The 43,293-nt window shown below is 65.8% G+C and carries 43 protein-coding genes (1 of these 43 running past the window's edge); 18 read left to right on the top strand and 25 right to left on the bottom strand.

Annotated features, from left to right (window positions below; genetic code table 11):
* Positions 1-108: 108 nt before the first annotated feature.
* Positions 109-1,965 carry a DNA helicase RecQ gene (gene recQ, locus LPW26_RS08980; protein WP_238734376.1) on the top strand — a complete coding sequence of 619 codons (1,857 nt, stop codon included), beginning with the start codon at positions 109-111 and terminating at the stop codon, positions 1,963-1,965.
* A 60-nt stretch (positions 1,966-2,025) separates the two neighbouring features.
* Positions 2,026-2,256, top strand: a complete 231-nt coding sequence (locus tag LPW26_RS08975; RefSeq protein ID WP_238734375.1) for an FmdB family zinc ribbon protein — start codon at positions 2,026-2,028, stop codon at positions 2,254-2,256.
* Between the two features lie 21 nt (positions 2,257-2,277).
* Here LPW26_RS08975 and LPW26_RS08970 read toward each other — a convergent pair whose 3' ends face one another.
* A complete protein-coding gene (locus tag LPW26_RS08970) occupies positions 2,278-2,568 on the bottom strand; it encodes a DUF3551 domain-containing protein (protein ID WP_238734374.1) in 291 nt (96 codons plus the stop codon).
* Between the two features lie 429 nt (positions 2,569-2,997).
* Between LPW26_RS08970 and LPW26_RS08965 the strand changes: the two genes are divergently transcribed.
* Positions 2,998-4,584 (top strand): AMP-binding protein, encoded by a 1,587-nt coding sequence (locus LPW26_RS08965; RefSeq protein WP_238734373.1) that lies wholly within the window; start codon positions 2,998-3,000, stop codon positions 4,582-4,584.
* Positions 4,585-4,728: 144 nt separating this feature from the next.
* On the opposite strand, the gene LPW26_RS08960 is transcribed toward LPW26_RS08965, so the two are convergent.
* Positions 4,729-5,835 carry an HD-GYP domain-containing protein gene (locus LPW26_RS08960; protein ID WP_238734372.1) on the bottom strand — a complete coding sequence of 369 codons (1,107 nt, stop codon included), beginning with the start codon at positions 5,833-5,835 and terminating at the stop codon, positions 4,729-4,731.
* A gap of 299 nt (positions 5,836-6,134) precedes the next feature.
* On the opposite strand from LPW26_RS08960, the gene LPW26_RS08955 reads away from it, so the two are divergent.
* The gene (locus tag LPW26_RS08955) at positions 6,135-6,425 is read left to right on the top strand and encodes a hypothetical protein (protein ID WP_238734371.1); all 291 of its coding nucleotides are present in this window, start codon (positions 6,135-6,137) and stop codon (positions 6,423-6,425) included.
* Positions 6,426-6,477: 52 nt separating this feature from the next.
* Positions 6,478-7,149, top strand: a complete 672-nt coding sequence (locus LPW26_RS08950) for a dienelactone hydrolase family protein (RefSeq protein WP_238734370.1) — start codon at positions 6,478-6,480, stop codon at positions 7,147-7,149.
* 162 nt (positions 7,150-7,311) lie between these two features.
* Here LPW26_RS08950 and LPW26_RS08945 read toward each other — a convergent pair whose 3' ends face one another.
* From LPW26_RS08945 to LPW26_RS08935, 3 genes are all read right to left on the bottom strand, one after another.
* Entirely contained in the window at positions 7,312-7,965 is a 654-nt protein-coding gene (locus LPW26_RS08945; RefSeq protein ID WP_249785104.1) for a polysaccharide biosynthesis/export family protein, read from the bottom strand.
* Positions 7,966-8,131: 166 nt separating this feature from the next.
* Positions 8,132-8,788, bottom strand: a complete 657-nt coding sequence (msrA, locus tag LPW26_RS08940) for a peptide-methionine (S)-S-oxide reductase MsrA (RefSeq protein WP_238734367.1) — start codon at positions 8,786-8,788, stop codon at positions 8,132-8,134.
* Positions 8,789-8,928: 140 nt separating this feature from the next.
* Positions 8,929-9,243: a hypothetical protein gene (locus LPW26_RS08935; RefSeq protein ID WP_238734364.1), complete on the bottom strand. Its 315-nt coding sequence runs from the start codon at positions 9,241-9,243 to the stop codon at positions 8,929-8,931.
* 373 nt (positions 9,244-9,616) lie between these two features.
* Between LPW26_RS08935 and rpsT the strand changes: the two genes are divergently transcribed.
* The 7 genes from rpsT (at position 9,617) to LPW26_RS08900 (ending at position 18,888) form a co-directional block, all read left to right on the top strand.
* Entirely contained in the window at positions 9,617-9,883 is a 267-nt protein-coding gene (rpsT, locus tag LPW26_RS08930; protein ID WP_238734362.1) for a 30S ribosomal protein S20, read from the top strand.
* Positions 9,884-11,277: 1,394 nt separating this feature from the next.
* A complete protein-coding gene (dnaA, locus tag LPW26_RS08925) occupies positions 11,278-12,705 on the top strand; it encodes a chromosomal replication initiator protein DnaA (RefSeq protein WP_238734361.1) in 1,428 nt (475 codons plus the stop codon).
* Between the two features lie 254 nt (positions 12,706-12,959).
* Complete coding sequence (gene dnaN / locus LPW26_RS08920; RefSeq protein WP_238734360.1) at positions 12,960-14,078, top strand: DNA polymerase III subunit beta; 1,119 nt, start codon at positions 12,960-12,962, stop codon at positions 14,076-14,078.
* 174 nt (positions 14,079-14,252) lie between these two features.
* Entirely contained in the window at positions 14,253-15,392 is a 1,140-nt protein-coding gene (gene recF / locus LPW26_RS08915; protein WP_238734359.1) for a DNA replication/repair protein RecF, read from the top strand.
* A gap of 225 nt (positions 15,393-15,617) precedes the next feature.
* Positions 15,618-18,059 carry a DNA topoisomerase (ATP-hydrolyzing) subunit B gene (gyrB, locus tag LPW26_RS08910; protein WP_238734358.1) on the top strand — a complete coding sequence of 814 codons (2,442 nt, stop codon included), beginning with the start codon at positions 15,618-15,620 and terminating at the stop codon, positions 18,057-18,059.
* A gap of 108 nt (positions 18,060-18,167) precedes the next feature.
* Positions 18,168-18,410, top strand: a complete 243-nt coding sequence (locus tag LPW26_RS08905; RefSeq protein WP_238734357.1) for a hypothetical protein — start codon at positions 18,168-18,170, stop codon at positions 18,408-18,410.
* Positions 18,411-18,657: 247 nt separating this feature from the next.
* Entirely contained in the window at positions 18,658-18,888 is a 231-nt protein-coding gene (locus LPW26_RS08900; protein WP_238734356.1) for a hypothetical protein, read from the top strand.
* 5 nt (positions 18,889-18,893) lie between these two features.
* On the opposite strand, the gene hppD is transcribed toward LPW26_RS08900, so the two are convergent.
* Positions 18,894-20,012 (bottom strand): 4-hydroxyphenylpyruvate dioxygenase, encoded by a 1,119-nt coding sequence (hppD, locus tag LPW26_RS08895; RefSeq protein WP_238734355.1) that lies wholly within the window; start codon positions 20,010-20,012, stop codon positions 18,894-18,896.
* Between the two features lie 125 nt (positions 20,013-20,137).
* Here hppD and LPW26_RS08890 point away from each other — a divergent pair, with 125 nt between their 5' ends.
* The 4 genes from LPW26_RS08890 to paoC all read left to right on the top strand — a co-directional run bounded on the left by LPW26_RS08890 (position 20,138) and on the right by paoC (position 24,614).
* Positions 20,138-20,614, top strand: coding sequence for an Lrp/AsnC family transcriptional regulator (locus LPW26_RS08890; protein WP_238734354.1), 477 nt, complete (start codon positions 20,138-20,140; stop codon positions 20,612-20,614).
* 163 nt (positions 20,615-20,777) lie between these two features.
* On the top strand, positions 20,778-21,437 hold the full coding sequence (paoA, locus tag LPW26_RS08885) for an aldehyde dehydrogenase iron-sulfur subunit PaoA (protein ID WP_238734352.1): 660 nt from the start codon (positions 20,778-20,780) through the stop codon (positions 21,435-21,437).
* Complete coding sequence (locus LPW26_RS08880; RefSeq protein ID WP_238734349.1) at positions 21,434-22,384, top strand: FAD binding domain-containing protein; 951 nt, start codon at positions 21,434-21,436, stop codon at positions 22,382-22,384. Before paoA ends, LPW26_RS08880 begins: the two co-directional genes overlap by 4 nt.
* A gap of 4 nt (positions 22,385-22,388) precedes the next feature.
* On the top strand, positions 22,389-24,614 hold the full coding sequence (gene paoC / locus LPW26_RS08875; protein WP_238734348.1) for an aldehyde oxidoreductase molybdenum-binding subunit PaoC: 2,226 nt from the start codon (positions 22,389-22,391) through the stop codon (positions 24,612-24,614).
* A gap of 193 nt (positions 24,615-24,807) precedes the next feature.
* Here the strand turns inward: paoC and LPW26_RS08870 are convergent, their stop codons facing one another.
* The 17 genes from LPW26_RS08870 to LPW26_RS08790 all read right to left on the bottom strand — a co-directional run bounded on the left by LPW26_RS08870 (position 24,808) and on the right by LPW26_RS08790 (position 40,878).
* Complete coding sequence (locus LPW26_RS08870) at positions 24,808-26,262, bottom strand: PAS domain-containing sensor histidine kinase (protein ID WP_238734347.1); 1,455 nt, start codon at positions 26,260-26,262, stop codon at positions 24,808-24,810.
* Between the two features lies 1 nt (position 26,263).
* Positions 26,264-26,542 (bottom strand): circadian clock KaiB family protein, encoded by a 279-nt coding sequence (locus LPW26_RS08865; RefSeq protein WP_238734346.1) that lies wholly within the window; start codon positions 26,540-26,542, stop codon positions 26,264-26,266.
* Between the two features lie 9 nt (positions 26,543-26,551).
* Complete coding sequence (gene kaiC, locus LPW26_RS08860; protein ID WP_238734345.1) at positions 26,552-28,243, bottom strand: circadian clock protein KaiC; 1,692 nt, start codon at positions 28,241-28,243, stop codon at positions 26,552-26,554.
* Between the two features lie 325 nt (positions 28,244-28,568).
* Entirely contained in the window at positions 28,569-29,078 is a 510-nt protein-coding gene (locus LPW26_RS08855; RefSeq protein ID WP_238734344.1) for an Lrp/AsnC family transcriptional regulator, read from the bottom strand.
* Positions 29,079-29,198: 120 nt separating this feature from the next.
* Positions 29,199-29,423 (bottom strand): hypothetical protein, encoded by a 225-nt coding sequence (locus LPW26_RS08850; protein ID WP_238734342.1) that lies wholly within the window; start codon positions 29,421-29,423, stop codon positions 29,199-29,201.
* A 356-nt stretch (positions 29,424-29,779) separates the two neighbouring features.
* The gene (locus LPW26_RS08845; protein WP_238734340.1) at positions 29,780-29,986 is read right to left on the bottom strand and encodes a hypothetical protein; all 207 of its coding nucleotides are present in this window, start codon (positions 29,984-29,986) and stop codon (positions 29,780-29,782) included.
* Positions 29,987-30,000: 14 nt separating this feature from the next.
* Positions 30,001-30,165: a cbb3-type cytochrome oxidase assembly protein CcoS gene (gene ccoS, locus LPW26_RS08840; protein WP_406677274.1), complete on the bottom strand. Its 165-nt coding sequence runs from the start codon at positions 30,163-30,165 to the stop codon at positions 30,001-30,003.
* 9 nt (positions 30,166-30,174) lie between these two features.
* Positions 30,175-32,361 carry a heavy metal translocating P-type ATPase gene (locus LPW26_RS08835; protein ID WP_238734336.1) on the bottom strand — a complete coding sequence of 729 codons (2,187 nt, stop codon included), beginning with the start codon at positions 32,359-32,361 and terminating at the stop codon, positions 30,175-30,177.
* Between the two features lie 37 nt (positions 32,362-32,398).
* Positions 32,399-32,899, bottom strand: coding sequence for a FixH family protein (locus LPW26_RS08830; protein ID WP_238734334.1), 501 nt, complete (start codon positions 32,897-32,899; stop codon positions 32,399-32,401).
* Positions 32,900-32,920: 21 nt separating this feature from the next.
* Positions 32,921-34,381, bottom strand: a complete 1,461-nt coding sequence (ccoG, locus tag LPW26_RS08825; RefSeq protein WP_238734332.1) for a cytochrome c oxidase accessory protein CcoG — start codon at positions 34,379-34,381, stop codon at positions 32,921-32,923.
* Between the two features lie 116 nt (positions 34,382-34,497).
* On the bottom strand, positions 34,498-35,379 hold the full coding sequence (gene ccoP, locus LPW26_RS08820; protein ID WP_238734331.1) for a cytochrome-c oxidase, cbb3-type subunit III: 882 nt from the start codon (positions 35,377-35,379) through the stop codon (positions 34,498-34,500).
* Between the two features lie 7 nt (positions 35,380-35,386).
* Entirely contained in the window at positions 35,387-35,551 is a 165-nt protein-coding gene (locus LPW26_RS08815; RefSeq protein WP_238734330.1) for a cbb3-type cytochrome oxidase subunit 3, read from the bottom strand.
* A gap of 9 nt (positions 35,552-35,560) precedes the next feature.
* On the bottom strand, positions 35,561-36,295 hold the full coding sequence (gene ccoO / locus LPW26_RS08810) for a cytochrome-c oxidase, cbb3-type subunit II (protein WP_238734329.1): 735 nt from the start codon (positions 36,293-36,295) through the stop codon (positions 35,561-35,563).
* Between the two features lie 11 nt (positions 36,296-36,306).
* A complete protein-coding gene (gene ccoN, locus LPW26_RS08805) occupies positions 36,307-37,953 on the bottom strand; it encodes a cytochrome-c oxidase, cbb3-type subunit I (RefSeq protein WP_238734327.1) in 1,647 nt (548 codons plus the stop codon).
* Between the two features lie 567 nt (positions 37,954-38,520).
* On the bottom strand, positions 38,521-39,441 hold the full coding sequence (gene panE / locus LPW26_RS08800; RefSeq protein ID WP_238734325.1) for a 2-dehydropantoate 2-reductase: 921 nt from the start codon (positions 39,439-39,441) through the stop codon (positions 38,521-38,523).
* Positions 39,442-39,601: 160 nt separating this feature from the next.
* Positions 39,602-40,204: a 2-hydroxychromene-2-carboxylate isomerase gene (locus LPW26_RS08795; RefSeq protein ID WP_238734323.1), complete on the bottom strand. Its 603-nt coding sequence runs from the start codon at positions 40,202-40,204 to the stop codon at positions 39,602-39,604.
* 80 nt (positions 40,205-40,284) lie between these two features.
* Positions 40,285-40,878 (bottom strand): DUF2239 family protein, encoded by a 594-nt coding sequence (locus LPW26_RS08790; RefSeq protein WP_238734321.1) that lies wholly within the window; start codon positions 40,876-40,878, stop codon positions 40,285-40,287.
* A 113-nt stretch (positions 40,879-40,991) separates the two neighbouring features.
* On the opposite strand from LPW26_RS08790, the gene LPW26_RS08785 reads away from it, so the two are divergent.
* Both LPW26_RS08785 and LPW26_RS08780 read left to right on the top strand, forming a co-directional pair.
* Positions 40,992-41,327 (top strand): GIY-YIG nuclease family protein, encoded by a 336-nt coding sequence (locus LPW26_RS08785; RefSeq protein ID WP_238734319.1) that lies wholly within the window; start codon positions 40,992-40,994, stop codon positions 41,325-41,327.
* 83 nt (positions 41,328-41,410) lie between these two features.
* Positions 41,411-42,079 carry a glutathione S-transferase gene (locus LPW26_RS08780; protein WP_238734317.1) on the top strand — a complete coding sequence of 223 codons (669 nt, stop codon included), beginning with the start codon at positions 41,411-41,413 and terminating at the stop codon, positions 42,077-42,079.
* Positions 42,080-42,179: 100 nt separating this feature from the next.
* Here the strand turns inward: LPW26_RS08780 and LPW26_RS08775 are convergent, their stop codons facing one another.
* Entirely contained in the window at positions 42,180-43,055 is an 876-nt protein-coding gene (locus LPW26_RS08775; RefSeq protein ID WP_238734315.1) for an SDR family oxidoreductase, read from the bottom strand.
* A gap of 201 nt (positions 43,056-43,256) precedes the next feature.
* On the bottom strand, positions 43,257-43,293 hold the 3' portion of the coding sequence (gene ggt, locus LPW26_RS08770) for a gamma-glutamyltransferase (protein ID WP_238734313.1). It continues 1,697 nt past the right edge of the window; 37 of the gene's 1,734 nt are visible here — the last part of the coding sequence; its start codon lies beyond the right edge, outside the window; its stop codon occupies positions 43,257-43,259.

Raw genomic sequence — 43,293 nt, 5'->3', positions numbered from 1 at the left:
AAGCGGGAGAGGGAGCGCGCTGCGTGTGGGGAAGCGCACTGCCTCATGGGCAGAATCGGCCGGAATGGGCTATAGCAACCGCATGGCCCCAATCCCCTGCCCGTTCGCATGACCCGTTCCGCACCCCGCGAAACCGACGACGACCTCGACGCACGCATGCTGTCGACGCTGAATCATGTGTTCGGCCTGCCGGGGTTTCGCGGCCAGCAGGAGGCGATCGTGCGGCATGTGGCCGATGGCGGCGATGCGCTGGTGCTGATGCCGACCGGGGGCGGCAAGTCGCTTTGCTATCAGTTGCCGGCGCTGCTGCGCGAGGGCTGCGGGGTCGTGGTGTCGCCGCTGATCGCGCTGATGCGCGACCAGGTCGCCGGGCTGCTGGAATCGGGCGTGCGCGCCGCCGCGCTGAATTCGACGCTGTCCTATGACGAGGCCAATGCGCTCGAGCAGCAATTGCTCAGAGGCGAACTCGATCTGCTGTACGTCGCGCCAGAGCGGCTGCTGACGCCGCGCTGCCTGTCGCTGCTGGCGCGTGCCAAGATCGCGCTGTTTGCGATCGACGAGGCGCATTGCGTGTCGCAATGGGGGCACGACTTCCGGCCCGAATATGTCGGCCTGTCGGCGATCGCCGAGAAATTCCCGACCGTGCCGCGGATCGCGCTGACCGCCACGGCCGACGCGCTGACCCGCCGCGAAATCGCCGAGCGGCTGTCGCTGACGGATGCGCCTTGCTTCGTGTCGAGTTTCGACCGGCCCAACATCCGCTACAGCATCGTCGACAAGCAGAACGCGCCGGCGCAGCTCAAGGCGTTCATCGCCGACAAGCATGTCGGCCATTCCGGCGTGGTGTATTGCCTGTCGCGCGCCAAGGTCGAGGACGTGGCCGATACGCTGTGCAAGGCCGGCATCCATGCGCTGCCGTATCACGCCGGCCTGCCTGCCGAGATTCGCGCCCGCAACCAGGACCGCTTCCTGAGCGAAGACGGCGTGGTGATCGTCGCCACCATCGCGTTCGGCATGGGCATCGACAAGCCGGACGTGCGCTTCGTCGCGCATCTCGATCTGCCCAAGAGCATCGAGGCCTACTACCAGGAGACTGGCCGCGCCGGCCGCGACGGCAAGCCGTCGGAAGCGTGGATGGCTTACGGCCTCAGCGACATCGTGCAGCAGCGCCGGATGATCGACGAGAGTACCGGCTCGGACGCGTTCAAGCGCGTCTCGATGGGCAAGCTCGACGCGCTGGTGGGGCTGTGCGAATCCACCAGCTGCCGCCGCACGCGGCTGCTCGGCTATTTCGGCGAAGCCTCGGCGCATGAGAATTGCGGCAATTGCGACAACTGCCTGACGCCGCCCAAGGTCATCGACGGCACCGTGGCAGCGCAGAAGCTGTTGTCCTGCGCCTATCGCACCGGGCAACGGTTCGGCGCGCAGCATCTGATCGACGTGCTGCTCGGCCGGCTGACCGAGCGCGTCGGCCAATTCGGCCACGACAAGCTGTCGGTGTTCGGCATCGGCAGCGAATTCAACGAAAAGCAATGGCGCGCGGTGATCCGGCAGCTGGTGTCGCTCGGCCATCTGGCGCCGGACAGCGAGGCGTTCGGCGCGCTGAAGTTCACCGAGAGTTCGCGCGCGGTGCTGAAGGGCGACGCCCAGGTGATGCTGCGCGAACAGACCGGCGGCCGGCCGCCCCGCGCCAAATCGCGCCGCGGCGATCTGGTCGGCGCACCGCCGCGCGAGACCTCCGGCGATCCGGAGCTGTTCGCGGCCCTGAAGGCGTGGCGCTCAGAGGTGGCGAAGAGCCGCGGCGTGCCGGCCTATGTGGTGCTGCACGACGCCACCATGGACGGCATCGCGGCGGTGCGGCCGCGCACGCTCGACGAACTGCGCGGCATCCCCGGCATCGGCGACAAGAAGCTGGAGATTTACGGCGCGGCGCTGCTGGCGGTGATCGGCGGCACGCAGCGCTAGTGCAATCCACTGGTCCGGATCCTGCAAAGCCCGCCCTGAACGGCTTCAGGAGACGCGGCGATGCCGCTTTACGGTTTTCATTGTGGGAAATGCGACACGGATAGCGAACTGCTGGTCGGCTTTGCCGACAAGCCGCGCTGCCCGCATTGTCATAGCCGCAACAAGATGGAGCGGCTGGTGTCGCGCCCGGCGCCGCCCGGCAAGAGCAAGGGCACGATCCAGGCCGCCCGCGCGCGGGCTGCGCGCGAGGGCCATCTTTCCAACTACAGCCGCAAAGAGCGCGGTGGCTGAGCGACGGATAGACCGTTCGGATCAGTAATCGCCATAACCGCTGGCGGGGGCGTAACCGTAGGCGTCGTACGGGCTGTCATAGCCGCCGCCGCGTGCAAAGTAGCGCGGGTTGGCGACGCAATTGCCGCCGGTGCCACGCGCCGAATAGGTGCAGGACGCAAAGGTGGGGTAGCTGCAGTCGCCCGGATAGCCCTGCAGCGCACCCTGCTGGCAATACGGATATTCGACCGCCGCGGCGGCGGGCTTTGCGGTAACGAGTTGGGTTGCGCCGAATGCACCGAGCGCCACAGCAGCCAGAGCCAAAGATTTCATCGTGCAATCTCCTTCGTCGTTGATCCGTCGACCGTGTCGACATTGGCGAGCCAACGGTGCGATGCAGCGAACGTTCCGGGTTTTGGGTCACGAAGCGTTGTCGCAGGGCGCGCCAGCCGCTCGCGCCGCCGCGATCTGCGGTCGCGGCGCGAAACTAATCGTTCGTGCCCCGGACGCTGCGCAGCGCGCCGCTCTGGCGGCGTGGTGCGCTTCAGAGCGGGGGTCACGGTTTGCCTTAGTGCCGCAAAGAAACCGGGGTCACGGATCTGCGAGGCGGCACTGCGTGCCGCCTCGCGTCCGGGACACGGAGCTGAATTGCGCGACGTGGCGGCGGGTGGCACAAGGGGGCCGCTACCAAACAACAGACGCGCGATCGCGCCGCGGCCAATTGCCGCCGTGCGGAAAGCGCCGCAGCAAGGGAGAGAAGCAATGCCGCATCCGATCGAAGCGCCCGGCGTGGTCGGTCCGTTCGCCGGACTGGACGTACCGTGGCTGCTGCGGCTGCACGCGCAGACGCGGCGCGACCATCCCTTCATCATCTGGGCGCCGTTCGACGCCCCGGCGCGGGTGTGGAGCTACGGCGAATTCCACGAGCGGGTCGGCGCGCTCGCCGCCGGCCTCGTGGCACGCGGCGTCAAGCCGGGCGACGCGGTGCTGATCCATCTGGATAATTGCGCGGAGTTTCTGCTGAGCTGGTTCGCCTGCGTCGAGCTCGGCGCGCTGGCGGTGACCACCAACACCCGCTCGGCCGCCGCCGAGATCGAATACTTCGCGGGTCACTGCGGCGCCGTCGCCGCCATCACCCAGCCGGCCTATGCCGATCTCGTGTCGGCGAACTGCAAGGGGCTGCGCTGGATCGCTGTGATCTCGCACGATCCGGGCTCGCCGCTGCCGGCCCAGCCGGTCGCCAAGGCGGACTCATTCGAGAACCTGTTCGGCGACAGCGCGAACCGGCCGCGCCGCGCCACCGATCCGTTCGCGCCGTGCAGCGTGCAGTACACCTCCGGTACGACGTCGCGGCCGAAGGCGGTGCTGTGGACCCACGCCAACGCGCTGTGGGGCGCCAAGATCAACGCCGCGCACCAGACGCTGCGCGCCGACGACGTGCATCTGGCCTACCTGCCGCTGTTCCACACCAATGCGCTGGCCTATTCGATGCTGGCGAGCCTGTGGGTCGGGGGGACCTGCGTGGTGCAGCCGCGGTTCTCGTCGAGCCGGTTCTGGAAGGTCTCACTGGAGCATCGCTGCACCTGGAATTCCAACATCGCGTTCTGCCTGAAGGCGCTGATGGACCAGGAGACGCCGAAGGATCACAGCTTCCGGCTGTGGGGCACGGCGGTGGCCGATCCGCCCGTGTTCAGGAACTTCGGCATCAAGATCATCGGCTGGTGGGGCATGACCGAGACCATCACCCACGGCATCATCGCCGAGGCCGATCAGCCGAACACCCCGATGACGATCGGACGCGCCGCGCCGGAATACAGCCTGCGCATCGTCGGTGACGACGGCGCGCCGACCCAGGTCGGCGATACCGGCAACCTGCTGATCAAGGGCGTGCCCGGCCTGTCGCTGTTCAAGGAGTATCTGCACAACGAGCAGGCGACCCGCGACAGCTTCGATGAGCACGGTTACTTCATCACCGGCGACCGCGTCACGCTGCTGGAGCACGGCGCCATCAAGTTCGGCGACCGCGCCAAGGACATGCTCAAGGTCGGCGGCGAGAACGTCGCGGCGTCCGAGATCGAACAGGTGGTGATCACCGTGCCGGGCGTGCGCGAAGCCGCGGTGGTGGCCAAGAAGCACCCGATGCTCGACGAAGTGCCGGTGGTGTTCGTGATCCCGCAAGCCGGCGTCGCCGGGGCGCCGCCGGATTTTGCCGACCGCATCGCCGCCGCCTGCGCGGCCGCGCTGGCCGACTTCAAGCGCCCGCGCGAAATCCGCCTGGTCGACGACATGCCGCGCTCGACGCTGGAGAAAGTGGCGAAGGCGGAGCTGCGCAAGCTGCTGGCGGAGTAAGCGCGACGCCGCGCCCGTAGGGTGGGAAAAGCGCAGCGTGCCCACCGGCCTCGCATCAAGTTGACGGTTTGAATCACGCGTGGGCACGGCGCTACGCGCCTTTGCCCACCCTACAAGTGATCCCCCGTCATTCCGGGGCGTGAACTACCCGCCCAGTGCGACCGGACGGAAGGCTTGCAGCAGGCGCTGGTCGATCTTGTCGCCCAGCGCTTCCATCGCCGAGAAGGCGGGCAGCGGCAGCAGCGACAGGTGGTTCTTGCGCTGCGCAACCAGCGACGTGAAGATGTCGACGATGGTGGTGATGCGGACGATGTCGCTGATCTGGTCGCCGTGCAGCGCGTCCGGATAGCCGGAGCCGTCGAGCAGCTCGTGATGGTGAAGCACGACCTCGAGCGTCTCGCGCGGAAACGTCCCCTCGGCGGCGAGCGCGTCGTAGCCGAGCCGCGGGTGCTCGCGATATTTGCGAAGCCGCTCGCCCGCCAGACCATCGACATGGTCGAGCAGTGCGACATCGACGAATGCCTTGCCGACGTCGAACAGCAGCGCCGCGCGCGTCAACCGACGCTGATCTTCCTCGCGCATGCCGAGATGCTGCGCGAACGCCACCGCATAGCCGGTGGCGAACAGCGCCAGCCGGTAGCTCTCATTGTGATGGCGGCCGACGGCAATGAGCCATTCGCGTAGCGAGCCGCGTTTGATCGCCCTGAGGATCGGCGTTTCGGCTTGCTGGACGTCGTCATAGGTCAGCGGCCGGCCGGCCGGCAGCCGCTCGAACATCTTGACCAACACGCCGTGCGCAGCGGCGACGCCTTTCGTCACCGCCGCGGCGCGCGCGTCGGCAGAGGTTTCGGACGCGTCGGGGAATGCCGCGCGGATCCGCGCCAGCAGGTCGCGGGCGTCGAACGGGCGCGCGATTGTATCAGTCGCGCCGAGTGCCCAGGCCTGCATCGAGCCGTGGTGCAGTTCGTCGGCGAGCACGAACAGCCGCGGAAACGATTGATAGCCGCCGCGGAGTAGCTTGCGTCGCACCGCCTGCACGCTTTCGGCCGACCGTAGATTGATATCGACGACGATACCGGACAGATCGTGCGCTGGCGCATCCGGAAGCTGCACGGTGGCAATGATCTGCACCTCGGCGACGCCGCTCAGGATCCGCGCCAGATCTGCACTGAGGTCGCGGCGATCGGACGCCAGCAAGAGCCTGCGTCGCGGCTCGGTTTCGGGCTCAGCTTGTCGGGCGGCAGCATTCATGAATCACCAATCCGAAGGGTACGCACGTCTGTCTCACCCCTAACGGGAAATTGATTCCCACTGCTTAATGGGCATTCTTAACACCGCATGTATTTTTGCTCCGGATTTGCCAAGCATTGTCAGAAAACTCCGAGCCTGCTCTCGGCATTGCACTGCGAAAGGTTTATGCTGAGGCGAACCGGGGGATATCGATGTCACATAGCGTACAGAACGGTCGCGATGTCGAAATATCCCGACCTCGGACACTCGTCGCCTTTGCAAGGCTTGCGAGCGTCCTCACGGTATGCGGGCTGGCGCTGATGGCAGCACCCGGCGCAGAGGCGCAGCGGATCGAACCGCCGTCATTCACCGCAACGCTGTCCAACACCACGCCATTGGCTTTCGGCATGGATGCGGTCACCGCGGCGCACGCCCTCGGCACGCCGCTCAACTACATCAGCGGCCGTCCGGGCGACGAGATGTTCCTGGCGATCCGGAACGCCGGCGGCAGTGGGTTTTTCGATCGCCGCGACCGGCTGTTTCTGCAATTTCGCCACGGCCGCCTGACCGGCTGGAAAGGCGACTGGGGTCGCAATTGGATGTGGCAGTAGCCGCATTCGCTCCACACCATCACTTCTATCACCACCAACACAGGGGTTGCTCGTGGGACACGACATCACGCTGACGGCTGACGACGGATTTCAACTCGGTGGCTATCGCGCCGATCCCGCCGGGGCTGCTGCCGCTTCGGTGGTGGTGATCCAGGAAATCTTCGGCGTCAATCACCACATCCGCGCGGTCTGCGACCGCTTCGCCGCGCAAGGCTATCGGGCGATCGCGCCGGCGATCTTCGATCGCATCGAGCGCAATTTCCAGAGCGGCTATTCGCCGGAGGACGTCGCCGTGGCCCGCAAGTTCGTGGAGAACCCGGACTGGGACGCGATGCTGCGCGACGTCAAGGCGGCGATCGATGCCGTCAAGGCCGAGGGCCCGGTCGGCATCATCGGCTATTGTCTCGGCGGCAGCGTCGCCTACCTGGCGGCGGCGCGACTCGAGGGAGTGAGTGCCGCGATCGGCTATTACGGCGGCGCCATCGTGCGCTTCGCCGACGAAGCCCCGAAGGCGCCGACCCAGCTGCATTTCGGCGAAAAGGATTCGGGCATTCCGCTCGCCGACGTCGAGGCCATCCGCAGCAAGCGGCCGGAGGTCGACATCCACGTCTACCTCGAAGCCCAGCACGGCTTCAGCTGCGACGAACGCGCCAGCTTCGACAAGCAAAGCTCCGACCGCGCCTGGCAGCGCAGCCTGGATTTCTTCGGCACGTATTTGAAGTAAGCGACTTGGCGCGACAAGCGCCGTCATTGCGAGCGCAGCGAAGCAATCCAGCGCCGAGCCACGCTGGATGCTTCGTCGCTGCGCTCCTCGCGATGACGGAGCGATAGGCTGAGCCGGGCGAGACGACAGGTGATGGGGCGGCGCTGTTACTAACCGCCCGCGCTAGAACCAGCGTTCGCCGACGAGGACGGTGTCGCCCGGACTGAGCGGCGTGGCGAGCGGCACCTGGGCGCGGACCAGCGCGCCGTTTTCCGGATGAGTCAGGATTGCGCCGTCGCGCTTTGCGCGGGGCGTGAAGCCGCCGGCGATCGCGATCGCACTCTCCACCGTCATGTTCGGCACGTAAGGATATTGGCCCGGCGCCAGCACCTCACCGAGGATGAAGAAGGGCCGATAGGATTCGATCTCGACCGCCACCGACGGCTCGCGGATGAAGCCGTTGCGCAGCCGCGCCGTGATCGCGGCGGCGAGGCCGGCGGGGGTGCGGCCGCGCGCCGGCACGCTGCCGATCAGCGGCATGGTGATCGCCCCGGACGCATCGATCGCATACGTGTTGGTGAGCCCTTCCTGGCCGTAGACGACGACGCGCAGCCGGTCGCCGGCGTCGAGCCGATATTCCGGCCGGGGTCCAGGACCGCCGGGCGCATACGCGACCGGTCCGGGGCCGATCTGGCCGCTGTAAGCCAGACTGTCGAGCGTATTGCCGGGCTGAACCGCGACCGGCCCCTGCCGCCGCATACACCCGCCCAGCACCAGCGCGGCCGTCACGGCAATGATCGACAATCGAAACGCACGGTCCACACGCACTGGAGCCATTCCCTCTCCATGAGATGACTCCGTTTATGCCCCGTTAGGGTTAACAAACTCTTGGCAGTTGCTATCGGTTTGCCGATGCCAAGCTCTCAATGCGCTTACGCCGCTCTCCCGCACCCCCGCCGCAGCAGGCCCCCTCTCCCGCTTGCGGGAGAGGGGGCGCCGGTGATCAGGCGGGCACGCCGATGCCGACCGGGCAGGACACGCCGGTGCCGCCGAGGCCGCAATAGCCGCCGGGGTTCTTGGCGAGGTACTGCTGATGATAATCCTCGGCGAAGTAGAACTCGCCGGCCGGCGCGAGTTCGGTGGTGATGGGACCGAACCGCTTGGCGCCGAGCGCCTGCTGATACGCCTCGCGCGATGCCTTCGCGGCTTGCGCCTGATCGTCGCCGAACGTGTAGATCGCCGAGCGATATTGCGAGCCGACGTCGTTGCCCTGGCGCATGCCCTGGGTCGGGTCGTGACTCTCCCAGAACGTCTTCAGCAGCGTCTCGTAGGAAATCTTGGTCGGATCGAACACCACCAGCACCGCTTCGGTGTGGCCGGTCCGACCGGAGCAAACCTCCTCATAGGTCGGGTTCGGCGTGTAGCCGCCGGCATAGCCGACCGCCGTGGTGTAGACGCCCTCACCGAGCTCCCAGAATTTCCGCTCGGCGCCCCAAAAGCAGCCGAGCCCGAACACGGCCTGCTGCAGCCCTTCGGGATACGGCGGCTGGATCTGATGGCCGTTGACGAAATGGCTGCGCGCCGTGGGGATCGGCGTGGCGCGGCCCGGCAGCGCTTCGCTGGCGCTGGGCATCGTGGTCGACTTGCGCATGAAGAACATGGACACCTCCCGGCGCTGCGCGCTGATCGCGCCGAACGCCTATTGCACGATGAGCACCGGCCCGGCTCTCCCGGCCACGACAGGTTCTCAACTAGACTGCAATATAGGTATCGAGGCGCCGAACGTCAGGTTTCGCCACGTCAGTCGCGCGCGTAACCGATCAACGGCTTGCGCGGCCGGAACAGCAGCATCAGCAGCAGGCCGAGGATGCCCAGCACCGCGAAGGTCGGCTGCGCCAGCAGCAGCCGAACGCCGTCCCAGGCCGCCGGCGCCGACTGCTCGACCCACAACCGGAACGCGTTCTGGCTGGACTGGTGGACGTCGTTCCAGAACTCGCCGAGGCGGGTCAGCTGCAACGTGCTGTCGGCCACCGAGCGCGCGCCGTCATAGACCAGGAAGATGAACCCTCCGGTCAGCAGCAAAAGTCCGATCAATCGAAAGAACCCGCGGATCATCGTCCACCCCGATGGAATTCACCGCCCCCGCTCCGCATCTACCGGGCGATCGCACAAAACACAACCTCGCCAGCATCTTATACAAGGTGGGGCGGCGATTCGGGGCGCCCTTCCGCAGGCCACTCGGCGTAAACCCGGCAAAACCGGCAGCCGTGACCGTTGACGCTGGAAAGCGGTGGCTTTATAAGGCCCGCAATGGCGGTGGGGGTCTTCCCGGCCGCCGATCGTCTTTGAAGCAGCGCGACGTTTTTGTCGACGGGCTTTGGGGGCAATCTTCAGGACATCCGGAACACACGGCGAGGCTCCGATCAGCGGCGGCTTCACCATCAGCCCGGCCCTCCGCATCGGAGGCCGCTGCAGGATTTGAGAGAACATGGCCAATACGTCTTCCGCGAAGAAAGCGACCCGCAAGATTGCCCGGCGCACCGCGGTCAACAAGTCGCGCCGCACCCAGATGCGCGGTACGGTCCGGACCGTCGAAGAAGCGATCGCCAGCGGCGACCGCGATGCCGCGCTGAAGGCGATGGCCAATGCAGAGCCGGCGCTGATGCGCGCCGCGCAGCGCAACATCATCCATCGCAACACCGCGAGCCGGAAGGTGTCGCGTCTGGCCAGCCGCATCGCGCAGCTCGGCAAGTAATTCTCACGTTCCAATCGTGACTCGAATGCCCGGCTTGGCCGGGCATTTTTTGTGGCCGGTGTGGCCGGCTGTTGTATGACCGGCGAAGCCGGATGTAGTGCGCCCGGCTCTGCCGGGTTTTTTTGTGCGCGGCATCGCCAGCGCCAGCATCGCGCACACTGCGGCCGCGCCCTGCGAGAGAACATCCGACTTGTCGCTCAGGCCTCCGCTGCAGCAGACGACCTGACGCGCGTCGTGACGAACGCGCACTAATCATTTCGATGCGCGCCTCTCAGTGAGCGCGTGTACGTCATCGCCCCAATCGCAACGTCATGGTCGCCGCACGCGTTGAACCCACCGCGCTGTCTGGCCGCACGCTAAGAGCGCGTGTCACACAACCCGAGGGCTGTCACAGCGATGACAGAAAGCGTTGCAGCACAGCGGCAACTCGAACTGAACAAAATCGCACAGCAAGACGTCGTCGCGCGCCTCGGAACTTTACGCAGTGCAATATCGGTGTGGGCTACCCTGCTCCGGCGCACACAAAAATGCACGATCAGCGAGAGACTTAAAGGCAAAGCGAAGAGGAGCACTTTGAAAACGCCATAGCCCGAGCGTCAAAGGTAAAGGATTCATGAAAAACTTTTTGCCGTGCGATCGAATTGTCACGCGTCTTCCGGGCGTCGAATCTGTGCACAGATTCAAAATCTTGCCGCGCAGGCTGTTAGTCGCGTTGGATCGGCATCGCGCCGCTGCCGCCTTCCGCGCCACTACTGACGAATCAATTCCGTTGCGGCCTCCGGGAGGTCGTGTATTTCTTAGATCGCTCGCGACGCCCGCGGCTCTTCAGATCAGCGCGATTTGAGAACCAAGGGCGGGCATGCAGATCGGCGGCGGTATGCGTGTTTGCGGCGTTTTTCAAATGACAGCCGGGTTGTCACTCATAGCGATATGAGACCGGCGAAGCTGTGCCTGACAGCGTGCGAGACGTTCGCTTGCGAACGTGTCGCGTGAACGATGGTGGGCGACATCGACAACCCGGCCGAAGGGAAAACACGCAGCGGCTTGGATGCAGATTTGACTCGACGACATCCTGCCGCGCGTAAGCGCGTCAGGAAGGGGGAGGTTTCATGAGCAACGGATTCACCGGTTCATTTCTGTACGCCGTGCTATCGGCATGTCATTGTCAAACGACTACACCGACTCTCACCAGTCGCTATCGCGCTCGAACTCCGGGGTCTCCGTCGAGTCTGCGCTGACCTGAAGCAATCACGTTCATCGGACCCGGCCTGACGTCGGCACGTTGCCGAACGGCGAACCCGTGTCCCCATTTGCTTCGCGACGCCGTGGCGCGGCGTGAGCTGTCATGCTCCCGCTCGCCGCGTTGACATCACTCAATCTGAAAAGCTGCTGAAATGTCGAATATGGAACATGATCGCTGGTCTCGCGTCAAAGGCCGCCTGCGCACGAGCGTTGGCGAAGACGTGTATTCGAGCTGGTTCGCCCGCATGGACCTCGAAGCCATTCAGCAAGAGAGCGTGCACCTGTCGGTGCCGACGCGTTTTCTGAAGAGCTGGATCCAGACGCACTACTCCGACAAGGTGCTGACCTGCTGGCAGGCCGAGATTCCCGAAGTGAACCGCATCGAAGTGACGGTGCGCTCGCCGATGCGCGCCGCTACGCCCGCAGCCAAGGACGCCGCAGCGCCGGCCGACCATCGCCGCGAGGAGCATCGTCCCGCAGCCGAATTGCGCAGCACCGGCGCGACCGTGCCGGCCGCCTCCAATCACGACGCGCTGGGCGGCTCGCCGCTCGATCCGCGCCTGACCTTTGCGAGCTTCGTGGTCGGCCGCTCCAACACGCTGGCGCATGCCGCCGCCAAGCAGGTGGCCGAAGGCCGCCGCGGCGATCCGGTGATGTTCAATCCGCTGTACATCCATTCCGGCGTCGGCCTCGGCAAGACGCATCTGCTGCAGGCCGTGACCTGGTCCGGCAATGCCGGCACCGAGCGCAAGGTGCTGTATCTGACCGCCGAGAAATTCATGTACGGCTTCGTCGCCGCGCTGAAGACGCAGACCTCACTCGCCTTCAAGGAAGCGCTGCGCGGCATCGACGTGCTGGTGATCGACGACCTGCAGTTCCTGCAGGGCAAGACCACCCAGGCCGAGTTCTGCCACACGCTGAATGCGCTGATCGACGCCGGCCGCCAGGTGGTGGTCGCAGCCGATCGGCCGCCGTCGGATCTCGAAAGCCTCGACGAACGCGTGCGCTCCCGACTCGCCGGCGGCCTCGTGGTCGAGATGGCGACGCTCGGCGAAGATCTCCGCCTCGGCATTCTGAAATCGCGCGTCGTCGCGGCGCGCGCACATCATGCCAGCTTCGACGTCCCGCAGCCGGTGCTCGAGTATCTGGCGCGCAGCATCACGCATAACGGCCGCGACCTCGAAGGCGCGATCAACCGGCTGCTTGCCCATTCGAAGCTCAACGCCCAGCCGGTGACGCTGGAGATGGCCGAGCACGAGGTGCGCGACCTGATCCGCCCCTGCGAGCCGAAGCGGATCAAGATCGAGGACATCCAGCGCATCGTCGCGCGGCAGTACAATGTCAGCCGCTCCGATCTGCTGTCGTCGCGCCGCACCGCCAATGTGGTTCGCCCGCGCCAGGTCGCGATGTATCTGGCCAAGACGCTGACGCTGCGCTCGCTGCCGGAAATCGGCCGCCGCTTCGGCGGGCGCGACCACACCACCGTGTTGCATGCCGTGCGCAAGATCGAAGGACTGGTGTCCAAGGACACCACGCTGTCCGACGAGGTGGAATCGCTGAAGCGCCAGCTCCAGGAATAAGCTGCTCCCGTGCAGCGGCGCGGCCCGCCCCTAAAGGCGGGCCGTTCGGCGGGAAAATCGGGGAAATTCCGGCGCGTGCCGCCGGCGCACCCTTGCGTCCGCCAGCTTAACACGCCACCTTGCGCTCCCCCTGCGGGGTCGGGCGACATCCCGCAGGGTTCTCGTGCCGTGGCGCCGTTTCCGGCCGCCCGGCTCCTCCATACCTCCGGGGACTCCATCGCGACGATGCGGGTACGGATCAGGCGGGTTGTGTCATGAAGGTCACGGTCGAACGCGCGCAATTGTTGAAGTCGCTGGGCCACGTTCACCGCGTGGTCGAGCGCCGCAACACCATTCCGATTCTCGGCAACGTGCTGGTGCGCGCCGAAAGCAACCAGCTCGCGCTCAAGGCGACCGATCTCGACTTGGAAGTCACCGAAACGCTGCCGGCGGAAACCGCGACCGCGGGGTCGACCACCGTGCCGGCCCACATGTTCTACGACATCGTCCGCAAGCTGCCGGACGGTTCGCAGATTGTGCTGGAGACCGACGGTGATCGCTCGGTGCTGGCAATCCGCGCCGGACGTTCGCGCTTCACGCTGCAGACGCTGCCGGAAAGCGACTTCCCCGATCTCGCCCCCGGCGAGATGAGCCACTCCTTCGCCGTACCGGCAGCCGACGTGAAGCGGCTGATCGATCGTACGCAATTTGCGATATCGACCGAAGAGACCCGCTACTACCTCAACGGCATCTATCTGCACACCACCGGCTCGACCAAGGACGCCAAGCTGCGCGCGGTCGCGACCGATGGCCATCGTCTGGCGCAGGTCGACCTCGCGCAGCCCGCCGGCGCGGCCGGCATGCCGGGCGTGATCGTTCCGCGCAAGACGGTCGGCGAAGTGCAGCGCCTGATCGAGGACACCGAAGCCGAGATCGGCCTCGAACTCTCGGCCGGCAAGATCCGCTTCACGATCGGCAACGTCGTGCTGACCTCCAAGCTGATCGACGGCACCTTCCCCGATTACGGCCGGGTGATTCCGCAGAACAACGACAAGGAACTGATCGTCGACAAGAAGGACTTCGAAGCTGCGGTCGACCGCGTCTCGACGATCTCGTCCGAACGCGGCCGCGCCGTGAAGCTGGCGCTGTCGGCCGGCAAGCTGGTGCTGTCGGTGACCAATCCGGATTCCGGCAGCGCCACCGAAGAGCTCGAGGTCGAGTACGCGTCCGACCCGCTCGATATCGGCTTCAACTCCCGCTATCTGCTCGACATCGCCGCCCAGATCGAAGGCGAAGTCGCCGTGCTGCGTCTCGCCGACCCCGGTTCCCCGACCCTGATCCAGGACCGCGACGCCAAGACGGCGCTCTACGTGCTGATGCCGATGCGGGTGTAGGGTAACTCGTCTCAACACCATCGTCGTCATCGCCCGGCTTGACCGGGCGACCCAGTATTCCAGAGCTTCGCGGCCACCAAGGAACGCTCTGGAATACTGGGCCCTCCGCTTTCGCGGAGGGTGACGGCCGTGCAAGCTGCAGCGGCTCGCAACTCCCTCAGCGCAGACCATGGTATGACCGCCTCCCGCATCACCCGCCTGTCGCTGACGCACTTCCGGAGTTATCGCGCGGCGGCGATGACGACGGATGCCGAGCGCGTGGTGCTGGTCGGGGCGAACGGGGCCGGCAAAACCAATTGCCTGGAGGCGATCTCGTTTCTGTCGCCGGGGCGGGGGCTGCGGCGGGCGACGCTGGACGATGTCGCCGACAATGAGGGCGACGGCTCCTGGGCGGTGTCGGCCGAGGTCGAGGGCGCGCTTGGTCTTGCCACGCTCGGCACCGGGATCGATCCGCCGCGCGCCGACGCGCCGATGTCGCGGCGCTGCCGGATCGACCGCGAGCCGGTCGGCTCGGCCACCGCATTCGGCGATCACCTGCGCATGGTGTGGCTGACGCCGGCGATGGACGGGCTGTTCATGGGCGCGGCTTCCGAACGGCGGCGGTTCTTCGACCGGCTGGTGCTGGCGATCGACAGCCAGCATTCCGGCCGCGTCTCGGCGCTCGACCGCAGCCTGCGGTCGCGCAACCGCCTGCTGGAAGATTATCGCAACGCCGACTCGCATTGGCTCGATGCGATCGAGCGCGAGACCGCGGAACTCGCCGTCGCGGTGGCGGCGATGCGCGGCCAGACCGCGACGCGGCTCGCGGCGATGCTCGATGCTCGCGGCGCGGCCTCGGCGTTTCCCTCGGCAAAGATCATGCTCGACGGCTGGATGGAGAGCGCGCTGCTCACCGAACCCGCCACCACGGTCGAGGATCGCTACCGCCAGGTGCTGCGCGACAGCCGGCCGCGCGACGCTGCCGCCGGCCGCACCCTCGATGGCCCGCATCTGACCGATCTCGACGTTTTGTACGCACCGAAGGCAATGCCGGCCCGCGACGCCTCGACCGGCGAGCAGAAGGCGCTGCTGATCGGCCTGGTGCTGGCGCATGCGCAGCTGGTCTCGGAAATGACCGGCATCACCCCGCTGCTGCTGCTCGACGAGGTGGTGGCGCATCTAGACCCGGGCCGCCGCGCGGCGCTGTTCGACGAACTCGCGCGGCTCGGCGCGCAGGTCTGGATGACCGGCGCGGACCCCGCGGCGTTCGCCGAGATCGGCGCGGGCGCACAGATTTTCACCGTCGAATCCGGCCGCATCACGCCGCAGAAATGAGCACGGCAAGGCCGTGGCCGCAGCCGGAACCAGCGGTTCCGCAACGCGTTCGCGCAGCCGTCGAAACGGCCGTTTGGCGGCTTGCGAATCGAAGAAAAAATCCTATCTCTTCAATAACTTGCAACGGGCTACTTTGGGCTAGGCGCGCCCGGCCTTTCGTGGCACAAAGGACGCCTCATCGCGCGCCCGCAAGCCGATTCGATTTCACCCTTCAAAGGTTGTTGCATGACTGAACCCGCCCGGCAGCCGATCGCCGAAACCCCGTCGCCCGTTCCGGCCGAATACGGCGCGGAATCGATCCGGGTGCTGAAGGGGCTCGACGCCGTGCGCAAGCGGCCCGGCATGTATATCGGCGACACCGACGACGGCAGCGGCCTGCACCACATGGTGTACGAAGTCGTCGATAACGCCATCGACGAGGCGCTCGCCGGCCACGCCAGCGCGGTCGAAGTCATCCTCAATGCCGACGGCTCGGTGACGGTGCGCGACGACGGCCGCGGCATCCCGGTCGACATCCACAAGGGCGAAGGCATCTCGGCGGCCGAGGTCATCATGACCCAGCTCCACGCCGGCGGAAAATTCGACCAGAACTCCTACAAGGTCTCCGGCGGTCTGCACGGCGTCGGCGTCTCGGTGGTCAACGCGCTGTCGAGCAAGCTGATCCTGCGCGTCTGGCGCAACGGCAAAGAGCACATCATCGAGTTCGCCCATGGCGACGCGGTGGCGCCGCTGAGCGTCGTCGGCGACGCCAACGGGCGGCGCGGCACCGAGGTGACGTTTTTCGCATCACCGGAAACGTTCACGCACATCGAATATGACTTCGCTACGCTCGAGCACCGGCTGCGCGAACTCGCCTTCCTGAATTCCGGCGTCAACATCCTGCTGTCCGACCTGCGCCACGCGGTCGAAAAGCGCGAGGAGATGCGCTACGAGGGCGGCGTCACCGAATTCGTCAAGTATCTCGACCGCAACAAGAAGCCGATCGTGCCGGAGCCGATCGTCGTTGGCGCCGATCTCAACGGCATCACGGTCGAAGCCGCGCTATGGTGGAACGATACGTACCACGAGAACGTGCTGTGCTTCACCAACAACATCCCGCAGCGCGACGGCGGCACGCATCTGGCCGGCTTCCGCGCCGCGCTGACGCGGCAGGTCAACGGCTACGCGGATAGCAACGCCAAGAAGGAAAAGATCGCGCTGACCGGCGACGATTGCCGCGAAGGCCTCACCGCGGTGCTGTCGGTGAAAGTGCCGGATCCGAAATTCTCGTCGCAGACCAAGGACAAGCTGGTGTCCTCGGAAGTGCGCCCGGTGGTCGAAAACGTGCTCAACGAGGCGCTCGCCGCCTGGTTCGAGGAGCACCCGTCCGAGGCCAAGACCATCGTCGGCAAGGTGATCGAAGCCGCCGCCGCCCGCGAAGCGGCGCGAAAGGCGCGCGAACTGACGCGGCGCAAGGGCGCGCTCGACATCGCCTCGCTGCCTGGCAAGCTCGCCGACTGCCAGGAGCGCGATCCGTCGAAATCCGAACTGTTCATCGTCGAGGGTGACTCGGCCGGCGGAAGCGCCAAGCAGGGCCGCAACCGCGAATTCCAGGCCGTCCTGCCCCTCCGGGGCAAGATCTTGAACGTCGAGCGCGCGCGCTTCGACAAGATGCTGAGTTCCGAGCAGATCGGCACGCTGATCACCGCGCTCGGCACCGGCATCGGCCGCGACGATTTCGACATCGCCAAACTGCGCTACCACAAGATTATCCTGATGACCGACGCCGACGTCGACGGCGCGCACATCCGGACTTTGCTGCTGACGTTCTTCTTCCGGCAGATGCCGGCGCTGATCGACGGCGGCTTCCTCTACATCGCCCAGCCGCCGCTCTACAAAGTCACGCGCGGCAAGTCGGAGCAGTATCTCAAGGACGAGCGCGCGCTCGAGGACTACCTGATCTCGACCGGCCTCGACGACTGCGTGTTCAAGCTTGCCAACGGCTCGGAACGCGGCGGCCGCGACCTGTTGGCGCTGGTCGAGGACGCGCGCGCGATCCGCTCGACGCTGCACAATCTGCACAGCCGCTACAACCGCAGCGTGGTCGAGCAGGCGGCGATCGCAGGCGTGCTCACCCCCGAGATCAGCAAGGATGTCGCGACCGCCACCGAGGCTGCCGCCTACATCGCGCGCCGACTCGACGTGCTGGCCGACGAAGTCGAACGCGGCTGGATCGGCCGCTTCACCGAGGGTGAAGGCTTCCACTTCGAACGCACCGTGCGCGGCGTCAAGGACGTCGCGATGATCGACGACGCCCTGCTCGGCTCCGCCGACGCCCGCAAGCTCGACGAATACGCCGCCGTGCTGCAGGAGGTCTATCCGCGTCCCGGCGTGCTGCGCCGCAAGGACGCCGAGACGGCGATCCACGGCCCGGTCAGCCTGTTCGAGGCGGTCACCGACGCCGGCCGCAAGGGCATCGCACTGCAGCGTTACAAAGGCCTCGGCGAAATGAACCCGAGCCAGCTCTGGGAAACCACGCTCGACACCAACGCCCGCTCGCTGCTGCAGGTGAAGGTCCGCGAAGTCGACGAAGCCGACGACATCTTCACCAAGCTGATGGGCGACGTCGTCGAACCCCGCCGCGAATTCATCCAGGAGAATTCTCTGCAGGCAACGGTGGACGTGTAGGGGCTGGCACGAAGGAAGGCAGACAACCGGACGTTCGGTTGTCTTCCGAGCGAGACCGGCACGGTCTATGATGGGCGGCCGTTCCCGCGGCTGTTCGGAGATACGAGCATGGTCGACATCACGGTGCATCTCGACGAAGAGCTGTATGACAAGGCATCGCGCGTCGCTCGCCTCGACAGCGTCAGCGTGCAGCAGCTAGTCGAAGACGCGGTCAAGCGACATCTCGACTATGTCGAGACGGTCGAGGATTTCTCCAAGATGGCGCCGCTTTCGCTCGCCGACTACGAGCTGGTGCGCGACGCCGACGAGAGCGATGTCGATTTCGACGCGAGACGTGCTCTGTTTCGATGAGCGGCGCGATGACTACGCCCTTTCGTCGCGGCGATATGGTGTGGAGCTACTTCCCGTTTGCTGAAGCTCCCGACACCCCGGCGATCGTCCGGCACGCGGCTGTCATCGTCGGCGTTTTCTCGGCCAATGATGCTGCACGACTAGCCGGCCGATCCGCGCCGGCCTATGGCGCCGCAGTCGCCGTCTACACCTCGTCTCAGATTCGAAAGTTTGGCGACCGGCTGCCGATCGGGTCGTTGGGGTCGGCGTGGACAGGGCACGGCAAAACAACAACACGCGAGCATTCTTCATCGATACGCGCGTGCGGGCGTACCTTCCGATTCACGAGGCTTTTTTCCCCGACATCGATACGCCTCATCACGGCGTGATCGCATCGATCGACCAAGGGCTTTTCAAGCGTGTGGTCGAGGAGTTCGCCCGCGTCAACGAGCGAGCGCCCGAACAGATCGTTACGCTCGGCCCGTTGCGGCCACGCTGAGCGCGCTACGCCGCCTCCCCGGCTTTCAGCACACCACGGCGGATCTGGTCTTCTTCGATCGACTCGAACAGCGCCTTGAAGTTGCCTTCGCCGAAGCCGTCGTCGCCCTTGCGCTGGATGAATTCGAAGAAGATCGGGCCGATCGCGTTGGCCGAGAAGATCTGCAGCAGCACCTTGGTCTGGCCGCCGTCCACAACGCCTTCGCCGTCGATCAGGATGCCATTCTGCTGCAGCCGCGCAATGTCCTCGCCGTGCTTCGGCAGCCGCGCGTCGATCTTTTCGAAATACGTCTGCGGCGGTGACGGCATGAACGGCAGGCCGCTCGCGCGCAGGCTCTCGACGGTGCCGTAGATGTCGCGGCAGCCGCAGGCGATGTGCTGAATGCCCTCACCGCGATACAGCGTCAGATACTCCTCGATCTGCCCGGCATCGCCAGCGTCTTCATTGATCGGAATCCGGATCTTGCCGTCCGGGCTGGTCAGGGCGCGTGAGAACAGGCCGGAGGCGCGGCCTTCGATGTCGAAGAAGCGGATCTGCCGGAAATTGAACAGCTTGGCGTAGAACCCGGTCCACACGTCCATGCGGCCGCGATGCACGTTGTGGGTGAGATGATCGAGGTAGTAGAGGCCAGCGCCTGCGGGCCGGGCGTCGCGCGCACCGGTCCACTCGAACTCGGCGTCGTAGGCCGAGCCCTTGGCGCCATAGCGGTCGACGAAATACAGCAGGCTGCCGCCGATGCCCTTGATGACCGGGACGTCGAGCGTCGCCTGCGCGGGCGTGACACCGGCCGGCTCGGCGCCGAGCGCGATCGCACGCTCATAGGCCTGCCTGGCATCGACGACGCGGAACGCCATCGACGGCGCGCACGGCCCGTGCGCGGCAACAAAGTCGGTGCCGTGGCTGCCGGGCTGCTCGTTGACCAGATAGTTGACGTCGCCCTGGCGATACACCGAGATCGCCTTGCTGCGATGCTTCGCCACCAGGCTGAAGCCCATCAGCCGGAACAGCGCGTGGAGCTGCGCCGGATCGGGATGCGCGAATTCGACGAACTCGAAGCCATCGGTGCCCATCGGATTGTCGGCGCTGATCGTGGCCGGCTGCGCATCGTGCGGAAATGGTCCCATCGGTGGCTCCTCCGTGTTCGATTTGGAGCCGGTATTATTATCCGGCCCGGGCGCAAGGAGCGTGCATACATGCGCCGATTGCGCTAATCTATGCACGATCCACGCATAATTGACGGTTTTGGCGCATGATTTCGATCGATGCTTTCGACCTGAAGATCCTCAGCGCGCTGCAGGACGACGGCCGGCTGACCAATCAGGAACTGGCCGACCGGGTGCAGCTGTCGCCGTCGCAATGCTCGCGGCGGCGGATGCGGCTGGAACAGGACAACATCATCACCGGCTATCGGGCCGAGCTGGCAGCCGACGCGCTGGGGTTCGGGGTCGTCGCCTTCATCCAGATCACGCTGGCGACGCACTCGCCCGACAATTCCAAGAAATTCCGGTCGCTGGTCGGCCGGATCGATGAGGTCCAGGAAGCCTATTCGCTCACCGGGGACTCGGACTACGTCCTCAAGGCCGTGCTGCGCGACCTCAAGGGCCTGTCAGACCTAGTTAATAACGTACTCATGCCGCACCAAAGTGTCGCACATGTGCGCTCGTCGATCGTGCTCGACCGGCTCAAGGAAAGCGCCCGGCTGCCGCTGAAGCAACTCGCCGGTTGAGATACGCGTCATGTGCACGACGATGTGAAGAGCGTGCCGTCGGTATTCGTGAAGTAACTGCACAACGCCAGCATTGCGCATCGATTGACCGCCTGCGGCCGGAAACTTACGCGCTCGGCGGCGTTCTGCACCGGAACGTTGTCTCCGACGAACGGACCGGCCCATGGTGGAACTCAACGACCTAGAACTTTCCCGGCGGAACCTGCTGCTGGGATCTGCGGCGACGATCGCGCTCGGCGCGAATTCCGGCGCCGCCTCGGCACAACCAACTTCAGCCGGCGCAGCGTCGCCTGCGGCTGAAGCTGCGCCGTCGACCGCGAAGGTCTCGTTCACCGTCAACGGTGCGGCGCGTGATCTCGACATCGATACCCGCACGACCTTGCTCGATGCGCTGCGCGAGCATCTGCATCTCACCGGATCCAAGAAGGGCTGCGATCAGGGCCAATGCGGTGCCTGCACGGTGATCGTGGACGGCCGCCGCATCGCCTCGTGCCTGTCGCTGGCGGTGATGCACGAGGGCGACGAGATCACCACGATCGAAGGCCTCGGCACGCCGGACAAACTGCATCCGATGCAGGCCGCCTTCGTCAAACACGACGGCTATCAGTGCGGCTATTGCACGCCGGGGCAGATCTGCTCGGCGGTCGCCGTGCTCGACGAAGTCAAGGCCGGCATTCCAAGCCACGTCACGGCCGATCTGATGGCCAAGCCCGAGCTCACCAATGACGAACTGCGCGAACGCATGAGCGGCAACATCTGCCGCTGCGGCGCCTATTCCAACATCGCCGAAGCGATCACCGAAGTCGCAGGGAGGCCGGCATGAAGCCGTTTACTTACGAGCGTGCCAAGTCCCCGGCCGAAGCCGCCGCGGCCGCCGCACGGTCACCGAATGCAAAGTTCGTCGCCGGCGGCACCAATCTGCTGGACCTGATGAAGCTGCAGATCGAGGCGCCGCAGCACCTCATCGACGTCAACAATATCGGCCTCGATAAGATCGAAGAGACGAAAGACGGCGGCCTGCGGATCGGCGCGCTGGTGCGCAACACCGATCTCGCCGCCGATATGCGCGTGCGCCGCGACTACGCGGTGCTGTCGCGCGCGCTGCTTGCCGGCGCCAACGGCCAGCTGCGCAACCAGGCGACCACCGCCGGCAATCTTCTGCAGCGAACCCGCTGCCCCTACTTCTACGACACCAACCAGCCGTGCAACAAACGCAGCCCCGGCAGCGGTTGCGGTGCGTTGCAGGGCTACAGCCGTCAGCTCGCAATCATCGGTGTCAGCGATGCCTGCATCGCCACGCATCCGAGCGACATGGCGGTGGCCATGCGGGTGCTCGATGCGACTGTGGAGACCGTCAGCAGCGACGGTGCGACACGCACCATTCCGATGGCCGAGTTTCATCGCCTGCCCGAGGACCGGCCGCAGGACGACACGACGCTGCGTGCGGGCGAACTGATCACCGCGGTGATGCTGCCGAAGCCGGCGGGCGGCACCCATGTGTATCGCAAAGTGCGTGACCGGGCGTCGTTCGCCTTCGCGCTGATTTCGGTCGCGGCGATCGTGCAGCGTGACGGCAGCGGCCGCGTCGCCGTCGGCGGTGTCGCGCATAAGCCGTGGCGTATCGAGGACACCGAGCGCGAGATGCCGCGCGGCGCGCAGGCCGTGACGCGGCGGCTGTTCGACGGTGCGCGGACGACCGAACACAACGCTTTCAAGCTTCCCCTTGTCGAGCGAACGCTGGGCGCCGTGCTGGCCGAAGCGAAAGGCTGATCCCATGAAATTCGACGCCCCCGCAACGACCAACCCGATCGACCGCCTCACCGTGGTCGGCCAGCCCGTCGATCGCATCGATGGACCGCTCAAGACCACCGGCACCGCCCGCTACGCCTATGAACGCCACGACGTCGCGGCGAACGCCGCGTACGGTTACATCCTTGGTGCGGCGATCCCCAAAGGACGGATCACCGCGATGGACCTGGCGGCAGCCAAGGCGGCGCCGGGTGTCCGCGCGATCGTGACGGCCGACAACGCCGGCAAACTCGGCAAGGGTGGCCGCAACACCGCCAAGCTGCTCGGCGGCCCGCAGATCGAGCATTATCATCAGGCGGTCGCGCTGGTGGTGGCGGACACGTTCGAACAGGCGCGCGCCGCCGCCAGCCTGATCCGGGTCGACTACGCGGCCGACAAAGGCGCGTTCGATCTTCATGCCGGCATGGACGGCGCGAAGCCCGCCAAGGTGATGTCGGATCCAGGCGACACCTCCGTGGGTGATTTTGCGGCGGCGTTCGCGTCGGCGCCGGTGACGATCGATCAGACCTACACCACGCCCGACGAATCGCACGCGATGATGGAGCCGCATGCGTCGACGGCCGCGTGGGAGGGCGACAAGCTGACGGTGTGGACGTCCAACCAGATGATCGCCTGGGGCGTCGGCGATCTCGCCAAGACGCTGAATATGGACAAGGAAAACGTCCGTCTGGTGTCGCCCTATATCGGCGGCGGTTTCGGCAGCAAGCTGTTCCTGCGCACCGACGCGGTGCTCGCAGCGCTCGGCGCGCGCGCCGCCGGACGGCCCGTGAAGGTGACGCTGCAGCGTGCGCTGATCTTCAACAACACGACGCATCGGCCCGCCACTGTGCAGCGCCTCCGGCTCGGCGCCACCAAGGACGGCAAGATCACCGCGATCGGGCATGAAAGCTGGTCCGGCGACCTGCCGGACGGCGAGCCGGAGGCAGCAGTCAGCCAGACCCGACTGCTTTATGCCGGCGCCAATCGGATGACCGCGACGCGCCTGGCGGTGCTCGATCTCCCCGAAGGCAACGCGATGCGTGCGCCCGGTGAAGCGCCGGGGCTGATGGCGCTGGAAATCGCCATCGATGAGATGGCGGAGAAGCTCGCGCTCGATCCGGTCGAATTCCGCATCCTCAATGATACTCAGGTTGTCCCCGACACATCGGAAAACAAGCCGGACGCAAAGCCGCTGCCGTTCTCTCAGCGTCAGCTGATCGAATGCATGAAGATCGGCGCCGACAAGTTCGGCTGGAGCAAGCGCGCTCAGCAGCCGGCCTCGATGCGCGACGGCCGCTGGCTGATCGGCATGGGCGTCGCGGCCGCCTTCCGCAACAACATGCTGACCAAATCGGCAGCGCGGGTCCGACTCGAACAGAGCGGCACACTCGTTGTCGAGACCGACATGACCGACATCGGCACCGGCAGCTACACCATCATCGCCCAGACCGCGGCGGAGATGATGGGCGTGCCGCTACAGAAGGTATCCGTCCAGCTCGGCGACTCGCTATTTCCGGCCTCGGCCGGCTCGGGCGGCCAGTGGGGTGGTAACAACTCCACCGCCGGCGTCTACGCGGCCTGCGTCAAGCTCCGCGAAGCGATCGCCAGCAAGCTCGGCTTCAACTCGGCCGAGGCGGACTTCCAGGGCAACGAAGTCCGCGCCGGCAATCGCACGGTGGCGCTCGCCGACGCCGTGCGCGACGGCCCGATCGAGGCCGAAGACCTGATCGAATATGGCGACATCCAGAAGCGGGCGCAGCAGTCGACCTTCGGGGCTCACTTCGTCGAAGTCGGCGTCGATTCCGCCACCGCGGAAATCCGCGTCCGCCGTATGCTCGCGGTCTGCGCCTCCGGGCGCATCCTCAACCCGAAGACGGCGCGCAGCCAGGTCATCGGCGCGATGACCATGGGGGTCGGCGCGGCGCTGATGGAGGAGCTGGTGGTCGACAAGAAGGTCGGGTTCTTCGTCAATCATGACCTCGCCGGCTACGAAGTGCCGGTACACGCCGACATCCCGCATCAGGACGTCATCTTCCTCGACGAGACCGACCCGATGTCGTCACCGATGAAGGCCAAGGGAGTCGCCGAGCTCGGCATTTGCGGCGTCGCCGCCGCGGTCGCCAATGCGGTCTACAACGCCACCGGCGTGCGCGTGCGCGACTACCCGGTGACGCTCGACAAGCTGATCGACAAGATGCCGCCGGTCGGCTGACGACAGTGAGAGTCTTATAGGCGTCGCCGTCATTCGCGGAGGCGTCATCCTGAGGTGCGCGCGTAGCGCGCCCCGAAGGATGCGGCCAAGACGTTTGCGGCAACATCCTTCGAGGCCCGCAGCGCCGCGCCGGAGCGCGGCCCAGCGGGCACCTCAGGATGACGGCGGCGTGCGTATTAGAAGCAGAACTGCTTTAGCCGCGCGGCACGGAAATCCGGCATACGAGGCCAGTGGGGCGGAAGTCGAGTTTAGCTCCGCCGCTGCCGAGACTACGCGAGATCAGTGTCTGGCCGAACCCCGACGACGTCGGCGGCGTCACCAACGGCCCGTCCTGCTCCTGCCATTCGATGCTCAACGTGTCGTCGTCGCTTGCTTCGAGGCGGCGCACCGAGATCTTTCCGCCCGGCACCGACAGCGCACCGTACTTCACCGCGTTGGTGACCAGCTCGTGGAACACGAGTCCCAGCGACACTCCGATCTTGGCGTCGACCGCGATATCGAGACCTTCGGTCATGATCCGGCCGCTCGACAGGGACGCAAACGGCTCCAGCTCGGCGCCGAGCACGTCCTTGATCTGCAAATTCTCCCAGGACGAATTCGACAGCAGCGTGTGGGTCGCGGCAAGCGCCTGCAGCCGGCCGGAGAACGACTTCTGAAAATCCTCGATGGTGCGCTCGTGCGCGGCGGTGCGGGCGCAGATCGCCAGCACCATCGCCAGCGTATTCTTGACGCGGTGGTCGAGCTCACCCATCAGCAGCGCCTGGCGCCGCTCGGCCGCCTTGCGATGCGACAGGTCGACCAGCGTGACGACGCAGCCCTGCATCCGCTCGCCCGACACCACCAGCGGCGCGGCGCTGATCATCACGTCGGTGATGGCGGCCGATGGTGCGCGCACGGCGGCTTCGAGCCCCTGCACCGGCATGCCGCTGATTGCCATGGCGACGATGTCGGCGCCGCTCATCAGCTCGGTGGCCTCCGCAAAGGTCAGATCGATCGCCTCGCCGAAGGTTCGGCCGATCGGCGACGCAGCGCAGATCCGTATCGCGGCGCCGTTGAGATGGGTGACCCGGCCGCCACGATCGCACACGATCACCGCCTCGTTGGCGGAAGCCAGGATGGCGCGCGCCAGTCGCTCGGACTCGCGCGCCGCGGCGGCTTCTTCGCGTTCGCTGATATCCGTGAAGGTGATGGCGGTGCCCCGCACCACGCCGATATCCAGCGGCGCCCCGGTCAGCAACAGACTGCGTGCGCCGGCCTCGGCGCGCAGGTGAATCTCGGCAGACTCGCGCTGCTGCACAGCCTGCGCCAGCAGACGGCGAAACTTCGCCTGATTGACGGAGTCGAGTAGATCGATCAGCACCGGCCCGGTGAGCGAATCCGCGGGCTGGCTCAGCAGCGTGCACAGCGCGGCATTGGCGTAGAGCATCTGTCCATCGGCATCGAACGCCGCGGCGCCGACGTCCATGGTCTCCATGAAGGTGCGATACGACTGGCTGGTGCCCTCGAGCGTGAACACCTGCTCGCTGTCGCCGCCCGACACCACGACGGCATCGATCTCGCCGTCGCGGATCGCCCGCAAGGTCGCTTCGGCCTCTTCGAGCCGCGCCTCGAGCTCGGTACGGCTGAGCTCGGCGACGGCCGAAGTCATGTCAGGAGCCTTCGACCGACAGATGCACCAGCACCTTCGGCGTGTCGGACAGGTCGCCGATGATCTTGCGGATCGGCACCGGCAGTTCCTTGACCAGCGTCGGGATCGCCACGATGCCGTGCTCGCGCGCAAGTTGCGGCTGCTTCTTCAGGTCGATCACCTCGACCTTGTACTTGCCGGCCAGATGCTCGGCGCAGATCCGCTCGAGATTGCGGATCGCGGCCAGCGATTTCGGCGTTTCGCCGGCGACATACAGAACGAGCTTGATCGGATCGGCCATCCTACTTCCTTATTCGGTCTCCCGGGCGCTGCGACGCAGTCCTCGCGCCCTGGCGATCGCCTCGATGTCGAACTCGCTCTGCTTCAGATAGGCATCCTCGGCGTCGGTCATCCGTTTCAATTCAGATTCGTCGGCGGCGAGTTCGGCCTGCAAGGTCTCGATCTGCGCCAACGCACGTCGGCGGCGATGAACAATTTGATCCTGCAGCCGCGCCACATCGTTGCGGCGATTCGTCTCTGCCCGGCGAACGCGCGCCTCCTCAGCGCGGCGAGCCGAGCCGGTCAGCGCGCCGCCTTCTCCCAGATAAGGCTCGAGCAGCCGGATGCCACTATCCGACATCACATATTCGCGGACCTGATTGGAGTGCGCGATACCACGCGCCTTCAACAAATAGAGCTCGCGATTGAACTCGCCGTTCGACTCGCGATTGAGCAGCAGAATCCAGGCGTCCATCAGCGACGACAGCCCGGCGTCGGTCTCCGCGTCGTGGGCGTGAGCGATGTGGGTGAACGCGCCGGTGATGCCGTGCGTCTTCAGATAATCGACGATGCGCAGCAGCATGGCCTGCACTTCGCCGAGTTCGCCGGTGCCGATGAACGCGGAGATCGGATCGAGCACCACCACGCTCGGCTTGAACCGCGCGATCTCCCGCAGCATCACCGCGAGGTGCATTTCGAGGCTGTAGAAGGTCGGCCGCGCCGCGATGTAGCGCAGTTGCCCGGCTTCGATCCAACGACCGAGATCGGTGCCGATCGACTTCATGTTGCGCACGGTCTGGGCTGCGGATTCCTCGAACGACAGATACAGCGCCCGTTCGCCGCGGCTGCAGGCGGCGTCCGCCAACATGCCGGCCAGCGAACTCTTGCCGGCACCGGCGACGCCGGTGATCAGCACGCTGCTGCCGCGATACAAACCGCCTCCCGACATCATGTCGTCGAGGTCGGGCACGCCGGTCGAGATCCGCTCTTCGAACACTTTGTGATTCAGGCCCAGCGACGAGACCGGCAGCACGCTGAAGCCGTCCTCGTCGATCAGGAACGGATACTCGTTGGTGCCGTGCGCGGTGCCGCGATATTTGACGATGCGGAGCCGCCGCGTCGAAACCTGGTTGTCGACGCGGTGATCGAGCAGGATCACACAGTCGGAAACGTATTCTTCGAGCCCCTGCCGGGTCAGCGTGCCATCACCGCGTTCGCCGGTGATAACCGCCGTCAATCCCTTCTGCTTCAGCCAGTCGAACAGCCGGCGGATCTCGGCGCGCAGCACGGCGGGATTTTGAAAGGCGGAGAACAGGCTCTCGATGGTGTCGAGCACGATGCGCTTGGCGCCGATCTGGTCGACAGCGAATTCGAGCCTGAGAAACAGCGCTTCGAGATCGTAGTCGCCGACCTCGGCAACCTCGGTGGGATCGATCGCGATGTGCTCGATCAGGATTCGCTCCTGATCGATCAGCCCCTGCAGATCGAAGCCGAGCGACTGCACGTTGTCGACGATGTCGACCGGCCGCTCCTCGAAAGTCACGAAGACGCCGGCCTCGCCATACAGCCGCGCGCCGTTGATCAGAAAGGTCGACGCAAACAGCGTCTTGCCGCACCCGGCGGAGCCGCACACCAGACTCGGCCGCCCCGCTGGCAGCCCGCCCAGTGTGAGATCATCGAAACCTTCGATGCCGGTACGAGCCTTGGCGATGCCTTCGGTCATTTGAACTCGGAATTGATCCTCTTCCAAGTTTGTATTTGAACCGGAACCGGCTGCCTAGGGGGAGCCACTGAAAATGAATTGCACCGAGCCAGGAACTTGGCGCAATGGTCGGATCGTACCGCGACCACAGGATGAAATCAGCAACGCTCACGCCGTTTGAAACAAACTAAATATCAATTGATATAACCCGCTGACTCGCATCGTCCAGGTTGCTTGACAGTAATCGCCTTGTACCAGCCGGCTCCCTGGCTATCGGGACGCGGCCGGAAGCCGGCAAGCTCGCCCGACGCCACCCTCGGAGGTAACAGCCGGGCGAGAGCCGCGATCAGGCGGCGCTGAGCGGCGGGACCGGCAACGCGGTCACCGACTTGATCTTTTCCATCGCGAAGCGCGACGTGACGTTCTTCAGCGCCACCGTGCCGATCAGCCGCTTGTAGAACACGTCGTAGGCGCGCATGTCGGCGACAACGACCCGCAGCATGTAGTCGACGTCGCCGGCCATCCGGTAGAACTCGATCACCTCCGGCATGGCCGCAACGGCGTCCGCGAAGGTCTTCAGCCAGGCTTCGGAATGGTCGCCGCTTTCGATCGACACGAAGACCGACAGCCCAAGGCCGATCTTGTCCTGGTCGACCAGCGCAACCCGGCGGGTAATCACCCCGTCGGCTTCGAGCCGCTGGATGCGCTTCCAGCACGGCGTTGACGACAGCCCGACCCGGTCGCCGATCTCAGCCACGGACAGCGAGGCATCCTGCTGCAGGACGGTCAGGATTTTCCTATCGATCGCATCGAGGCGACGGCTGGTTTCGGCAACGGGGGCTTCGACGTCAGACATGACAGAACATTCTTCCAAATCAGATGATATGAGACATCATACGTGGAAGAATTTTTCACGCAAGCCGAGTTTTTGGGCGGTGCGGCGGTGTGGCTGCCTGTGCGGACCGCCGCCCGCCGGTCACGCCACGCCGAGCTTCAGGCCGCGACTGGGGGCGAGGCTCGCGACCAGGCGCAGGGCTGCTTTGTGGGCGTCGCCGGCGGAGCGGAAGCCCTGGCCGTCGAGCGGGGTGAAATCGTCGGTGGCGGCGTGGAAGCGGAAACCACGGCCATCCCGGACCACAATGCCGGCGGCGCGCGAATTCACTTCGATGATGAAGGCGGAAGATGCGACGGCTTGGGACATGGCTGCTGCTGACTCGAAGCTGACGATTCGCGGTGTGCGAATGCCGGCCTGATAGCCGCCGTCTGTATCAGCCGGATGAAATGGACTTAAAGCTTTGGTGCTGCGACCGCTTGTGCGGCGGCTGACGATCGCGGCTAGCGCGGCTGATCCTGCGAAGACTCGCCCAGCGGCACGGCGCAACCTCTCCCGCTTGCGGGAGAGGTCGGATCGCGCAGCGATCCGGGTGAGGGCTGCGGCGGTCCGACGGATCGCTGGTTCACTGCTCGGGGCGCCCTCACCCCAGCCCTCTCCCGCAGGTAGGAGAGGGGGCGCGCTGCGATGCGGGGAGAGGGATGTGTCTCGACCGAGCCTTCTGATCAGCAGCAGGACATCGGCGGAAACATCGGCTGCAGTTTGCGCAGTGCGCGGTAGCAGCGGGCGAAGATGCGGTAGGGCCAGGGCTGCGCCTGCAGCCAGCGTTCCTTGACGTCGTCGTCGCTGCCCGGCGGCACCTCGACACGCGTCTCAGGCTGCGCGGGGCGCGGGATCAGGGCATCCGGATCGACATAAGTGAGCAGTGCCATCGCAGCCTCGCTCTTCAGCCTGGTTTATGGACCGGCGGCGGCAGCTTCTGGTCGTCGTCGGAAATCGCGCGCCAGGCGGCGCCGTCGAGATCTTCGTATTGACCGCTCTTGAGCGACCACAGGAAAGCCGCCAGACCGAGCAGCCCGAGCACCAGCGCCAGCGGCACCAGGATCACCATGACTTCCATCTACCGGCCTCCCAGGCGGACGCGGCGGGCGCGCATCGCATTCAGCATCACCAGCACCGACGAGCCGGACATCGCCAGCGCGGCGATCAGCGGCGTGGCGAAGCCGGCGATCGCGATCGGCACCGCCAGCACATTGTAGCCGATCGCCAGCGTCAGATTCTGGCGCATCACGCTCATCGCCTTGCGCGAATAGTCGACCGCGGCCAGCACCGGCGCAAGCTCCTTGCCGAGAAACACCAGATCGGCGGTGGCCTGGCTGAGATGGGTGGCACTGATCGGCGACATCGACACATGCGCGGCGGCGAGCGACGGCGCGTCGTTCATGCCGTCACCGACCATCATGACGGTGCGGCCCTGCGCCTTCAGCGCCTCGATATGGGCGATCTTCTCGGCGGGCGTCACGCCGGCGCGCCAGGCGCCGACGCCGAGCGCGTCCGCCGCATGCCGCACCGCCGGCTCGCGATCGCCGGACAGCAGCTCGACCGCGATGCCGCGATTGATCAATGCGTCAATCGTCTTGGCGGCGTCGGGCCGCAGCAATTGCCGGACCGCGAACACGGTGCGCTGATCGCCGCGGCTGAAGGCGACGACCGAGACTTCCGGATCTTCGCTGAGAATCGCGTTGGCTTCAAAGTCGGCACCGCAGAATGACGGACTGCCGAGCCGCAGTTCCTCGCCGTCGATCAGCGCGCGCACGCCGCGGCCGGGCTCCTCGGTGACGCCGGACAACGGCGCCTTGGCGCCAGCAGCCCGCGCCACTGCAGCCGCGACCGGATGATGGCTGGCGAGCGCGAGCCGGCCGGCGAGGTGGAACACATCGGCCGGCACGGCAGCGGCGTTGACGACATCGAGCTCGGGCAGCGTCAGCGTGCCGGTCTTGTCGAACACGATGGTGTCGACGGCCGAGGCCCGCTCGATCGCGTCGCCGGCATTGAGCAGCACGCCGGCCCGGAACATCGCGCCCGACGCGACGGTCTGCACCGCCGGAATCGCCAGCCCAAGCGCGCAGGGACAGGTGATGATCAGCACCGCGATGCCGATGACGATGGCGTCGTGCCAACTCGCGCCGGCCAGCACCCAGCCGATCACGGTGAGCAGCGCGGTGGCGTGTACCACCGGCGCGTAGAGCTGCGATGCGCGGTCGGCGAGCCGGACATAGCGCGAGCGCGCCTGCAGCGCGTGGTCGAGCAGCCGTGTGATCTCCGACAGCAGCGTGCCTTCGGCCGCCGCGGCGACGCGCACGCGCAGCGTGCCGGTGATGTTCAGCGTGCCGGCGTAAACCTGCGTGCCGCGCTCGGCCTTCACATACAGGGTCTCGCCGGTGATCAGGCTCTGGTCGATCTCGGAGCGGCCTTCGATCACGGTGCCGTCGACCGCGCAGCGCTCGCCGGGCCGCAGCAGAACGATGTCGCCGACCCGCACCGCGGCGATCGGCACTTCGGCGATTTCGTCGGGGCCGACGAATTTGGTGGCGGTCTCGGCCTTCAGCGCCGCGAGATTGCCGGCGACCGCGCGGGTCTTCTGCCGCATCTTCTGATCGAGGAAGCGGCCCGCCAGCAGGAACGCGATCAGCATGATGGCCGCGTCGAAATACGTGTGCTCGGCGTGGTTGATGGTCTCGACCAGCGACATGCCGAGCGCCAGCGTGACGCCGATCGTGATCGGCACGTCCATGTTGACGCTCTTGGCGCTGAGCGCGCGCCAGGCCGATAGGAAGAACGGCTGGCCCGCATAGGCGGCGCAGGGCAGCACCACCAGCGCCGACAGCCAGTGGAAGAAGTCGCGCGCTTCCGGGCTGAGATCGCCGCCGAACCACACCGGCACCGACAGCATCATCACGTTCATGGTGGCGAACGCCGCGACGCCGAGGCAGCGCAGCAGGAATTTGCTGCGTTCGGATTCCTCGACTTCGGCACGGACAGGCTCGTACGGATAGGCCTTGTAGCCGAGCTCGGCGAGCCGATCGATGAACAGCGCCGGCTCGAGGACGCCCTTCTTCCACTCCACCGCGAGGCGGCGGTCGGTGAGGTTGACGCGCGCCAGCGTGACGTCCGGAATCGCCGCGAGGCCGCGCTCGATCTTGGCCATGCAAGCGGCGCAGGTAACGCCTTCGACCGCGAGGTCGAGATGCGCGACCTCCTGATCGACGTCCTTGACGTAGTGAGAGAAATCCCGCGTCAGCAACATGCAGCGACCCTTCGATCTTCCGCCCCCGGCGGCCAGATCAGTCCAGCTTCAGGCGATTCTTCGACAGGAACATGCGGACGGCGCTCTGGTCACCTTCCAGCACCAGATCCCAGCGTCCCGGCATCAGCTCGGTGAGGCCGCCCTGGTACACACCGCCGCCGAGCTCGGCGAGCAGGATCTCGCGGTCGAACTGCTTGTCGGCCGGCCGCTCCAGCCGGCCCACGAACGACAGGCCCGTGAGCGGCAGACCGGCCTTGTCACGGGCTTCGACCCGCAGCATCGCCTTGCCGTCGGGCTCGCGCGTCAGCCTGGCGTCGACCTTCCAGCCGCGCACCTCCTGATCCCGCGCGGCCGCAATCTCGTTTTCATAGCCGAGGCTCGCCGCATAGGCGCTGTCGACCTCGGTGCCGGGCAGTGTCTTGATCGCCAGCGTCATCATCAGCCCGTTGACGCCGAACACGACGCCGAAGAACGCGACCAGCGATGCGAGCACGACCTTGCCGGTGAGTTGCCGGGGTTTGGCGGACGAACGGGACATGACAGCGACTCCGGTTGCGGCTCAGGGCGTGACGAACACGTCCTTGGCGGACGTGACTTCGCCGAGGCCGATATCGGTGACGCGGAACGTCACCGGCACGGACTTGGCGATCTCTTCGTTCGAGTTGGAATCCACCAGCACGCGCAGCTCGGTGGTGGTGTCGCGGGCCAGGATGATCATCGGCCGGTCGGGCGTGATCGAATCGGCGCCGACGACGTGGATGCGGGCGTTCGGCGGCCCATCGACATCGACCGCGACGACGCGATCGAAGCCGCGCTTGTTGAGGAAGCGGATGGTGTAGCCGTTGCGGATCGAGCCGTCGCTGAGCCGCACCGCGACCGGGTTGCGGTCGTGCAGCACGTTGAGGTCGAGCAGGCTGCGGTTCATCAGCGCATACAGCATGATCGCGCCGATGCCGACGATGATGGCCGAGTAGACCACAGTGCGGGCCCGCAGCGGCTTGAAGACCTCCGGCTTGCCCTCCATCCGGCGGTGGATGTTGATGTCGTTGTCGTAGCCGATCAGCCGCGTCGGCCGGCCGATCTTGGTCATGACGTTGTCGCAGGCGTCGATGCACAGACCGCACTGGATGCAGTCGAGCTGCGGCCCGTTGCGGATGTCGATGCCGGTCGGGCACACCGCGACGCACTGGTTGCAGTCGACGCAATCGCCGACCTGCTCGCCGGCGGCGCGCAGCGCCGCGGCCTTCTTGAACGAGGTGCGCTTTTCGCCGCGGTCGTATTTGTAGGTGACGTTGAGCGCCCATTCGTCGGTCAGCGCCGCCTGAATGCGCGGCCACGGGCACATGTAGACGCAGACCTGCTCGCGCATGAAGCCGGCGAGCGTGTAGGTCGTGAACGTCAGAATGCCGATCCAGATATAGGCGACCATCGGCGCCTGGAAGGTGACCAGCTCCTTGATCAGCGTCGGCGCGTCGGCGAAGTACAGCACCCAGGCGCCGCCGGTCCACCAGGCGATCATCAGCCAGATCGAGTGCTTCAGCACCAGCTCGGCGCCGCGCTGCAGCGACCAGCCTTCGGTGGCCTTGAGCATCCGCTCGCGGCGGTCGCCCTCGATCAGCCGCTCGACCGCGTAGAACAGATCGGTCCACACCGTCTGCGGGCACAGATAGCCGCACCAGACGCGGCCGCCGAGCGCATTCATCAGGAACAGCGCCACCGCCGCGACGATCAGCAGGCCGGTGAAATAATAGATCTCCTGCGGCCACAGCTCGATGAAGAAGAAGTAGAAGCGATTGTTGGCGAGATCGATCAGCACCGCCTGATCGGGCGCGCCGAGACCGCGGTTCCAGCGCACGAACGGCAGCAAGTAGTAGATGCCGAGGCAGACCACCATCAGGATCCACTTGATCCGGCGGAATGGCCCTGTGACGCTCTGCTGGTAGATCTTCTTGCCCGCCGCATACAGGGGACCATCGTCCTCGTCGGGGGTGAAGTCCGCTTGGCGCAGCGGCTTGTTCATGTCGGGGCTCGTTTTTGGTGTTGGGTCGTCGAGCATTGGCTCGTTCCGTATGGTCTCGTTTCGGGGCCGACTCTCGGGCGCCCCCGCCACCCGAGAGTCCGCCCCGAAGGAGGCGGCTACTTGCCGCCGCCCAGCGAGTGCACGTACACCGCCATCGCCTTGATGGTGGCGGGGTCGAGGCGCCCGGCCCAGGCCGGCATCACACCGCCGCGGCCGTTGGTCAGCGTCTCGATCATGGTCGCTTCGTCCGAACCGTACAGCCAGATCTTGTCGGTCAGATTGGGCGCGCCGAACTCCGGATTGCCCTTGGCCTCGTCGCCGTGACAGGACGAGCAGTTATCTGCGAACAGCTGTTTGCCGGCCGCAAGATCGGCACCGGGCCTGGTCGACAGGCCGGACAGCGACCGCACGTAGTTCACCACGGTGACGATCTGGTCGTTGGTCAGCAGGCCGTCCTTGCCGAACGCCGGCATATTGCCCAGGTGACCCTCGTCGTTGCCGGAGCGGGCGCCGTATTTGATGGTGTGTTCGATCTGCTCGAGCGAACCGCCCCACAGCCAGTCGTCGTCGTTGAGGTTGGGGAAGCCCTTGGCGCCGGCGGCGCCGGAGCCGTGGCAGGCGGCGCAATTGTCGCCGAACACCACCTTGCCCTTGGCGCGGGCCAGCGCCAGCAGCGCCGGGTCCTTCTCGATGTCGGCGAGCGGCGCAGTGGCGAGCGCCGCCATCTTGTCGCCGCGCACCTTCTCGAGGTTGGCGAGATCGACGGCAAGCTCGGCGCGAGACGAATAGCCGAACAGGCCCTTGGTGTAGCTGTCGGCCAACGGCCAGGCCGGGTACACGACGAAATAGCCCAGCGCCCAGACGATGCAGGCGTAGAAGGTCCAGATCCACCACCGCGGCAGCGGCGTGTTCAGTTCCTTGATGCCGTCCCATTCATGGCCGGTCGTCGAGGTGCCGGTGACCTTGTCGATCTCGGCGTGATGTGTGTGGTCAGCCATGGTCGTATCAATCCTCTCGCAGCGGCATGCGCGCGGCGTCGTCGAAAGCCGACTTGTTTTTGGGCCACAGCGCGTAGGCGACGATGGCGAAGAAGATCACCATGAACAGCGGCGTCCACCACACGGTGACGAAGCTGGACACGATGTTCTCGACGGAGATGATCGCTTTCATGTTCCGACCTCAGCGCAGATTGGCTTTTTCGTTGTAGAGCTTGAAGTCGACGAGCGTGCCGAGCATCTGCAGGTAGGCGACCAGCGCGTCGAGTTCGGTCGGGGCGCCGCCCTGGCCGTCGAAATTGCGCACCACCGCCTTCGGGTAGCGCTTCAGCAGATCCGCCGCGGCGGCGCTGTCCGGATCGACCTGAGTCATCAGGTCCTCCGACGCCTTGGCGACGTCTTCTTCGGTGTAGGGCACGCCGAGCGTCCGGTTGGTGCGCAGATGGTCGGCGATCGAGCTCGCGTCCACCGTGTTGCTGGCCAGGAAGGCGTAGCCCGGCATCACCGACTGCGGCACGATCGAGCGCGGGTTCTTCAGATGCGAGACGTGCCAGTCGTCGGAGTACTTGCCGCCGACCCGCGCCAGATCCGGACCGGTGCGCTTGGAGCCCCACTGGAACGGATGGTCGTACATCGACTCCGCGGCCAGAGAGTAGTGGCCGTAGCGCTCGATCTCGTCGCGCAGCGGACGGATCATCTGCGAGTGGCACAGATAGCAGCCCTCGCGGATATAGACGTTGCGGCCGGCGAGTTCGAGCGGGGTGTAGGGGCGAACCCCGTCGACCTTCTCGATCGTGCTCTTGAGGTAGAACAGCGGCGTGATTTCGACCAGGCCGCCGATCGCGATGACGAGAAGGATACCCACGATCAGGACGATCGAGTTCGTCTCGAAGATCTTGTGACGATTCCAGAAAGACATCGACCTTTTCCTTACTCGGCGGCCTGCAGGGCGACGCTCGGCTGGGCCTCTGACGATTCACCGACCCGAACCGTCATCCAGAGATTGTAGGCCATGATCAGCGCGCCGATCAGGAACAGCCCGCCGCCCGCAGCGCGGATCGCATAGAACGGATGCATCGCCTCGACGGATTCGATGAACGAGTATTCGAGGAAGCCGAGCGACGTGTAGGCGCGCCACATCAGGCCCTGCAGGATGCCGGAGACCCACATCGCCGAGATGTAGAGGACGATGCCGAGGGTCGCGATCCAGAAGTGCCAGTTGACCAGACGCAGGCTGTAGAGCTGCTTGCGGCCCCACACCCACGGCACCAGGCAATACAGCGCGCCGAAGGAGACGAAGCCGACCCAGCCGAGCGCACCGGAGTGCACGTGGCCGACGGTCCAGTCGGTGTAGTGGCTGAGCGAATTGACCGCCTTGATGGCCATCATCGGACCTTCGAAGGTCGACATGCCGTAGAACGCGACCGACACCACCATCATGCGGAGCACCGGATCGGTGCGCAGCTTGTCCCAGGCGCCGGACAGCGTCATCAGACCGTTGATCATGCCGCCCCAGGAGGGCATCCACAGCATGATCGAGAACGTCATGCCGAGCGTCTGCGTCCAATCCGGCAGCGCGGTGTAGTGCAGATGATGCGGACCGGCCCAGATGTACAGGAAGATCAGCGCCCAGAAGTGGATGATCGACAGCCGGTACGAATAGACCGGCCGCTCCGCCCGCTTCGGAATGAAGTAGTACATGATGGCGAGGAAGCCGGCGGTCAGGAAGAAGCCGACCGCGTTGTGGCCGTACCACCACTGGAACATCGCGTCCTGCACACCAGCCCAGGCGATGTAGGACTTCGAGCCGAGCAGCGAGACCGGCAGCGTCGGGTTGTTGCCGAGATGCAGCACCGCGATGGTCAGGATGAAGGCGAGGTAGAACCAGTTCGCCACATAGATGTGGGGCTCTTTGCGCTTCATCAACGTCGCGACGAAGATCAACAGGTAAGTGACCCAGACGATCGTGAGCCACAGGTCGGCGTACCATTCCGGTTCGGCGTATTCCTTCGACTGGGTGACGCCGAGCAGATAGCCCGTGCCCGCGATCACGATGAAGAAGTTGTAGCCGATCGCCACAAACCACGGCGCGAGGTCGCCGGCGAGGCGCGCCCGCGTGGTTCGCTGCACGACGTAGTAGGAGGTTGCCAGCAGCACGTTGCCGCCGAAGGCGAACACCACCGCGGAGGTGTGAAGCGGCCGCAGCCGGCCGAAATTCACCCACTGGGCGACGTTGAGCCCCGGATAGGCCAGCTCGAGCGCGATGTAGAGGCCGGCCGAGAAGCCGGCGATGCCCCAGAACATCGCCATGAAGGACAGGAATTTGATCGGGCCGAGATTGTAGTTCGGCACGCCGTTGATTTCCTGCGGCGGCAGACCGGTGCGGCGGCTGTAGCGGGTGATGATCGCGAAGACGGCCCAGGCGCTGAAGGCAGCGCCGAGAGCGGCGTGGAAGGCGAACGGCGCATCCTTGGCGAAGATCGTCGCGTAGATGCACAGCACCGTGGTCAAGGTGAACACGACCGTCAGACCACCCTCGCCGAAGGTGATCCGCTTAGATGTGAGAGCTTGATTCATCTGATCAATCTTTTCTCGGCGGGGCAGTTGGTCGCAACAAACCTGGAATCCGTCGAGGTCGATTGATCGAAATCAAATTGCACAATTTTGCGCCAGACCGGAGTGATCGGCGACGCGCGGCGTTCGGATTCGGCAAGAATCGCAGCAAAGCAAGCGCCCGCCGCAGCGTCGCCTCGGTCCAGTACGAGGCATTTTCAGAAGCGCTGAGCAACGGCTTTAGACAAAGGGATGAGTTGCCGTTCACGCAACTCATTGCCATTTGCGGATGCTCGCAGAGCGCGACGGCAGAACACCCCAATGGTCGCGCCGTGCCATCGACAAGCAAGGGCCCCCTCGCCGTCAGGTACTAACGTCAAAGTGGCGACGCCCGGCCGCCTACGATTCGCGGAGAGGAGTACCCTCACCCGGATCGCGGCGCGATTCGATCTCTCCCGCAGGCGGGAGAGGTTACGCCGTGCCCGTTGGGCCGGTCATCGTGAGCCACGCGCCGCAGCGGGCTCCCTCTCCCGCTTGCGGGAGAGGGTTGGGGTCAGGGCGCACCAGGCACTGGAGTCGATCGCCCGGCGATCAGCCGCGCTGGTGCTCGTAGGCCTTGAGGTGGGTGTAGATCACCCGCAGTCGCTCGGCCGGCAGACCGGCGGCGTCGCCGCGGGCGATCAGGTCGCCGATCACGTGATCGGCCTCGATCCTGGCGCCGGCCTGGATGTCCCGGAACATCGATGCGGTGAGCTTGGAGCCGGCGGCAAGCAGCATGCCGCGGGTGCGCTCGACGAACGGCGCGCGCGGCGGATGGCCGGCCGCGGTGGCGATCGCGCTGATCTCCTCGACCACGCCGAGCATGAATTCGGCGCCGCCGGGCGCGGCCAGGATGTCGCCGACCGGCGCCCGCATCAGGCTGGTAGAGCCGGCGAGCGAGGCCAGAAACACCCATTTTTCCCACATCTCCTGCATCACCTCGGGTGACGCGTTGACGTCGAAGCCGGCGCCACCGAGGGCCTGCGCGATCGCGGCGACGCGCGGGCTGGTGCCGCCGTCCCGCTCGCCGAAGGTGATGGAATTCATCGGCGCGAGTTGCACGACGTGGCGCTGCGCATCCAGCATCGCGGCGATCACGCATTGGCCGCCGAGCACGCGGTCACGGCCGAACTGCGCGTCCAGCGTGTCGAGATGCTTGAGGCCGTTGAGCAGCGGCAGCACCGCGGTCTGCGGCCCGACACCGCCCGCGAACGACGCGATGGCGTCGTCGAGATCGAACGCCTTACAGCTCAACAGCACCAGATCGTACTCGGGCTTCAGATCGGCTGACTGCAGCGCCGGCGGATTGGCGATCGTCGCGTCGCCGTTCGGGCTCTTGATGACGAGGCCGTCGCGCGCCAGCTCGGCGGCTCGACCCGGCCGAACCAGAAACGTGACGTCCCGCCCCGCCTGCAACAGCCGCCCGCCGAAATAGCCGCCGATAGCGCCGGCGCCTACGATCAGAATACGCATCCTCTTCTCCCGAGTGAGTTCAGTTTGGCAAGGCGCGCATGCCCGCGACGAGCCCATGCCCGTAGGATGGGTTGAGCGCAGCGAAACCCATGTCGCCGCCTTGGTCGATGGGTTTCGCTTCGCTCAACCCATCCTACGATCTCGTCGTGACGAGCTTTGCTCAGCCGTACATCTCTTCGACGTCGCGGAGCTGTTCCTTGCCGAAGAACATGTCGCTGCCGACGAAAAAGGTCGGAGACCCGAAGGCGCCACGGGCGACGGCGTCGTCGGTGTTGGCGATCAGCTTGGCCTTGACCTCCGGCTCCTGCGCGCGGGTCAGCAGCTTCTTGCCGTCGAGCCTCGACGACGTCAGCGCCGCGGCGGCGATCTCGAGATCGTCCATCTTCTTCGGCTCGACCCACATGTGGTGGAACGCCGCCTCGACATACTGGTCGAACACGCCTTCGAGCTGCGCCGCGACGGCGGCGCGCATCAGATTCAGCGTGTTGACCGGAAAATGCGGATTCCACACATAAGGCTCGACCGCGTAGCGCTTGATGAAACGCTCGGTCTCGACCGCGTGGTATTCGCGCTTGTTCTTGACGCCCGCCAGCGTCTCGGCCGGCGACTTGTTGTTGGTGGCCTTGAAGATGCCGCCGAGCAGCACCGGCAGATAGTCGAACCGGGCGCCGATGCGCTGTTCGATCGCGGGAATTGCCTCGTGCGCCAGGAATGCGTTGGGGCTGCCGAAGTCGAACAGGAATTGCGGGGCGGGCAAGGGCATCAGGTCCTCCGGCGGCGCGTCGTGCGCGTCTTATATGATTTGTATCATGCCATTCAGCCTAACGGGTCGGCCCGTCGCAATCAACCGGGAGCCGGCCATGCCGGCTGCGCCAACCGGCGGGCGTGACGGCGGATATCGGCCGGCCACAACTCGGTGCAGCGCGCAAACTTTGCGCCGTCTCCGGCGAACAGCGCCCGCGCGGCTTCTTCGTAGTCCGCCCGATCGCCGGCCATCACCGTCATGAAGCGATGCGCGGCCTCACGGGCGGCGCGGATACGATCGGTGTCGGCCGAGGCATGGCGCGCTTCGTCGACCAGCCGGCGCAGCGCCACCGAGGCGCCGCCGCGCTGCTGGCCGAGCCATTCCCAGTGCCGCGGCAGCAGCGTCACCTCGCGCGCCACCACGCCGAGTTTCGGCCGCCCGCGCCCGCGCGGCGCGTCGCCCTCGCATGCCGGCTCCGGCGGCTGATCGGCGGGCAGCCGCGCCAGCACCTCGGTCAGCGAGCCGCGCAGATCGAAATCGAGCTGCTGCGACGCCGCGTCGAACACCAGCACGCCCGCCTCGCCGCGATCGGCCAGCGGCTTGATCGCCATCACCACAGTGGGGAGGTCGCCCTCCGCCAGCAGGCGGTCGCCATGAAAGGCCACATGGCTGGGCGCAGTTTCGGTGATCATGAGCGGTCGCTCCCGTGCATCAGAACGACTCAATATTTTATCCGGGTAAAATTGACAAGGCCTGTCCCGCCCTGCTAGGACGCACGCCGCACCAACACGCAAAAGGACCCACGATGACCAAGCTCGACCGCAAGGCGGCGATCAACGCCTACAAGGAGCGCAAGCCGAAGGCGGCGATCTTCGCGCTACGCTGTGCGGCGGCCGATGCGGTGTGGATCGGACCGACGCTCAATCCCGACACTGTGCAGAACAAGATCTGGTTCACGCTGCGGCAGGGCGGCCATCCCAACCGCGCGTTGCAGCAGGCGTGGACCGCGCACGGCGCCGAGGCTTTCGCGCTCGAAACGCTGGAAGTGTTCGAGCCCGACGAGGACCGCTATCTGCGCGACAACCAGCTCAAGGATCGCGCCGCGCATTGGCGGGACCGGCTCGGCGCGCGGCCGCTCTGAAAGCCGGCGCATCGTCGGCGAAATCGTAGTCGGATCCGGCGATTCCGCGCTATGAACGCGAACCATTGTCGCGCGAGGTCGCCATGCTCACCGTCCACCATCTCAACAACTCCCGCTCGCAACGCGTGCTCTGGCTGCTCGAAGAGCTCGGCGTGCCGTACGAGATCAAGCGCTATCAGCGCCAGCCCGACATGATGGCGCCGAAGGAGCTGCGCGCCGTGCATCCGCTCGGCAAATCGCCGGTGATCACCGATAACGGCGCTACCATCGCCGAATCCGGCGCGATCATCGAATACATCATCGACAGCTATGGCGAGGGCCGGCTGATCCCGCCGCCGAAAACGCCCGAGCGGCTGCGCTACACCTATTGGCTGCACTACGCCGAAGGCTCGGCGATGCCGCCGCTGCTGCTCAAGCTGTTGTTCACGATGATGCCGCAGCGCGCCCCGCTGCTGCTCCGGCCGCTGGTCAAGGCCGTGGCGAACGGTGCGCTCACCGGCTTCGTCGATCCGCAGCTCAAGCAGCATATGGCGTTCTGGGAAGCCGAGCTCGGCAAGAGCGCGTACTTCGCCGGCCCCGACTTCACCGCCGCCGACATCCAGATGAGCTTCCCGTTAGAGGCCGCCGCCTCCCGCGCCGGCCTCGACCAGGCCTATCCCAAAGCGCTGGCGTGGCTCGCCAAAATTCACGCCCGCCCGGCGTATCAGCGCGCGCTCGAGAAGGGCGGGCCGTATGAGATCGGGAAGGCGTAAGTAATAGCTTTAGTTCGAGAGACCGCCGTTAGCGCCGAGCACGGCCTGCTCCCTCTCCCGCTTGCGGGAGAGGGAGCGCGCATTACTTTGGGCAATCTCGCTATCCCATCGGCAGCGGCGTCACCTTGACGCCCGGCGGCGGGGCGTCGTCGTCCGGCACGAAGAAGTCCGACATCAGCGGCACGCTCGGGTCGACCCGGTAGCGCTCGAAGTCAGTCACGCCCGCCTCAAACAGCACCTTGTCGTCAATGCAGAATTGCCCGGTGAAGTCGCGCGACGGTTTGGTGAAGATCGCATGCGCGGCGTCGCCCATGATGTCCGGCGTGCGGCTGGCGCGCATCATCGCATCGCCGCCGAGCAGATTGCCGACCGCGGCGGTGGCGATCGTGGTGCGCGGCCACAGCGCATTCACCGCAACCCCCGCGCCCTTCAGTTCGCCCGACAGGCCGAGCACCACCATGCTCATGCCGAACTTCGCGCTGGTATAGGCGGTCGAGGCCGCGAACCATTTCGGCTTCATGTCGAGCGGCGGCGACAGCATCAGGATGTGGGGATTATCAGCCTTCTTCAGATGCGGAATGCAATATTTCGACACCATGAAGGTGCCGCGGGTGTTGATGCCCGTCATCAGGTCGTAGCGCTTCATGTCGGTCGCCTGCGAATTGGTCAGGCTGATGGCGCTGGCATTGTTGACGCAGATATCGAGCCCGCCGAACTCCGCGACCGTCTTGTCGACCGCCTCGATCACCTGCGTCTCGTCGCGGATGTCGCACACCAGCGGCAGCGCCTTGCCGCCGGCGGCGCGGATCTCGTCGGCCGCGGTGTAGATCGTGCCCTTGAGTTTCGGATGCGGCTCGGCAGTCTTGGCGGCGATCGCGATATTCGCTCCATCCCGCGCCGCCCGCAGCGCGATCGCCAGCCCAATGCCGCGGCTGGCGCCGGTGATGAACAGCGTCTTGCCTTTTAGTGATGCCATGGCGGTCTCCTGATCGCTCAAATCGAAATCGCCGGGGAGATTAGCAGAGCGCCGCCGCATCCGCTTGTGGCAAGACGTTATTCCTCCCGTGCTGGCCGAAGCGTCGCCACGCGCAGGGCGAGCTCCCTGCCCCGCTTGCGGGGGAGGGAGCGCGCCCTGCGTGGGGAGAGGCTTCGTCTCACAATGACTCGGCTTAACCTACTAATTCCCCGCCGCCGTCGCGCCGCGCGTCCTGGGA

The sequence above is a fragment of the Rhodopseudomonas infernalis genome (assembly GCF_022271405.1).
GTDB classification, from domain to species: Bacteria; Pseudomonadota; Alphaproteobacteria; order Rhizobiales; family Xanthobacteraceae; genus Rhodopseudomonas; species Rhodopseudomonas infernalis.
This window is presented reverse-complemented; position numbering and strand designations above follow the sequence as displayed.

Bases quoted from the DNA above. Each gene is read 5' to 3' on its own strand.
- paoA (WP_238734352.1), top strand. From the start codon at position 20,778: ATGGTGGAACTCAACGACCTAGAACTTTCCCGGCGGAACCTGCTGCTG.
- hppD (WP_238734355.1), bottom strand. From the start codon at position 20,012: ATGGGACCATTTCCGCACGATGCGCAGCCGGCCACGATCAGCGCCGAC.
- LPW26_RS08780 (WP_238734317.1), top strand. From the start codon at position 41,411: ATGCTCACCGTCCACCATCTCAACAACTCCCGCTCGCAACGCGTGCTC.
- LPW26_RS08880 (WP_238734349.1), top strand. From the start codon at position 21,434: ATGAAGCCGTTTACTTACGAGCGTGCCAAGTCCCCGGCCGAAGCCGCC.
- LPW26_RS08890 (WP_238734354.1), top strand. From the start codon at position 20,138: ATGATTTCGATCGATGCTTTCGACCTGAAGATCCTCAGCGCGCTGCAG.
- LPW26_RS08830 (WP_238734334.1), bottom strand. From the start codon at position 32,899: ATGTCCCGTTCGTCCGCCAAACCCCGGCAACTCACCGGCAAGGTCGTG.
- ccoS (WP_406677274.1), bottom strand. From the start codon at position 30,165: ATGGTGATCCTGGTGCCGCTGGCGCTGGTGCTCGGGCTGCTCGGTCTG.
- LPW26_RS08935 (WP_238734364.1), bottom strand. From the start codon at position 9,243: ATGATCCGCGGGTTCTTTCGATTGATCGGACTTTTGCTGCTGACCGGA.
- LPW26_RS08855 (WP_238734344.1), bottom strand. From the start codon at position 29,078: ATGTCTGACGTCGAAGCCCCCGTTGCCGAAACCAGCCGTCGCCTCGAT.
- recF (WP_238734359.1), top strand. From the start codon at position 14,253: ATGACCGCCTCCCGCATCACCCGCCTGTCGCTGACGCACTTCCGGAGT.
- dnaA (WP_238734361.1), top strand. From the start codon at position 11,278: ATGTCGAATATGGAACATGATCGCTGGTCTCGCGTCAAAGGCCGCCTG.
- LPW26_RS08955 (WP_238734371.1), top strand. From the start codon at position 6,135: ATGGCAGCACCCGGCGCAGAGGCGCAGCGGATCGAACCGCCGTCATTC.
- LPW26_RS08870 (WP_238734347.1), bottom strand. From the start codon at position 26,262: ATGACTTCGGCCGTCGCCGAGCTCAGCCGTACCGAGCTCGAGGCGCGG.
- LPW26_RS08835 (WP_238734336.1), bottom strand. From the start codon at position 32,361: ATGTTGCTGACGCGGGATTTCTCTCACTACGTCAAGGACGTCGATCAG.
- LPW26_RS08865 (WP_238734346.1), bottom strand. From the start codon at position 26,542: ATGGCCGATCCGATCAAGCTCGTTCTGTATGTCGCCGGCGAAACGCCG.
- ccoG (WP_238734332.1), bottom strand. From the start codon at position 34,381: ATGAACAAGCCGCTGCGCCAAGCGGACTTCACCCCCGACGAGGACGAT.
- panE (WP_238734325.1), bottom strand. From the start codon at position 39,441: ATGCGTATTCTGATCGTAGGCGCCGGCGCTATCGGCGGCTATTTCGGC.
- LPW26_RS08975 (WP_238734375.1), top strand. From the start codon at position 2,026: ATGCCGCTTTACGGTTTTCATTGTGGGAAATGCGACACGGATAGCGAA.
- msrA (WP_238734367.1), bottom strand. From the start codon at position 8,788: ATGTTCTTCATGCGCAAGTCGACCACGATGCCCAGCGCCAGCGAAGCG.
- LPW26_RS08845 (WP_238734340.1), bottom strand. From the start codon at position 29,986: ATGGCACTGCTCACTTATGTCGATCCGGATGCCCTGATCCCGCGCCCC.
- gyrB (WP_238734358.1), top strand. From the start codon at position 15,618: ATGACTGAACCCGCCCGGCAGCCGATCGCCGAAACCCCGTCGCCCGTT.
- LPW26_RS08775 (WP_238734315.1), bottom strand. From the start codon at position 43,055: ATGGCATCACTAAAAGGCAAGACGCTGTTCATCACCGGCGCCAGCCGC.
- ccoP (WP_238734331.1), bottom strand. From the start codon at position 35,379: ATGGCTGACCACACACATCACGCCGAGATCGACAAGGTCACCGGCACC.
- LPW26_RS08965 (WP_238734373.1), top strand. From the start codon at position 2,998: ATGCCGCATCCGATCGAAGCGCCCGGCGTGGTCGGTCCGTTCGCCGGA.
- LPW26_RS08815 (WP_238734330.1), bottom strand. From the start codon at position 35,551: ATGAAAGCGATCATCTCCGTCGAGAACATCGTGTCCAGCTTCGTCACC.
- paoC (WP_238734348.1), top strand. From the start codon at position 22,389: ATGAAATTCGACGCCCCCGCAACGACCAACCCGATCGACCGCCTCACC.
- rpsT (WP_238734362.1), top strand. From the start codon at position 9,617: ATGGCCAATACGTCTTCCGCGAAGAAAGCGACCCGCAAGATTGCCCGG.
- LPW26_RS08970 (WP_238734374.1), bottom strand. From the start codon at position 2,568: ATGAAATCTTTGGCTCTGGCTGCTGTGGCGCTCGGTGCATTCGGCGCA.
- kaiC (WP_238734345.1), bottom strand. From the start codon at position 28,243: ATGACCGAAGGCATCGCCAAGGCTCGTACCGGCATCGAAGGTTTCGAT.
- ccoN (WP_238734327.1), bottom strand. From the start codon at position 37,953: ATGAATCAAGCTCTCACATCTAAGCGGATCACCTTCGGCGAGGGTGGT.
- LPW26_RS08960 (WP_238734372.1), bottom strand. From the start codon at position 5,835: ATGAATGCTGCCGCCCGACAAGCTGAGCCCGAAACCGAGCCGCGACGC.
- LPW26_RS08945 (WP_249785104.1), bottom strand. From the start codon at position 7,965: ATGGCTCCAGTGCGTGTGGACCGTGCGTTTCGATTGTCGATCATTGCC.
- LPW26_RS08785 (WP_238734319.1), top strand. From the start codon at position 40,992: ATGACCAAGCTCGACCGCAAGGCGGCGATCAACGCCTACAAGGAGCGC.
- LPW26_RS08850 (WP_238734342.1), bottom strand. From the start codon at position 29,423: ATGTCCCAAGCCGTCGCATCTTCCGCCTTCATCATCGAAGTGAATTCG.
- LPW26_RS08790 (WP_238734321.1), bottom strand. From the start codon at position 40,878: ATGATCACCGAAACTGCGCCCAGCCATGTGGCCTTTCATGGCGACCGC.
- recQ (WP_238734376.1), top strand. From the start codon at position 109: ATGACCCGTTCCGCACCCCGCGAAACCGACGACGACCTCGACGCACGC.
- ccoO (WP_238734329.1), bottom strand. From the start codon at position 36,295: ATGTCTTTCTGGAATCGTCACAAGATCTTCGAGACGAACTCGATCGTC.
- LPW26_RS08795 (WP_238734323.1), bottom strand. From the start codon at position 40,204: ATGCCCTTGCCCGCCCCGCAATTCCTGTTCGACTTCGGCAGCCCCAAC.
- LPW26_RS08905 (WP_238734357.1), top strand. From the start codon at position 18,168: ATGGTCGACATCACGGTGCATCTCGACGAAGAGCTGTATGACAAGGCA.
- dnaN (WP_238734360.1), top strand. From the start codon at position 12,960: ATGAAGGTCACGGTCGAACGCGCGCAATTGTTGAAGTCGCTGGGCCAC.